The sequence below is a fragment of the Desulfosporosinus youngiae DSM 17734 genome (assembly GCF_000244895.1).
In the GTDB taxonomy this organism is placed as follows: domain Bacteria; phylum Bacillota; class Desulfitobacteriia; order Desulfitobacteriales; family Desulfitobacteriaceae; genus Desulfosporosinus; species Desulfosporosinus youngiae.
In genome coordinates this window covers 5423629-5478353 of sequence record NZ_CM001441.1, presented here as the reverse complement: position 1 = coordinate 5478353, position 54725 = coordinate 5423629, and the positions used below count along the sequence as shown (strand labels likewise).

The 54725-nt window shown below is 45.2% G+C and carries 70 protein-coding genes, 1 other RNA gene and 3 pseudogenes (1 of these 74 running past the window's edge); 65 read left to right on the top strand and 9 right to left on the bottom strand.

All coding sequences use genetic code 11. The features are described 5' to 3' along the window. From glpB to pyk, 5 genes are all read left to right on the top strand, one after another. Positions 1-984: the 3' portion of an anaerobic glycerol-3-phosphate dehydrogenase subunit GlpB gene (glpB, locus tag DESYODRAFT_RS25560; protein WP_007787486.1), read on the top strand. It extends 216 nt beyond the left edge of the window; 984 of the gene's 1200 nt are visible here — the last part of the coding sequence; its start codon lies off the left edge, out of view; it ends in the stop codon at positions 982-984. A gap of 45 nt (positions 985-1029) precedes the next feature. Beyond that, positions 1030-2265 (top strand): anaerobic glycerol-3-phosphate dehydrogenase subunit C, encoded by a 1236-nt coding sequence (locus DESYODRAFT_RS25555; protein WP_007787485.1) that lies wholly within the window; start codon positions 1030-1032, stop codon positions 2263-2265. Positions 2266-2387: 122 nt separating this feature from the next. After that, complete coding sequence (locus tag DESYODRAFT_RS25550) at positions 2388-3185, top strand: methyltetrahydrofolate cobalamin methyltransferase (RefSeq protein ID WP_007787484.1); 798 nt, start codon at positions 2388-2390, stop codon at positions 3183-3185. 116 nt (positions 3186-3301) lie between these two features. Then, positions 3302-4312, top strand: a complete 1011-nt coding sequence (gene gap / locus DESYODRAFT_RS25545; RefSeq protein WP_007787483.1) for a type I glyceraldehyde-3-phosphate dehydrogenase — start codon at positions 3302-3304, stop codon at positions 4310-4312. 117 nt (positions 4313-4429) lie between these two features. After that, positions 4430-6163: a pyruvate kinase gene (gene pyk, locus DESYODRAFT_RS25540; RefSeq protein WP_007787482.1), complete on the top strand. Its 1734-nt coding sequence runs from the start codon at positions 4430-4432 to the stop codon at positions 6161-6163. Between the two features lie 81 nt (positions 6164-6244). Here the strand turns inward: pyk and DESYODRAFT_RS27740 are convergent, their stop codons facing one another. Next, positions 6245-6487, bottom strand: a complete 243-nt coding sequence (locus DESYODRAFT_RS27740) for a hypothetical protein (protein ID WP_083842220.1) — start codon at positions 6485-6487, stop codon at positions 6245-6247. Positions 6488-7013: 526 nt separating this feature from the next. Here DESYODRAFT_RS27740 and DESYODRAFT_RS25530 point away from each other — a divergent pair. The 4 genes from DESYODRAFT_RS25530 (at position 7014) to eno (ending at position 12095) form a co-directional block, all read left to right on the top strand. Beyond that, entirely contained in the window at positions 7014-8201 is a 1188-nt protein-coding gene (locus tag DESYODRAFT_RS25530; protein ID WP_007787478.1) for a phosphoglycerate kinase, read from the top strand. A 158-nt stretch (positions 8202-8359) separates the two neighbouring features. Continuing rightward, on the top strand, positions 8360-9145 hold the full coding sequence (tpiA, locus tag DESYODRAFT_RS25525) for a triose-phosphate isomerase (RefSeq protein ID WP_007787477.1): 786 nt from the start codon (positions 8360-8362) through the stop codon (positions 9143-9145). A gap of 2 nt (positions 9146-9147) precedes the next feature. Further along, on the top strand, positions 9148-10692 hold the full coding sequence (gene gpmI / locus DESYODRAFT_RS25520) for a 2,3-bisphosphoglycerate-independent phosphoglycerate mutase (protein ID WP_007787476.1): 1545 nt from the start codon (positions 9148-9150) through the stop codon (positions 10690-10692). A gap of 125 nt (positions 10693-10817) precedes the next feature. After that, positions 10818-12095 carry a phosphopyruvate hydratase gene (gene eno, locus DESYODRAFT_RS25515; RefSeq protein WP_007787475.1) on the top strand — a complete coding sequence of 426 codons (1278 nt, stop codon included), beginning with the start codon at positions 10818-10820 and terminating at the stop codon, positions 12093-12095. A gap of 170 nt (positions 12096-12265) precedes the next feature. Here the strand turns inward: eno and DESYODRAFT_RS25510 are convergent, their stop codons facing one another. Next, complete coding sequence (locus tag DESYODRAFT_RS25510; RefSeq protein WP_007787474.1) at positions 12266-14125, bottom strand: IS1634 family transposase; 1860 nt, start codon at positions 14123-14125, stop codon at positions 12266-12268. Positions 14126-14412: 287 nt separating this feature from the next. Between DESYODRAFT_RS25510 and secG the strand changes: the two genes are divergently transcribed. The 4 genes from secG to smpB all read left to right on the top strand — a co-directional run bounded on the left by secG (position 14413) and on the right by smpB (position 17161). Beyond that, a complete protein-coding gene (gene secG, locus DESYODRAFT_RS25505; RefSeq protein WP_007787473.1) occupies positions 14413-14637 on the top strand; it encodes a preprotein translocase subunit SecG in 225 nt (74 codons plus the stop codon). Positions 14638-15041: 404 nt separating this feature from the next. Beyond that, entirely contained in the window at positions 15042-15815 is a 774-nt protein-coding gene (locus DESYODRAFT_RS25500) for an alpha/beta hydrolase (RefSeq protein ID WP_007787471.1), read from the top strand. 179 nt (positions 15816-15994) lie between these two features. Further along, positions 15995-16546 (top strand): HDIG domain-containing metalloprotein, encoded by a 552-nt coding sequence (locus DESYODRAFT_RS25495; RefSeq protein WP_042340128.1) that lies wholly within the window; start codon positions 15995-15997, stop codon positions 16544-16546. Between the two features lie 144 nt (positions 16547-16690). Continuing rightward, entirely contained in the window at positions 16691-17161 is a 471-nt protein-coding gene (smpB, locus tag DESYODRAFT_RS25490; protein ID WP_007787468.1) for an SsrA-binding protein SmpB, read from the top strand. Between the two features lie 344 nt (positions 17162-17505). On the opposite strand, the gene DESYODRAFT_RS25485 is transcribed toward smpB, so the two are convergent. After that, positions 17506-19407, bottom strand: coding sequence for an IS1634 family transposase (locus DESYODRAFT_RS25485; RefSeq protein WP_007787467.1), 1902 nt, complete (start codon positions 19405-19407; stop codon positions 17506-17508). A 310-nt stretch (positions 19408-19717) separates the two neighbouring features. Between DESYODRAFT_RS25485 and ssrA the strand changes: the two genes are divergently transcribed. Further along, positions 19718-20069: a transfer-messenger RNA gene (gene ssrA, locus DESYODRAFT_RS27735) on the top strand. A 497-nt stretch (positions 20070-20566) separates the two neighbouring features. Here ssrA and DESYODRAFT_RS30045 read toward each other — a convergent pair. The 3 genes and pseudogenes from DESYODRAFT_RS30045 to DESYODRAFT_RS25470 all read right to left on the bottom strand — a co-directional run. After that, positions 20567-21568, bottom strand: a pseudogene (locus DESYODRAFT_RS30045) (recombinase family protein); the annotation flags it as partial. Between the two features lie 36 nt (positions 21569-21604). Continuing rightward, entirely contained in the window at positions 21605-22069 is a 465-nt protein-coding gene (locus DESYODRAFT_RS25475) for an ImmA/IrrE family metallo-endopeptidase (RefSeq protein ID WP_007787465.1), read from the bottom strand. 20 nt (positions 22070-22089) lie between these two features. Beyond that, positions 22090-22512, bottom strand: a complete 423-nt coding sequence (locus tag DESYODRAFT_RS25470; RefSeq protein WP_007787464.1) for a helix-turn-helix domain-containing protein — start codon at positions 22510-22512, stop codon at positions 22090-22092. Positions 22513-22705: 193 nt separating this feature from the next. Here DESYODRAFT_RS25470 and DESYODRAFT_RS25465 point away from each other — a divergent pair, with 193 nt between their 5' ends. The 3 genes from DESYODRAFT_RS25465 to DESYODRAFT_RS25455 are packed head-to-tail and all read left to right on the top strand — an operon-like array spanning position 22706 to position 23391. Beyond that, entirely contained in the window at positions 22706-22957 is a 252-nt protein-coding gene (locus DESYODRAFT_RS25465; RefSeq protein WP_007787463.1) for a helix-turn-helix transcriptional regulator, read from the top strand. A gap of 15 nt (positions 22958-22972) precedes the next feature. Beyond that, a complete protein-coding gene (locus DESYODRAFT_RS25460) occupies positions 22973-23155 on the top strand; it encodes a hypothetical protein (RefSeq protein ID WP_007787462.1) in 183 nt (60 codons plus the stop codon). A 38-nt stretch (positions 23156-23193) separates the two neighbouring features. Further along, complete coding sequence (locus tag DESYODRAFT_RS25455; protein ID WP_007787460.1) at positions 23194-23391, top strand: DUF1421 domain-containing protein; 198 nt, start codon at positions 23194-23196, stop codon at positions 23389-23391. On the opposite strand, the gene DESYODRAFT_RS28535 is transcribed toward DESYODRAFT_RS25455, so the two are convergent. Beyond that, complete coding sequence (locus DESYODRAFT_RS28535; RefSeq protein WP_007787459.1) at positions 23388-23561, bottom strand: hypothetical protein; 174 nt, start codon at positions 23559-23561, stop codon at positions 23388-23390. The genes DESYODRAFT_RS25455 and DESYODRAFT_RS28535 overlap by 4 nt on opposite strands. Positions 23562-23662: 101 nt before the next feature. On the opposite strand from DESYODRAFT_RS28535, the gene DESYODRAFT_RS25450 reads away from it, so the two are divergent. The 17 genes from DESYODRAFT_RS25450 to DESYODRAFT_RS25375 all read left to right on the top strand — a co-directional run bounded on the left by DESYODRAFT_RS25450 (position 23663) and on the right by DESYODRAFT_RS25375 (position 35726). Next, positions 23663-23968 (top strand): hypothetical protein, encoded by a 306-nt coding sequence (locus DESYODRAFT_RS25450; protein WP_007787457.1) that lies wholly within the window; start codon positions 23663-23665, stop codon positions 23966-23968. A gap of 22 nt (positions 23969-23990) precedes the next feature. Beyond that, positions 23991-24314 (top strand): hypothetical protein, encoded by a 324-nt coding sequence (locus DESYODRAFT_RS25445; RefSeq protein WP_007787455.1) that lies wholly within the window; start codon positions 23991-23993, stop codon positions 24312-24314. Beyond that, complete coding sequence (locus DESYODRAFT_RS28870; RefSeq protein ID WP_007787454.1) at positions 24311-24463, top strand: hypothetical protein; 153 nt, start codon at positions 24311-24313, stop codon at positions 24461-24463. Before DESYODRAFT_RS25445 ends, DESYODRAFT_RS28870 begins: the two co-directional genes overlap by 4 nt. Then, the gene (locus tag DESYODRAFT_RS25440; protein ID WP_042339154.1) at positions 24453-24854 is read left to right on the top strand and encodes a hypothetical protein; all 402 of its coding nucleotides are present in this window, start codon (positions 24453-24455) and stop codon (positions 24852-24854) included. The genes DESYODRAFT_RS28870 and DESYODRAFT_RS25440 overlap by 11 nt, the downstream gene beginning before the upstream one ends. After that, positions 24851-25150: a hypothetical protein gene (locus DESYODRAFT_RS25435; RefSeq protein WP_007787450.1), complete on the top strand. Its 300-nt coding sequence runs from the start codon at positions 24851-24853 to the stop codon at positions 25148-25150. The genes DESYODRAFT_RS25440 and DESYODRAFT_RS25435 overlap by 4 nt, the downstream gene beginning before the upstream one ends. Further along, entirely contained in the window at positions 25151-25351 is a 201-nt protein-coding gene (locus tag DESYODRAFT_RS25430; RefSeq protein WP_007787449.1) for a hypothetical protein, read from the top strand. A 13-nt stretch (positions 25352-25364) separates the two neighbouring features. After that, positions 25365-26468 carry a pentapeptide repeat-containing protein gene (locus DESYODRAFT_RS26805; protein ID WP_007787448.1) on the top strand — a complete coding sequence of 368 codons (1104 nt, stop codon included), beginning with the start codon at positions 25365-25367 and terminating at the stop codon, positions 26466-26468. A gap of 182 nt (positions 26469-26650) precedes the next feature. Then, complete coding sequence (locus DESYODRAFT_RS25420; RefSeq protein WP_007787444.1) at positions 26651-26917, top strand: hypothetical protein; 267 nt, start codon at positions 26651-26653, stop codon at positions 26915-26917. Then, the gene (locus DESYODRAFT_RS25415; RefSeq protein ID WP_042339153.1) at positions 26907-27224 is read left to right on the top strand and encodes a 3D domain-containing protein; all 318 of its coding nucleotides are present in this window, start codon (positions 26907-26909) and stop codon (positions 27222-27224) included. Before DESYODRAFT_RS25420 ends, DESYODRAFT_RS25415 begins: the two co-directional genes overlap by 11 nt. Positions 27225-27238: 14 nt before the next feature. Then, complete coding sequence (locus DESYODRAFT_RS25410; RefSeq protein ID WP_052315280.1) at positions 27239-27586, top strand: sporulation initiation factor Spo0A C-terminal domain-containing protein; 348 nt, start codon at positions 27239-27241, stop codon at positions 27584-27586. Beyond that, positions 27583-27921 carry a hypothetical protein gene (locus tag DESYODRAFT_RS25405; RefSeq protein ID WP_007787442.1) on the top strand — a complete coding sequence of 113 codons (339 nt, stop codon included), beginning with the start codon at positions 27583-27585 and terminating at the stop codon, positions 27919-27921. The genes DESYODRAFT_RS25410 and DESYODRAFT_RS25405 overlap by 4 nt, the downstream gene beginning before the upstream one ends. A gap of 46 nt (positions 27922-27967) precedes the next feature. Next, a complete protein-coding gene (locus DESYODRAFT_RS25400) occupies positions 27968-28885 on the top strand; it encodes a hypothetical protein (RefSeq protein ID WP_007787440.1) in 918 nt (305 codons plus the stop codon). Beyond that, a complete protein-coding gene (locus tag DESYODRAFT_RS25395; protein WP_007787439.1) occupies positions 28882-31086 on the top strand; it encodes an AAA family ATPase in 2205 nt (734 codons plus the stop codon). The genes DESYODRAFT_RS25400 and DESYODRAFT_RS25395 overlap by 4 nt, the downstream gene beginning before the upstream one ends. Further along, positions 31079-31273, top strand: coding sequence for a hypothetical protein (locus tag DESYODRAFT_RS25390; RefSeq protein ID WP_007787438.1), 195 nt, complete (start codon positions 31079-31081; stop codon positions 31271-31273). Before DESYODRAFT_RS25395 ends, DESYODRAFT_RS25390 begins: the two co-directional genes overlap by 8 nt. Beyond that, complete coding sequence (locus DESYODRAFT_RS25385) at positions 31273-33150, top strand: ATP-dependent helicase (protein WP_007787436.1); 1878 nt, start codon at positions 31273-31275, stop codon at positions 33148-33150. Before DESYODRAFT_RS25390 ends, DESYODRAFT_RS25385 begins: the two co-directional genes overlap by 1 nt. Positions 33151-33181: 31 nt before the next feature. After that, a complete protein-coding gene (locus DESYODRAFT_RS25380) occupies positions 33182-34948 on the top strand; it encodes a DNA cytosine methyltransferase (protein ID WP_007787435.1) in 1767 nt (588 codons plus the stop codon). Continuing rightward, a complete protein-coding gene (locus DESYODRAFT_RS25375; RefSeq protein WP_007787434.1) occupies positions 34920-35726 on the top strand; it encodes a DNA adenine methylase in 807 nt (268 codons plus the stop codon). Before DESYODRAFT_RS25380 ends, DESYODRAFT_RS25375 begins: the two co-directional genes overlap by 29 nt. Before the next feature lie 5 nt (positions 35727-35731). Here the strand turns inward: DESYODRAFT_RS25375 and DESYODRAFT_RS25370 are convergent, their stop codons facing one another. Next, complete coding sequence (locus DESYODRAFT_RS25370) at positions 35732-35920, bottom strand: hypothetical protein (protein WP_007787433.1); 189 nt, start codon at positions 35918-35920, stop codon at positions 35732-35734. A 158-nt stretch (positions 35921-36078) separates the two neighbouring features. Between DESYODRAFT_RS25370 and DESYODRAFT_RS25365 the strand changes: the two genes are divergently transcribed. From DESYODRAFT_RS25365 to DESYODRAFT_RS28865, 18 genes and pseudogenes are all read left to right on the top strand, one after another. Then, positions 36079-36897: a DUF4373 domain-containing protein gene (locus DESYODRAFT_RS25365; RefSeq protein ID WP_007787432.1), complete on the top strand. Its 819-nt coding sequence runs from the start codon at positions 36079-36081 to the stop codon at positions 36895-36897. 11 nt (positions 36898-36908) lie between these two features. Further along, entirely contained in the window at positions 36909-37319 is a 411-nt protein-coding gene (locus DESYODRAFT_RS25360) for a single-stranded DNA-binding protein (RefSeq protein WP_007787431.1), read from the top strand. Between the two features lie 23 nt (positions 37320-37342). After that, positions 37343-37867 (top strand): annotated as a pseudogene (locus tag DESYODRAFT_RS29435) (putative metallopeptidase). Next, positions 37864-38250: a VRR-NUC domain-containing protein gene (locus tag DESYODRAFT_RS25350; protein WP_007787430.1), complete on the top strand. Its 387-nt coding sequence runs from the start codon at positions 37864-37866 to the stop codon at positions 38248-38250. Before DESYODRAFT_RS29435 ends, DESYODRAFT_RS25350 begins: the two are co-directional and overlap by 4 nt. Further along, entirely contained in the window at positions 38228-38440 is a 213-nt protein-coding gene (locus tag DESYODRAFT_RS25345) for a hypothetical protein (protein ID WP_007787429.1), read from the top strand. The genes DESYODRAFT_RS25350 and DESYODRAFT_RS25345 overlap by 23 nt, the downstream gene beginning before the upstream one ends. Then, entirely contained in the window at positions 38437-38856 is a 420-nt protein-coding gene (locus tag DESYODRAFT_RS25340) for a hypothetical protein (protein ID WP_007787428.1), read from the top strand. The genes DESYODRAFT_RS25345 and DESYODRAFT_RS25340 overlap by 4 nt, the downstream gene beginning before the upstream one ends. Positions 38857-38953: 97 nt before the next feature. Continuing rightward, positions 38954-39127, top strand: coding sequence for a hypothetical protein (locus DESYODRAFT_RS25335; protein WP_007787427.1), 174 nt, complete (start codon positions 38954-38956; stop codon positions 39125-39127). A gap of 2 nt (positions 39128-39129) precedes the next feature. Next, a complete protein-coding gene (locus tag DESYODRAFT_RS25330; RefSeq protein WP_007787425.1) occupies positions 39130-39588 on the top strand; it encodes a hypothetical protein in 459 nt (152 codons plus the stop codon). Positions 39589-39603: 15 nt separating this feature from the next. After that, positions 39604-39939, top strand: coding sequence for a hypothetical protein (locus tag DESYODRAFT_RS25325; RefSeq protein WP_007787423.1), 336 nt, complete (start codon positions 39604-39606; stop codon positions 39937-39939). A 137-nt stretch (positions 39940-40076) separates the two neighbouring features. Further along, complete coding sequence (locus tag DESYODRAFT_RS25320) at positions 40077-40274, top strand: hypothetical protein (RefSeq protein ID WP_042339149.1); 198 nt, start codon at positions 40077-40079, stop codon at positions 40272-40274. A 324-nt stretch (positions 40275-40598) separates the two neighbouring features. Further along, positions 40599-41030: a hypothetical protein gene (locus DESYODRAFT_RS25315; protein ID WP_157137251.1), complete on the top strand. Its 432-nt coding sequence runs from the start codon at positions 40599-40601 to the stop codon at positions 41028-41030. Between the two features lie 64 nt (positions 41031-41094). Continuing rightward, on the top strand, positions 41095-41931 hold the full coding sequence (terS, locus tag DESYODRAFT_RS25310; protein WP_007787420.1) for a phage terminase small subunit: 837 nt from the start codon (positions 41095-41097) through the stop codon (positions 41929-41931). Beyond that, on the top strand, positions 41900-43168 hold the full coding sequence (locus DESYODRAFT_RS25305; protein ID WP_007787418.1) for a PBSX family phage terminase large subunit: 1269 nt from the start codon (positions 41900-41902) through the stop codon (positions 43166-43168). The genes terS and DESYODRAFT_RS25305 overlap by 32 nt, the downstream gene beginning before the upstream one ends. A 19-nt stretch (positions 43169-43187) precedes the next feature. Beyond that, the gene (locus DESYODRAFT_RS25300; RefSeq protein ID WP_007787417.1) at positions 43188-44672 is read left to right on the top strand and encodes a phage portal protein; all 1485 of its coding nucleotides are present in this window, start codon (positions 43188-43190) and stop codon (positions 44670-44672) included. After that, positions 44641-44853: a hypothetical protein gene (locus tag DESYODRAFT_RS25295; protein ID WP_007787415.1), complete on the top strand. Its 213-nt coding sequence runs from the start codon at positions 44641-44643 to the stop codon at positions 44851-44853. Before DESYODRAFT_RS25300 ends, DESYODRAFT_RS25295 begins: the two co-directional genes overlap by 32 nt. Then, positions 44850-46646: a minor capsid protein gene (locus DESYODRAFT_RS25290; protein ID WP_007787413.1), complete on the top strand. Its 1797-nt coding sequence runs from the start codon at positions 44850-44852 to the stop codon at positions 46644-46646. The genes DESYODRAFT_RS25295 and DESYODRAFT_RS25290 overlap by 4 nt, the downstream gene beginning before the upstream one ends. A gap of 4 nt (positions 46647-46650) precedes the next feature. Continuing rightward, the gene (locus DESYODRAFT_RS25285) at positions 46651-46878 is read left to right on the top strand and encodes a hypothetical protein (protein ID WP_007780440.1); all 228 of its coding nucleotides are present in this window, start codon (positions 46651-46653) and stop codon (positions 46876-46878) included. Between the two features lie 57 nt (positions 46879-46935). Beyond that, positions 46936-47085, top strand: coding sequence for a hypothetical protein (locus DESYODRAFT_RS28865; protein WP_007780443.1), 150 nt, complete (start codon positions 46936-46938; stop codon positions 47083-47085). On the opposite strand, the pseudogene DESYODRAFT_RS25280 reads toward DESYODRAFT_RS28865, so the two are convergent. Continuing rightward, positions 47082-47314, bottom strand: a pseudogene (locus DESYODRAFT_RS25280) (DUF2188 domain-containing protein). The gene DESYODRAFT_RS28865 and the pseudogene DESYODRAFT_RS25280 overlap by 4 nt on opposite strands. Before the next feature lie 181 nt (positions 47315-47495). Between DESYODRAFT_RS25280 and DESYODRAFT_RS25275 the strand changes: the two are divergent. The 13 genes from DESYODRAFT_RS25275 to DESYODRAFT_RS25220 all read left to right on the top strand — a co-directional run bounded on the left by DESYODRAFT_RS25275 (position 47496) and on the right by DESYODRAFT_RS25220 (position 54706). Continuing rightward, positions 47496-48137 (top strand): phage scaffolding protein, encoded by a 642-nt coding sequence (locus DESYODRAFT_RS25275; RefSeq protein ID WP_007787410.1) that lies wholly within the window; start codon positions 47496-47498, stop codon positions 48135-48137. A 25-nt stretch (positions 48138-48162) separates the two neighbouring features. After that, a complete protein-coding gene (locus DESYODRAFT_RS25270; protein ID WP_007780449.1) occupies positions 48163-49119 on the top strand; it encodes a major capsid protein in 957 nt (318 codons plus the stop codon). A gap of 13 nt (positions 49120-49132) precedes the next feature. Then, complete coding sequence (locus DESYODRAFT_RS25265; protein ID WP_007787408.1) at positions 49133-49342, top strand: hypothetical protein; 210 nt, start codon at positions 49133-49135, stop codon at positions 49340-49342. A gap of 1 nt (position 49343) precedes the next feature. Then, positions 49344-49565 carry a hypothetical protein gene (locus tag DESYODRAFT_RS28860; RefSeq protein ID WP_169315937.1) on the top strand — a complete coding sequence of 74 codons (222 nt, stop codon included), beginning with the start codon at positions 49344-49346 and terminating at the stop codon, positions 49563-49565. A 4-nt stretch (positions 49566-49569) separates the two neighbouring features. After that, positions 49570-49881 carry a DNA-packaging protein gene (locus DESYODRAFT_RS25260; RefSeq protein ID WP_242833517.1) on the top strand — a complete coding sequence of 104 codons (312 nt, stop codon included), beginning with the start codon at positions 49570-49572 and terminating at the stop codon, positions 49879-49881. Between the two features lie 2 nt (positions 49882-49883). Beyond that, positions 49884-50243: a hypothetical protein gene (locus DESYODRAFT_RS25255; protein WP_007787405.1), complete on the top strand. Its 360-nt coding sequence runs from the start codon at positions 49884-49886 to the stop codon at positions 50241-50243. Next, positions 50243-50791, top strand: a complete 549-nt coding sequence (locus tag DESYODRAFT_RS25250; protein ID WP_007787403.1) for an HK97 gp10 family phage protein — start codon at positions 50243-50245, stop codon at positions 50789-50791. The genes DESYODRAFT_RS25255 and DESYODRAFT_RS25250 overlap by 1 nt, the downstream gene beginning before the upstream one ends. A 4-nt stretch (positions 50792-50795) precedes the next feature. Further along, positions 50796-51221 carry a phage tail terminator family protein gene (locus DESYODRAFT_RS25245; protein ID WP_007787402.1) on the top strand — a complete coding sequence of 142 codons (426 nt, stop codon included), beginning with the start codon at positions 50796-50798 and terminating at the stop codon, positions 51219-51221. Next, the gene (locus DESYODRAFT_RS25240; protein WP_007787400.1) at positions 51214-51393 is read left to right on the top strand and encodes a hypothetical protein; all 180 of its coding nucleotides are present in this window, start codon (positions 51214-51216) and stop codon (positions 51391-51393) included. Before DESYODRAFT_RS25245 ends, DESYODRAFT_RS25240 begins: the two co-directional genes overlap by 8 nt. A 2-nt stretch (positions 51394-51395) precedes the next feature. Further along, positions 51396-52712 carry a phage tail sheath family protein gene (locus DESYODRAFT_RS25235; protein ID WP_007787399.1) on the top strand — a complete coding sequence of 439 codons (1317 nt, stop codon included), beginning with the start codon at positions 51396-51398 and terminating at the stop codon, positions 52710-52712. Between the two features lie 6 nt (positions 52713-52718). Further along, positions 52719-53402, top strand: a complete 684-nt coding sequence (locus tag DESYODRAFT_RS25230) for a hypothetical protein (RefSeq protein WP_007780465.1) — start codon at positions 52719-52721, stop codon at positions 53400-53402. A gap of 1 nt (position 53403) precedes the next feature. Beyond that, complete coding sequence (locus DESYODRAFT_RS25225) at positions 53404-53856, top strand: phage tail tube protein (RefSeq protein ID WP_007780470.1); 453 nt, start codon at positions 53404-53406, stop codon at positions 53854-53856. A gap of 130 nt (positions 53857-53986) precedes the next feature. Further along, a complete protein-coding gene (locus DESYODRAFT_RS25220) occupies positions 53987-54706 on the top strand; it encodes a GIY-YIG nuclease family protein (protein ID WP_007787398.1) in 720 nt (239 codons plus the stop codon). The last annotated feature ends 19 nt before the right edge of the window (positions 54707-54725 follow it).

Genomic DNA, 54725 nt, shown 5'->3' with positions numbered 1-54725 from the left:
AGCAAGTGGCAGGAAATCTGTTCTTTTTATCAGGGCTCATGGGGCAGGGCCGAAAGCGTTCTCACCCCTCTTGGCGAGATCCGTACGGCAGGGTATGTACCTCACAGATTATCTGCTCAGCCTTTGCATAAGGCGAGGAGGATTATCTTAATAGCCCCCAACGGGCTGAAGGACTTTTTTCCGGAATTGTTTGCCTCAAATCTGGCAGCCAATTTTCCTAAAGCTAAAGTAACGCTTAAACCGTTGCAAGTGGAGCAGTTTGCTGCCCAGTATCGTTTAGGAAAGAGTATACTTGCCCCGGATTATGCCAGATATTGGTCTTCACAAGAAGGGGCGGATTATTTAAGGGGGTTCATCCAAGAAACTATTCAAGAATCGGCAGGGACGGATGAAGGGGCAGTTTTGGTGTTTCCGGGGTTAAGTGCTTCATTTGAGCCAATTCTGCAGGAGCTATTGGCTGCCCTTGGCAGCACAGTTGTCGAGCCAACTCTTTTCCCGCCTTCACCGACGGGAATGGACCTGTATCAATTCCTCAGAAAGAAATTTAAAGATCTCGGCGGGGAATTAATCATCAACGGCAAAGCCAAAGCAGCCGTTATAGAAGATGGTTATTGTCAAAGTATTGCTATTCATAGTATGGGGGAGACGTTTCAATTAAAAGCCAAGTCCTTTGTTCTGGCTTCGGGAGGACTATTTGGAGGAGGAATTTTGGTTGGACCGCAGACAATCCGGGAGCAGGTCTTTGATTGTCCGATCTTTACGCCTGAGCCTTGGACAGCCGAGGGTTTTTTAGAACCTCAGCCTTATGCCCAAATGGGTATAGAGGTGAACAAGGAACTTCAGCCCCTCAAAAGAGATGGCCAAATCTATTTGCACAATGTGTTTGTCTGTGGGCGCTCGCTGGCCCATTGGGACCCTTGGGCAGATTATTGCGGCGGCGGAGTCGCTCTTACGACCGGTTACCTGGCCGGAAGTAAATTATAGGGCAAAAGGAAGCCTTGAATTGATGGGATGGAAAGAAGGGGAGAGATGAGCGGAGAATTAATGGAAGCAGTTTACCGGGCAGAAAAATTGGACGCTTGCCTGAAGTGCAGCGCCTGTACAGCAGAGTGCCCCGTAGCAAGGGTTAATACCTTATTTCCGGGTCCGAAGGCCGCCGGGCCGGACGCCGAACGATTACGCCTGGAAGGAATTTATTTTGATCCATTAGTTCTAGCAGCGTGCTCCAATTGCAAAACCTGTGAGATCACCTGCCCTTCCAGTGTTAACATAACTGATCTGATTATGGAGGCGCGTCGCAAGGGGTTCATTTCAGGAACAAAGAAGAAGAGTCTGCGCTATCGTCTCCGTGCCCTGGTACTGGGAAGGGCAGAATATTTAGGCATGTTGGGGACGGTTTATGCTCCAGTTACGAATTTTGTTCTCAAGAAAAAAATAGTCCGGGTGTTGATGGAAAAGTCTCTGGGAATCGGACGAAATGCCCCCTTGCCAGAGTATCATCGAAAATTTGCGATGAAGTCCAAGATTGGTCTTAACCCCAAGCGAGTGATCTATTTCCCGGGATGTTATTCGACCTATAATGATGCCCTGACGGCCAAAGCCGTAGTTAAGGTTTTAGAGCATAATGGTTTTTCTGTTCTGACTCCGAGGTTCCGTTGTTGTGGGGTCCCCTTGCAATCCAATGATCAGTTTTCTCAGGCAGAAGCTAATGCCTTGCATAATCTGCGGTTATTTGCTCCCTATTTGGAACAGGGAATTCCGGTTATTGCTTCTTGTCCGAGCTGCACTTTGAGTTTGAAACAGGAATACCCCAAATATAGCAGTCCCGGAGCGAAGATGATCACTGCTAAAACCTATGATTTATTTGAATTTTTATGGAACCTTTACCTGAAAGGGCAGCTCCGCCAAGATTTCCGACCGTCCGCCAACATTGTTGGTTATCATGTTCCATGCCATCTCAAAGCTCAGGGCATCGGAACTCCGGTTGTGCGGTTATTGCATTTAATTTCGGGTTTTAAGGTGAAGGATCTGGACAGCGGGTGCTGCGGCTTATCGGGCAGCTACAGTTTTAAAGAAGAAAACTATGCTGCAGGAATGCAAATCGGCAAGCCTTTATTTGATAAAGTGAAGAGTGGAGTGCAGACCTCCGATTTCAAGGAGATCATCACCGAATGTGGAACCTGTAACATCCAGATAGCACACGGGACCGGAGTGCAAGTGCGCCATCCGATCTGGTACTTCCTGGAGGGATACGGACTCTCCTGAGCCCGGCGGTAATAGGCGCTGAAGGTTGAGGTAGTTATGGCGATCTTAGCAATGTTATAGGAAAGAGAAGATACGAAACGGGTATAAAAGCTGAATTACAAGGCTGTTGAGGAGGAAAGAAAATGATCATTGTCGGAGAATTAATTAATGCCAGTCGTAAAGCCATAGGAGAGGCTATCAAAGCTCAAGACCTGGGTTATATCCAAAAGGTAGCTAAGGAAGAATTCGAGGCCGGGTCAAATTATATTGATGTCAATGCCGGTATCTTTGTTGGTAAGGAGCCTGAATATCTGAGTTGGTTAGTGAAAACTGTTCAGGAAGCGGTTGATTGTCCCTGCTGTATTGACAGCCCTGATCCAAAGGCCATTGAGGCGGCTTTGTCCGTACACAAAGGTGTCGCCATGATTAACTCGATTTCCTTGGAGAAAGAACGTTATGATGAGTTGATTCCTATCGTTGCAGGCACAGATTTAAAAGTTGTGGCACTTTGTATGAGTGATGAAGGTATGCCTGAAACCATGAATGACCGGTTGAGAATTGCCGACAAACTTATAAACGGACTGGTACAAAATAATGTGCCCCTGGATAACATTTATGTAGATCCTTTGGTTCAGCCGATCTCCACAAACAGTACCTACGCGATAGAATTTATTAATTCAGTTGACGCCATTATGACACGTTTTAAAGGGGTTCATACAATGTGCGGGCTGTCTAATATATCCTATGGCCTGCCGGAACGGAAATTCATGAATCATGTATTCGCCATAATGGCCATTGGCAAAGGGTTGGATGGTCTGATTATTAATCCTCTGGACAAAATGATGATGGCAAGCTTGATTACGGCGGAGACGCTGGCCGGCCGGGATGATTTTTGTGTTAAGTATCTCAAGGCCTATCGCAGCAAACAATTCGAGTTCTAAGCTAAAAATGGCAGAGCATAGGCTGTTATGTTCCACCCGCCTCGGTTAATGCCGAGAGTCCGGAGCTTACAAGGAGTATAAGCGAGAAAAACTTATTATTGAGGGAGGTCATTTTTATGAGTGTTCGTGTAGCAATTAATGGATTTGGCAGGATTGGCCGGCTGACATTACGTGCCATTCTGAATCAAACTATGCCCTTTGAAGTGGTGGCTATTAATGATTTAGGAAGTCCGGATTTATTAGCTCATTTGTTTAAGTATGATTCTGTGCACGGAATTCTCCCCAACTCAGTGGAAATAGACGGACGTATGATGATGATTGATGGGAAACAAATTGAAATCTTAGCGGAGCGAAATCCTGCAGATTTACCATGGGCCAAGCTGGGAGTGGATATTGTCATCGAGTCAACCGGGCGTTTTACGAAACGGGATGCCGCTGCTCAGCATCTGACGGCTGGGGCCAAAAAAGTCGTTATTTCCGCTCCGGCTAAAAACGAAGATATTACGATTGTCATGGGAGTCAACGATGATTTATACGATCCGCTTAAGCACCATGTTATTTCTAACGCGTCTTGTACAACAAACTGTCTGGCACCCGTAGTTAAAGTCCTATTGGATGGGTTCGGAATTGAACAAGGGATGATCACTACCACTCATTCTGTCACGAATGATCAACGAATTCTGGACCTCGATCATTCCGATTGGCGCAGATCCCGGGCGGCCTATCAATCCATGATTCCGACCACCACGGGTGCAGCCAAAGCCGTTGCATTGGTCATTCCGGAATTGGCGGGAAAATTGAATGGGCTAGCCGTCAGAGTTCCCACCCCAAATGTATCTCTAGTCGATTTTGTGGCTAATTTAACGAAGCCAACCAGCAAAGAAGAAATTAACTCTGCCTTACGTCAAGCCGCGGAGGGGAAATTGAAGGGATACCTGGAGTACACAGAATTACCCCTCGTTTCTCGTGACTTTAATGGCAACCCGGCCAGTTCCATTGTGGATGGTCTATCAACCATGGTGATGGGAGAGCGTATGGTCAAAGTGCTGGCTTGGTATGATAATGAATGGGGTTATTCCAACCGAATTTTGGATTTAGTCAAGCTGATTGTCCTGAAAGGCTTGTAAGGCCGAATAGACATTGGCCCCATTTGTGGAAGAGGGGATTTAAGGGCTATTATGGCGGGTGTAAATGTGAAAATTAGAACGAGGCTAATCCCAAATGGGGTAAGGAAGGGATCGTAAATGCGAAGGACAAAAATTATAGGTACGATTGGTCCGGCCAGCGAATCGAGAGACAAAATTCAACAATTATTAACGGCGGGCATAAATGTCGCCCGCCTGAATTTTTCCCATGGAACTCATGAAGAACATGGGCTGCGCATAGGTGTGTTAAAGGAGGAAGCCGCGAAGGCGGGTAAACATCTTGGAATTTTATTAGACACTAAAGGGCCGGAAATTCGGACAGGTATGGTACCGGAGTCAGGAATTACCCTGGCCAATGGTGCAGAGTTTATTTTGGATACGAAAGCTGCTCTTGGTTCTTCGGAAAGAGTAGGAATAACTTATCCTGAATTATGGCATGATGTTGTTCCGGGGACGCATATATTAATTGATGATGGACAATTGGATTTAGAGGTTGTGTCGGTACGGAAAGAAGAGATTCTAACGAGGGTGTGTCATGGAGGGGTCTTAAAATCACAAAAGGGAGTTAATGTTCCGGGAGTCTCGATTAAACTGCCTGGTGTTACGGAAAAGGATATTGAAGATATTCGTTTCGGCGTTACCCAAGGAATTGATTTTATTGCGGCTTCGTTTACCCGTAAAGCGTCTGATATCTTAGCTGTGCGGCAAATTGTTGAAGAAATGGGAGCAACGGTACACATCATTGCTAAGATTGAGAGCCAAGAGGGAATTAATAATTTGGACTCTATTTTGGAGGTTGCCGATGGGCTAATGGTTGCCCGAGGGGATTTAGGGGTGGAGGTTCCGGTTGAAGATGTCCCTGTTTATCAGAAAGAAATGATTCAAAAATGCAACCTGCTTGGCAAGCCGGTCATTGTAGCTACCCAAATGCTGGATTCCATGATGCGGCAGCCACGGCCTACGCGAGCGGAGGCAAGTGATGTGGCGAATGCCATTTTGGATGGAGCGGATGCCATTATGCTATCAGGCGAAACGGCTGCCGGACAATTTCCCATTGAGGCAATAAAAGTCATGGATAAAATCGCTCAGCGTGCCGAAACAACCCTTTTGGAAACAAAGGCAACTCGTCATCCCCAGCTTAATGTCGCGGAGTCCATCAGCTACGCGAGTTATAGTATCGCCGGCGACCTTAAGGCGACATCCATTATAACTCCTACCCAATCCGGACTGACTGCCCGGATGATTTCCAAATATCGTCCTAAGTCACTGATCGTGGCAGCTACTCCCTTTCCGGAAGTTGCTCGAAAACTCGCTTTGCAGTGGGGGGTTGAATCCCTTGTGGTTCAGGAAAGCCTTGGGACGGATCAGTTATTGTCAGTCGCAGTGACGGCGGCACTTGGCAAAAAGTACATCAAGACAGGGGATATTGTGGTGATTACGGCAGGAGTTCCCGTTGGCAAAGCCGGCACAACTAATATGATCAAAGTCCAGGTGGCAGGCGGGATCTTGGCCAAGGGGATGGGTATTGGCAAAAAGTCCTATACAGGGACTGCTCGGATAGTCCATTTGCCTGAGCAGGATTCCTTTGAGATAGGGGATATTCTAGTAGCCAGATCGACGGATGCCCGCTATGTTCCGCTGATTGCTAAAGCAGGAGGGTTAGTCATTGAAGAGGCCGGCTTAACCTCTCATGGGGCCATCGCGGCTTTAGAATACGGCATACCGGCTGTTATAGGCTTAGCAGAAGCAACGGCAATCATAGGTGATGGACAGAGGATTACGGTAGATGCCTTTGCGGGAGTAATTTATGAGGGGACAGTCAGTATATTGTAATACCCGGTCAGCCGCCCATGCCGCTAAGGTGACACCAGTAGAGGATGAAAACGAGAGTGCGCTTGGGTCGGGCAGCTTCGTCTACATCCGTGCAAGATTAGTTAATTCGTGCGAAGACAGTGTCTTCGTACCGCAGCACTCCGAGGCTCGCCCACTCGCCGGTGCGGGACGATCTTCAGCGGATAAGTATTCTTTGGGGATAGCCGCTTCAGCGAAAATGTCCACCGGACATTTTCGTGCCAAACCTCTGGGTAGTACCTGATGTGAACCCGTGGCTTCGTTTCCCCGCACCGTCTTGTGGGCTTTTACTGCCTCTCCATGCAATGGGTTCGCTTCTGTGGACGAAGCTGCCCTGCTTGCGGGTCTGAGCTTTGTTTGCTGCGTAATTTTGGGGTCTTTTTCAGGGCAGGAAGAATAACTTATCGTTCATACTCTCTGGAAAGTTACTGCTCATCAGGCATGACGACACGAGTGCTGCTCAGCTATAGTCAGCGCATTAGTGCAACTGAGGCTGCCGCCATTGCCTGGAGCTTTCACGATAAGTTAACCCGTGGGTCGACAGTGTCTTCGTTACGATAAGCTAACCCGTGGGTCGACAGTGTCTTCGTGTGTGTGGGCGTCAGCCAAGTTTCTTAATATGAGGAAGGAAAGTGTCTTGTTCGGGCAGGAAATGGCAACTTTATGGAGAAGTAGTGAACAAGCCCGGAATTAAATGAGGTAGATAGGGAGTTTTTGAAACTTGGGAGAGTAGTAAATTTCGTTTCTCGGTATACTAAGGTAAGTAAAGAAATGATGGATCAAATCCGAAGTAAGATTAAACCCTTGGGTCAAGTGAAAGGGGATTTTTTGTGTGAATAAAAAGAGTGTAAACGATGCGGAGGTACGTGGGAAACGTGTACTTGTCCGAGTGGATTTTAATGTGCCCTTAGATGAGCAAGGACACATTACCAATGATAAACGTATCCAAGCAGCGTTGCCTACTATTTTGCATCTGATCAGAGAAGGCGCGCGAGTCATTCTGGCTTCTCACCTGGGGCGTCCCAAGGGAAAGGTTAATCCGAAGTACTCATTAGAACCCGTTGCCAAGCATCTAAGCAGTCAGTTGGCCCAAGAAATATCCTTTGCCACAGACTGTGTAGGGGATGTGGCAATGGAGGCCGTCAACAAGCTGCAAGATGGGCAGGTCCTTTTATTGGAAAATGTCCGCTTCCATGCTGAAGAAGAGAAAAATGACCCCGCCTTTGCCAAAGAATTAGCTGGGTTGGCAGAGCTGTTTGTCAATGATGCCTTTGGAACCGCTCACCGTGCTCATGCATCTACTGAAGGGGTTACCCACTACATTCCAGCTGTTTGCGGTTTATTAATGCAAAAAGAAGTCGAGTTCATGGGCAATGCTTTGGAACATCCGGAACGGCCCTTTGTAGCTATTATTGGCGGTGCTAAAGTGAGCGATAAGATCGGGGTTATCGATAATCTTTTGGAAAAGGTGGACGCTTTGATCATAGGCGGAGGGATGGCCAATACCTTCCTTAAGGCACAAGGCTTTAACGTGGGAAAATCCCTTCTCGAAGAGGAAAAAGTGGAGCTGGCAAAGCATCTCATTGAGAAAGCAAAAACTAAACGGGTCAAGTTAGAACTGCCAATTGATGTGGTTGTGGCACCGGCTTTCCAGGCGGATGCACCTCATCGTACAGTAAACGTGTCTGAAATTGGAGAAGATGAAATGGCCTTAGATATAGGACCGGCCAGTGCCGGGAAATTTGAAGCCCTTGTTGCGGCTGCCCGCACTGTGATCTGGAACGGTCCAATGGGTGTCTTTGAAATGGACGCCTTCGCTAAAGGAACTGAGCGAGTTGCTCAGGCAGTAGCCGCTTGCGGTGGGACCACGATTGTTGGCGGCGGAGATTCCGTAGCCGCGGTAGAGAAAATGAGTGTGGCGGATCGGATGACCCATATTTCAACAGGGGGAGGAGCATCCCTTGAGTTTCTGGAAGGAAAAGTGCTGCCAGGTGTTGCGGCTCTTCAGGACAAGGGGTAAGCGGGGTTCGAAGCGGAGAAAGACGCTTTTGGGCTTGGCACCATAAAGAATGAAATAAACTTTTTCAGGATACTAAAGGTTATTTGAGGTCAGTGAAGTTTGGATGTCGCGCATCGCGCATCGAACATCGTGCCTCGCAATAAGGGGGTAAGAACAAATTGGCTGATCGACGACCGGTTATCGCCGGCAATTGGAAAATGTTTAAAACAGTTCATGAAGCAGAGGACTATGCCGTGAAGTTCCTGGATGAGGTTAAAGATGTTACAGACATCGATATTGTCCTGTGTGCTCCATTTACAGCCCTTTCTGCTTTAAAAAATGAATTGGAAGAAAGTATTGTTCACCTGGGCGCTCAAAACATGGCCTGGGCGGACCAAGGTGCTTATACGGGTGAAATCTCGGCTCAGATGCTGCTGGATGTCGCTTGTACATATGTAATCCTCGGTCACTCAGAGCGGCGGGAGATGTTCGGGGAAACCGATGAGGAAATTGCCAGGAAGGTACAGCAGGCACTGAGGGCGGGATTAACCCCAATCCTTTGCTGCGGAGAGAACTTGAGCTTACGCGAAGAAGGGAAGGCTGTGGAGAGAGTCCAGGGGCAAGTGACCCGGGCACTTGCCGGCTTATCGGCGGACGAGTTAAGCCGGATAATCATTGCCTATGAACCCATCTGGGCGATTGGCACGGGGAAAACGGCATCCAGCAAAGATGCTCAGGAAATGTGCGCTTCGATTCGTGCCACTCTGACAGAACGTATGGGAATGGCTGCTGAGAAAGTACCCATACTCTATGGGGGAAGTGTCAAGGCAGAAAATATTGCCGAGCTGATGACGGAGCCGGATGTTGATGGGGCCCTGGTCGGAGGAGCCAGTCTTGATCCGCTGCAGTTTGCAAAGTTAATCAAAAACGCAGGTCCTCTGGCGGCCCGCGTAGAAGGGATATAGTCATGGAGGTTGCCAAACCACTTTTCCTGATGATTCTCGATGGCTGGGGTTGTCGGGACATTAGCGAAGGAAATGCCATTGCCCAAGCGAAGATACCCAACTTTCAACGTCTGGAAAAGGAATACCCTTACACCACTCTTCAGGCATCGGGTGAGGCTGTGGGATTGCCGAGCGGCCAAATGGGAAATTCAGAAGTCGGGCACCTGAATATGGGAGCGGGGCGGGTCGTTTATCAGGAGTTGACTCGTATCTTTAAGTCGATTCAAGACGGCAGGATATTTGAGAACTCCGTCCTGCGCGAGGGAATGGAGCATGCCCGGCTACATAATAAAGGACTTCATCTGATGGGCTTACTCTCGGATGGAGGGGTTCATTCTCATATCGAGCACTTATTTGCTCTGTTGGAGATGGCTAAAAGCCAGGGGTTACAAACGGTGTATGTCCACGTTATTCTCGATGGCCGAGACGTCTTGCCTCAGAGTGCCAAAGATTACATTCTTCAACTCGAAGAAAAAATGAACGAGCTGGGCATAGGGAAAATTGCCTCAGTCAGCGGCAGATACTACGTTATGGACCGGGACGAACGCTGGGAGCGTTTAGAAAAAGGCTATAAGGCGATTGTCAATGGCGAAGGAAAGCATGCGGCCGGTGCGCTGTCAGCGGTGGAGTTTTCTTATGATACGCGGGTGACGGATGAATTCGTGCTGCCTACCGTGATTGATGATCAAGAAGGGGACCCAGTGGGCCGGGTTCAAGAAGGGGATACGGTTATTTTCTATAATTTCCGTTCTGATCGCGCACGGGAAATCACACGGGCCTTTGTCGACGAGGAATTCCCGGGATTTGAACGACCTGACCGGCCAAAGGTCCACTTTGTGTGTATGACTCAGTACGATGAAACGATTTGCGCCTCCGTGGCCTTTCCTCAGCAGGATTTAGACAACACGCTGGGCGAAGTGCTTTCAGATAACGGATTAAAGCAGCTGAGAATTGCCGAGACAGAAAAATATGCTCACGTAACTTTCTTCTTTAATGGCGGACTTGAAGAACCCTATCCTAAGGAGGAGCGAATCCTTATCCCTTCGCCAAAAGTCGCTACTTACAATCTGCAGCCAGAGATGAGCGCCGGGGAAATAACCCAAACCGTCCTCGAACAGCTTCGCGAATCAGACTATGATGTGATCATTCTGAACTTCGCCAACCCGGATATGGTAGGGCATACAGGTGTTTTTGAGGCAACTGTCAAAGCAGTGGAAGCGGTGGACCAGTGTCTGGGGCAGATTTATGAGGAGCTTCAGAAAATGAACGGCACTCTCATCGTAACTGCAGACCACGGGAATGCCGAAGAAAAGATAGATCCCAAAACATTGTTTCCCATAACAGCGCATTCGTGCAACTGTGTACCGTTTATCTTGGTCGATAATCGGTTAAAAGGGCAAGGATTGCGGAGCGATGGAGCGCTCTGTGATGTTGCGCCCACGGTTCTTAAATTGCTGCAGATTCCTGTACCCAAGGAAATGACGGGAAAATCCCTGTTGGAGGCTTAAGTCTTAAGGGGAATCAATAGTTAACGGCAGACCCTAACTATTAGTTTTAGTATAAGAGGTAAGTATATCTAATTTAGCTAGAACTCCTGAGCAGGATTTCTAATAAAAAAGGGGGACATTGATCAATGAGCTTTATTACAGATGTTTATGCACGCGAGATTCTGGATTCGAGGGGGAATCCAACCGTAGAAGTCGATGTCGTTCTTACCGATGGGATTATAGGGCGTGCGGCCGTTCCTTCAGGTGCTTCCACAGGAGCCTTTGAAGCAGTTGAACTCAGGGATAAAGATGAGACCCGTTATATGGGTAAAGGGGTTTTGCAGGCGGTTGAGAATGTCAATGTAACCATCGGCCCTGAAGTAGAGGGTTTGAATCCCTTTGACCAGCCCGGCTTAGATCGGGTTTTGATCGAGCTTGATGGAACGGAAAACAAGGGCAAACTAGGGGCCAATGCGATTCTCGGAGTATCTTTGGCAACAGCTAAAGCCGCGGCAGAATCGCTGGGTATTCCTCTTTATCAATATTTAGGAGGAGTAAATGCCAAAGAGCTCCCCGTGCCGCTGATGAATATCTTAAACGGCGGGAAACATGCCGATAACAATGTGGATATCCAAGAATTTATGATTATGCCCGTTGGAGCATCGAGCTTTGCTGAGGCTCTGCGCATGGGTACAGAAGTATACCATAGCCTGAAAGCGGTTCTTAAGGAAAAATCCCTTGCCACGGCAATCGGGGATGAAGGGGGGTTCGCCCCGAGCCTGGAGTCCAATGAAGATGCCTTGCTTTGTATCGTCGATGCCATTCAAAGGGCAGGGTATCAGCCGGGTGAAGATGTAGCGTTGGCCCTGGATGTGGCGGCGACGGAACTCTATGAAAATGGAACTTATAACTTAGCAGGGGAAGGGCTCAAGAAAACCTCGGATGAGATGATTGATTACTATGAGGGCTTGATCGACCGTTACCCCATTCTTTCCATTGAAGACGGTCTGTCGGAAGAGGACTGGGAAGGCTGGAGCAACCTGACTAAGCGCCTGGGAGACCGGGTTCAGCTGATTGGGGACGATTTATTTGTAACCAATCCAGTACGTTTAGCCCGTGGGATCAAGGAAAACTGTGCCAACTCAATTCTTATTAAGCCTAACCAAATCGGAACTCTGACTGAGACTCTGGATGCCATTGAAATGGCTAAGCGCGCAGGTTATACATCGGTCGTTTCTCATCGTTCCGGTGAGACGGAAGATGTTACCCTGGCTCATATTGCGGTAGCTGTTAATGCAGGCATGATTAAAACCGGCGCTCCGGCACGGACGGAGCGGGTTGCTAAGTATAACGAGCTGCTTAGAATTGAAGAAGAACTTGGAGAAAGCGCAGTGTATCGCGGCCGTAAGGCATTAGCCAGATAGGATTAGAGATAGCACAGGATAGCGCAAGATTCAAGGTTTATTGAGTTTTAAGGAGCTTTGTGTTAAAATCCCGTTTTCGACAGTTTGGAATAAATTAAAGAGGCTGTAACCGCTCATCTGTGCGGTTTACAGTCTCTTTTTTGTGTTCGTAAAATGTTGTATGGAAATGCCTATGGTAAAATTTTTTTAATTTTTTTATTGAGTTCTTTAGGTTGGTAAAACTTTTTGTCTAATGCAAGAGCAAACACAGCATTTAAGGCAGTACATGCCTGAGATCCATTGTAGGTTGATTGATAATACATATCCTGCACGTTGACGACTTCCATGTTCTTTAGTGTTTCAATGATGTTGTCTGTGGTGAAGTGCGTTCCATAATCATCAAGCTTTGCCTCGAGAAGTCGATAAATAAGGAGAGCCGTATAGCAGATCATAAAGTGAGCGATGATTCTTTCTCTGTTGCGGTGATGAACGGGGCGAGCTGAGAGGTTTGTTTTCATGATTCTGAAGCAGTCTTCGATCTTGTATCGTTTAAAACTTATATCAATAATGGTTTTAGCATCGTCATCTAGATTGGTGGCTATAGCATAATAGCCATCGTATTTTTCTTCTTCCTCAATGACACTCTGGTCAATCGAGTAGAAGTCTGTAACGTTATCTCCGGATGTTGATCGTGAGGTTCTTTTAATGAAACGCGTAACATCATGGGGACCTTTTTTTATGGATTCAGGATCGTTGCTGGTTAGAATCTTTTTTGCCCGTGCGATCTGTTTGTTTCTTATATATCGTTGGTATTCCATCATTTTCCTTGAAAAGGTGATGATAAGCTTCTGTTTTACAATCGCTTTGGATTTGACTTTTTTTATCTTGCCATTTTTCAAGACCTTCTCGTCATAGAATCCAAGATCGATCGCCTTATCTGCTTCCACCATTTTATAAGCACGATTGTTATATCGTTCCAGATTTCGTTCATCCTTCTTATCAAATGTCTTCATTTCTTCAAGGGTGACGGGTTGGTCATTGGATAGAAGCCGATAGTCATAATCATTAAAAACCGCTTTTTTAAGCGTGTCTGACAACTCTTTGATGGACTGGGTCACAATGAAGGATCGTCCTCCCATGGAATTGAATTTCCGAATATTCATTGAGCCCAGGCCTGCATCGGCACAGTAAATAAATTTTTTGCCATCCAACATCTGGGCCATTTTCGTTTCAAGGGGAATAGCACAGGTTTGTTCATTGTCCGAACCGGAGTTGATACACATGGAAATCGGGATACCACGAGAATCCATGAACAGCCCCATTTCTACAATAGGATTGGGCCTGTGCTCTTTTGAAGGGCCGTATTTCCGCAAGCCTTTTAAGATCTCACCGGTCACCTCGTCAATATAGTCGTCATCATCGCCTTCAATTTCAAAATAGTAATTGGAACAGTCAAAGTAACAGACGGAAGTGTCACGGGGTACAATGTCATGGCTATGCTTAAATAAGTGGGCGATATAGTCATCATAATGCTGCTCAAGGATATCCATGGTACGAAGTATGTGGACATAATCAAAAGCGGGACGTTCATAGTACCTGTGAAGATGGTCATAGGTACCGAGCTTTGAATCTGGTTCAAGAATTCTTGCATAGGTCAAAAAGCGGTTGACGAGGTTCGGATCAAAGGTCATCTTTGAATCGGAAGTAACGTGCTTGAAAAAGGTGTTTAGTTTAAGATCGTGGTATATCTTCTGCAGAATAAAGTACCCTATGTTCACCTGGTTACTTGAAGAGACAAGGTCATTGCTTGATTTGATCGTTTCATCAAAATCGATAACCACCTCCATTGAGACCTTGTTGTTCTTCCGTTCATCGTTATACTTCTGTATCTGTTCCTTTGCATAAGTTAGAGGATCACTTGTAATTTTCAAGAGATCAGAATGTTTCCCAATTTTAGCAACATTTTTTGTGGTTGTTTTTTTTCCATTTCTAAAGCCTTGTTGGACATAGTAAATAGGATCTTTTGAGCGTTTGTCATAATATAATTTCATAGACTTATTATATCATTGCATACAACAGCATACAACACATATTTTTTGGGATTTGACACCAAAAAAGCCGCTGGTAAGCGGCTTTGCTATAATTATTTAGTTGGCAACTGTCGAAAACCCGTATCGCGGCCGTAAGGCATTAGCCAGATAGGATTAGAGATAGCACAGGATAGCGCAAGATTCAAGGTTTATTGAGTTTTAAGGAGCTTTGTGTTAAAATGAGCCTATTGATAATTTACAAGGTTGTAGTGATATATGACGATGGGTTATCTTAGGGGGTGAGTTATTTGCAAATTGCGTTAGTCATTCTTTTAATCCTCAGTTCATTAGGACTTGTTGCGACTGTGTTACTGCAGTCCGGCAGAAGTGCAGGATTATCAGGAGCTATTACCGGCGCTGGCGAGGCCATCTTTGGTAAAAAGAAGGGTATGGATGAATTATTCGCCAAACTCACGGGGGTTTTAGCGGGTGTCTTTTTGCTGAGTTCCTTGGGTCTAGCTATGCTTGGCTAAGTCTGAAGAGAGTATTGGGTAGTTCTTAATAATGACATAGCAATTGAGGTTGGTCATTGCGGCTCTTACTCTACTTTTACGCTAATAAAGCAAAATTAAGGAAGGGCACTTCATACGAGGTGTCCTTCTGTGCTATTCTTTGTTTGGAAGGAAACAGCGCCCTTTTACTGGAGTTTAGCCAACCTTTATTTCCGGCCTGAAAGGGCTTTGCTACAAGCGGGCTTAAACTCTGCGGAAGGTCTAGGCTACATTTAGGTGCTTTTTAAGGAAATCCAGCAATAGCAAGGGTTTCGGGAGATCATGGCTGAACGTCAGTTGATACTAACTATAAATAATTGAATGTTCGAAATCGATAGTTTACGATATTGAATAAGGAATAGTATAGCAACTTAGGGGGTGTTTAGATGAAACTGCAAAGACGGTTAGTCGAGCCCTTTCATTTTCCTGGAAACCGTGTTGGGTGTTTACTCATTCATGGTTTTTCGGGATCTCCCTCGGAAATGCGCCTGTTGGGTGAAGGCTTGGCCAAGTTTGGCTGGACAGTCCTTGGGATACTTCTCTCAGGACATGGAACAACTCCTGAAGAAATGGCAAAAAAGGGTTGGGAAGATTGGGCAAGAGACGCAGAAGGCGGTGTGAGAAAACTAAGGGAGTCCTGCAACACAGTGGTTGGGATTGGACTGTCTATGGGAGGTCTTTTGACCCTTCATCTGGCGACTCTCGGTTTAATCGATGGGTTAATCTCTATGAACGCGCCGATGGTGCTTGCTGATCGAAGAACTCGCTTTGCCCGACTAGTCAGACCGTTTATAAAGTTTGTTGGTAAGTCAACCTCTGATCAGGCAGCATTAGAATCCAAATCACAACCAATAACCGAGCGGTTTGTTTATGACCGGATACCAGTGGATGGCCTGGTTTCATTGAACAGGGGAATTCGTCAGGTACGCAGTAAACTTCATTTGATTAATTGCCCGGCATTATTGATGCAAAGTAGGAAGGATTTCACAGTGAATCCAAGCAGTGTTCAAATTATCAGGAAGAAAATCGAGCAGGTTAACCCCGAAGTTATCTATTGGGAAAACTCTGGGCACATTTTAACACTTGGTCCAGAGCGGGAAGAGGTCACACTTAAAGTTCATGATTTTCTCCGGCAGTCTGCGGCGAAGGGAGTCTTATAGTGATAAATCACGGGGCCGCAGGGTTTAAGGGGATATAATTCGGAAATAATGGATTTGTTAAGATATAGAGATTAGGCAAAGACCAGAATGCCAATTGGCGTTCATCTCAGAGTGGGATTGAGGGTTTTTAGTATTTTATTTAAAAAAGTTTTTATACGAAAGAGAGTAGGATGGATATGATGACAAGGGAAGAAGCTTATGCTGAATTAACGAAGTATGTAGATAATAAAAACTTGCTGAAACATATGATTTCAACAGAAGTAGTCCTGATTCGTTTGGCTAAGCATTTTGATCAGGACCCGGATTTGTGGGGGATGGCAGGGCTTCTCCATGACATCGATTATGAGGATACAAAGGAACAGCCCGAGGTACACTCCCTTAAAGGGGCTGAAATTTTAGAGAAAATGGGGTTTCCGGACGAGCTTGTCTATGCTGTGAAAGTTCATAATGAACGACATGGCCTTCCGCGTAACTCGTTATTAGATAAGGCTCTCTATGCAACTGATCCTATGACGGGCCTCGTTGTCGCCGGTGCGCTGATCAGGCCGGATAAAAAGCTGGCAGGTGTGGATGTTCCCTTCCTGCGCAAGAAGTTCGATCAGAAAGCATTTGCCAAGGGTGCCAATCGGCAGCAGATTCTCAGCTGCAGCGAACTAGGACTTACCTTGGAGGAGTTCCTGGGATTTGGTCTGGAAGCGATGCAGGGGATATCGGAGGCCTTGGAATTATAGGTAATACTTAAGCCTGAAGGATTTTGGGCAGCGAGTTTGTGTAAAGAGTATCCGGAGTATCTGGATTATAATTGGAGTCATAATCCCTGGTTATAATAGGTAAATCGTGTTATACTGAAACTCTGGATGAGAGGAGGAGTCGTAATGCCTTCTGGAGGGATCAAAGTAATTTCCGAAAATCGAAAAGCCTTCCACGATTATTATATCGAAGATAGAGTGGAGGCAGGGATCATTCTTACCGGAACAGAGATTAAATCCATTCGTAACGGGCGAGTGAATTTAAAAGATAGTTATGCACGTTTGGACAATGGAGAAGTTTGGGTTCACCAGATGCATATCAGCCCTTATGAACAGGGAAACCGCTTCAATCATGATCCGCTTCGGCCACGCAAACTGTTGCTTCACCGTTCTGAAATAAATAAGTTAATTGGTAAAATTCAGCAGCAAGGATTAACCTTGATCCCGATTAAGATTTATCTGAAGAAAGGAATGGCAAAAGTCGAATTGGCGGTTGGTCAAGGAAAGAAAAATTATGACAAACGTCAGGCTCTTGCTGAACGTGAAGGTAAACGTGATATAGAGCGGGCGCTGAGAGATCGCAATAAAGCCTACTAAAAAGTTTCTTTTCGTTTCTTTATTTAACGTTTGCCTTTTGCCTGATATCTAATAAACTTAAACGGATGAATCTAATACTAATCAGCGGATAAACGATGGATTTGGCTGATAGGGTTATATTTTGCCGCACAATCGATAGAGATAAAGCTCATCCGTACTTTGGATGCGAGCGAGTTAGTGTAAATAGTCTGATGAAAACAATTACTTGAGATTGAGCTTGTTTCCATAAAAAACTAGATATTCCACGAATATTCATCTTTGTTTTATGCGTAAATGTGTTATACTATCCCGTTTTCGACAGTTTGGAATAAATTAAAGAGGCTGTAACCGCTCATCTGTGCGGTTTACAGTCTCTTTTTTGTGTTCGTAAAATGTTGTATGGAAATGCCTATGGTAAAATTTTTTAATTTTTTATTGAGTTCTTTAGGTTGGTAAAACTTTTTGTCTAATGCAAGAGCAAACACAGCATTTAAGGCAGTACATGCCTGAGATCCATTGTAGGTTGATTGATAATACATATCCTGCACGTTGACGACTTCCATGTTCTTTAGTGTTTCAATGATGTTGTCTGTGGTGAAGTGCGTTCCATAATCATCAAGCTTTGCCTCGAGAAGTCGATAAATAAGGAGAGCCGTATAGCAGATCATAAAGTGAGCGATGATTCTTTCTCTGTTGCGGTGATGAACGGGGCGAGCTGAGAGGTTTGTTTTCATGATTCTGAAGCAGTCTTCGATCTTGTATCGTTTAAAACTTATATCAATAATGGTTTTAGCATCGTCATCTAGATTGGTGGCTATAGCATAATAGCCATCGTATTTTTCTTCTTCCTCAATGACACTCTGGTCAATCGAGTAGAAGTCTGTAACGTTATCTCCGGATGTTGATCGTGAGGTTCTTTTAATGAAACGCGTAACATCATGGGGACCTTTTTTTATGGATTCAGGATCGTTGCTGGTTAGAATCTTTTTTGCCCGTGCGATCTGTTTGTTTCTTATATATCGTTGGTATTCCATCATTTTCCTTGAAAAGGTGATGATAAGCTTCTGTTTTACAATCGCTTTGGATTTGACTTTTTTTATCTTGCCATTTTTCAAGACCTTCTCGTCATAGAATCCAAGATCGATCGCCTTATCTGCTTCCACCATTTTATAAGCACGATTGTTATATCGTTCCAGATTTCGTTCATCCTTCTTATCAAATGTCTTCATTTCTTCAAGGGTGACGGGTTGGTCATTGGATAGAAGCCGATAGTCATAATCATTAAAAACCGCTTTTTTAAGCGTGTCTGACAACTCTTTGATGGACTGGGTCACAATGAAGGATCGTCCTCCCATGGAATTGAATTTCCGAATATTCATTGAGCCCAGGCCTGCATCGGCACAGTAAATAAATTTTTTGCCATCCAACATCTGGGCCATTTTCGTTTCAAGGGGAATAGCACAGGTTTGTTCATTGTCCGAACCGGAGTTGATACACATGGAAATCGGGATACCACGAGAATCCATGAACAGCCCCATTTCTACAATAGGATTGGGCCTGTGCTCTTTTGAAGGGCCGTATTTCCGCAAGCCTTTTAAGATCTCACCGGTCACCTCGTCAATATAGTCGTCATCATCGCCTTCAATTTCAAAATAGTAATTGGAACAGTCAAAGTAACAGACGGAAGTGTCACGGGGTACAATGTCATGGCTATGCTTAAATAAGTGGGCGATATAGTCATCATAATGCTGCTCAAGGATATCCATGGTACGAAGTATGTGGACATAATCAAAAGCGGGACGTTCATAGTACCTGTGAAGATGGTCATAGGTACCGAGCTTTGAATCTGGTTCAAGAATTCTTGCATAGGTCAAAAAGCGGTTGACGAGGTTCGGATCAAAGGTCATCTTTGAATCGGAAGTAACGTGCTTGAAAAAGGTGTTTAGTTTAAGATCGTGGTATATCTTCTGCAGAATAAAGTACCCTATGTTCACCTGGTTACTTGAAGAGACAAGGTCATTGCTTGATTTGATCGTTTCATCAAAATCGATAACCACCTCCATTGAGACCTTGTTGTTCTTCCGTTCATCGTTATACTTCTGTATCTGTTCCTTTGCATAAGTTAGAGGATCACTTGTAATTTTCAAGAGATCAGAATGTTTCCCAATTTTAGCAACATTTTTTGTGGTTGTTTTTTTTCCATTTCTAAAGCCTTGTTGGACATAGTAAATAGGATCTTTTGAGCGTTTGTCATAATATAATTTCATAGACTTATTATATCATTGCATACAACAGCATACAACACATATTTTTTGGGATTTGACACCAAAAAAGCCGCTGGTAAGCGGCTTTGCTATAATTATTTAGTTGGCAACTGTCGAAAACCCGGTTATATTTTGCCGCACAATCGATGGAGATAAAGTTCATCCGTACTTTGGATGCGAGTTAGTGTAAAATAGTCTGATGAAAACAATTACTTTAGATTGAGCTTGTTTCCATAAAAAACTAGATATTCCACGAATATTCATCTTTGTTTTATGCGTAAATGTGTTATACTATGCGTGTAGCAATTTTTACGGGGGCGTTTTAGACTCGCTCGGGGAAGCGGTGGCAAGAGTTGCGCGTCGAGATTCCACCTGGTCTCGTTAAACGGTGGACAAAAATAGTTAACGAAAACAATTACGCTCTAGCAGCCTAAGTGCCGCTAGCATTCTGCCTTCAGAACCTACGATGAAGGGTCAGAGTGTCACTTAAGTAGGACGCTCTAATGTCAATGCTCGGAGACATTAGCTAAGATTATCGAGCTAGCCTGAACTGAATCCTGGCCTTTAGGAGTCACGACTGGCGAAACTTAAAATAAAGGATACACGCGTAGACGCTTTTGTGGTCGTTCTTCGATACAGGGGTGCAAGTCCCCTCGCCTCCACCATTAAAAACCCTGTAGGTTATTTCTAGGTCAAAGGTGTTGATATTATCTGAAGGGTTAACTATAACCTTATCTACATATTCTTGAAGGATGCTCTTCTTTTCGTTTTCATCATCGGAATAGAGAGCATCCTTTTTTTCTTTTAATAAGTCGTAAATCATTTTATCGTTTATTTCTGTTTCTTTTTGAAGCATATTTATATGATCCAGTTCTTCATGGAAAAGATCAATTTTATTTTGAGCTTCTACAATTCTTTCTTCAAGGCCCCTTATACCTTTTCCTAATGCTTGCATCCAATTTTCAATAGTAGACTCAAGTTCTTTTATCTCCTTCTTGATCGGACCAATATCGTCCTGAGTTTCCTTTCTACGCTCCTGATAAAGTTCTTTGACCCTTATGACAATATTGTCCATAGCTTCTTTAGAGAAACAATGAACGGAGAGCTGGTTAATTATTATGTGTTCAAGATCATCCTTCCGCATACTTGGGTTTTTGCATTTTCCAGAACACTTATAATAACATAAGAGGGTATTTTCTTTACTTTTAGAATTTCGATAAGAGTTCCCATTGTACGATGCTCCGCATTTTCCGCAGAAGACTTTCCCTGTAAGTAAATAGTTTACTTTGGCCTTCATTCGGCCAGGCTTATATTTATTCTTCTTTATCAATTCATTCACTTCCCCGAAAAGTTTAGAGTCGAGGACTTTAGGGATGATTCCCTCTTTAATAACCTGTTCTTCAATGGGTTTCTTTTTGCTGGTATTACGTCGGCCATCGACATCTTTAGAACTAGCCACATTAAATACGTAGTCACCATTATATTTTCTATTAGTATCCCAGCCATAAAAACTGTCCCTAGTAAACTTTTTCCCGGTTTGTGTCCTATACCCTAAAGTATTAAGCTTTTCAGCAATGTTTTTACGCGATATCCCGTCTTTTCGTCCTTCAAAGTAGATCTGGACAGCTTTGTATCTGGTTTCATCAATTTCATACTTATGAGTATCTGGATTGACTTTTAGTCCATAAGGAGGTCTCCCTCCAGTGTGTATTCCCTGCTCCGCATTTTCGAACATGCCTTTCATGACCTCTCGGGCAAGATCTAAGCTATAATACTCGTCCATTCCTTCCAATAGAGCTTCTAATAAGATTGATTCAGGAGAATCATCTAAAGGCTGTAGTACGCTTTCTACGCGAACTCCGGCCTTTTTTAACATGCGCTTATATATGGCTGAGTCATACCTATTGCGAGCGAAACGGTTAAATTTGTGTATGATAATTACATCAAAGAGACCATGCTTTGCATCACGAATCATCTTTTGAAAATCATCCCGTCGATCATATCTGCCGGTTATTTCTTCATCCTTATATTCGGCAACTATTAAATAGCCTTTTTTCTTAGCATGCTCCCGTCCTGCTCGAAGTTGAGCTATGGTAGATTCTTCACGTTGATTATCTGAGCTATAACGTGCGTAGAGTGCCGCGCGGATGCGAATTTTCTTCATTATGTATCCTCCTTTCTCAATAAATAGAACGTATGTTCAGGGAAAAGGGTAAAAAAATTTAGTGCGCTGATTCTCAATCTTTTTCAAATCTGCCAGTTCCTCTGGCACCCCGCAAATTGAGGCCATCTCATAGATGGATCGGGATATGTGCTCATAGGATCTGATCATCGAGTCTGGTATAAGTAATTCTACCGCAAAGCAATTGGCCTCTCGTTCGATTCGCTCGACGGAAAAGAAGGTATGCATCCGGAGGAAACCAGTATTAATCCTTGGGTGAAGGATAATATGTGCTAATTCATGAGCGCAGCTGAAACGCTGATCAATATAATCCAATTCGCTGTTAAGGTGAATGATTTGCATTCGCTTGTAACTATGGCAATACCCCCAGATATCGCCTAATGGTTCGATGATGATGGGGATATTTTTGCGTTCAGCAATTTCAAACGGCTCATTTGTATGGTATCTGCGTGTAAGCTTGTCCACTTTTTCTTTAATATCCATGTAAAGCCTCCGTCAAAGCGTCATTTATACTTTTTCGGGGTGAATTTTTTCTTTGCAAGTTGTTTTGCAAGGCGCATGGAGTTTTCAAGAGATATTTTCATAAGTTCTTTAGTTTCATCATCCATAGGCTCACCCATAAAAGCGAGAGAATCCTCACTTTCTAGGTTGGATAACATTTTTTCTAGATCCTTAGCGATATCCTTTTCTTCTTTTGGGGTAAGAGGTTTTAACTTTTCATTCTCAGCACTACTTTCCCTCCCCAAGATATAATCAACGGTAACATTAAAATAATCAGCTATTTTTTCTATTACTTCAAAGCTTGGTTTTCTTGCATCAATCTCATACATGCCGATCATTGAAGTAGTCACCCCGGCAATTTTACCTAACTCTTCTTGCGTAATCTGCTTTTTGGCTCGGAGTTCCTTTAGCCTGCTTCCGATCATTATTATCACCTCTGGTTATAACTATAACCGATAGTTATAAATATATCAATATAACTTTTAGTGATATATCGAGATAAATAAAGCTATATAGAGCATTCTCGAGGAAATAGCTCCCGATTAATCACTATTGGTTATAATTACGCTTGATTATTATCTCTTTTAGTTATAAAATAACCATAAAGGTGGTGAGAGAATGGCAAATCACATTACTCAGTTAAGAACAAAGGCTGGGATTAAAACAGCGAAAGAAGCTTCTGAAAAGTTGAAAATAAGTGCAGGGATGATGTATCAAATGGAGGAAGGGGTGAAAAAGCCAAGCCCCACTCTTGCTATCAAAATGGCCAAACTATTTAATTGTACATTGGAGAATATTTTTTTACCCTATAATATAACTAATAGTGATAAAGAAAGAAGCGAGCCTCTCGGGGCAAGAGCTAATAAGTAAGGGAGGAGTAAGAGAATGTCACCTAAGACACAAGAGATCACGGTTAATCTTACCGTCAATTTCGTCCCACACCCTAACCCTGAAAGAGGGATCGATTTGTTAGCAGGTTTAGTGCTTAAGCAATTACTCAAGGAGGAGGCAGAGAGAGGAGGGGCGCATGAGCAAGCTCTTACTCAATCCGGAGTCCCAGCTCTATGAGCGAAACGGCATCACATAAGGAAAGGAGGTGAGAAAGGATGGAAGATCAAGTCAAACAACTTCAAGAGCGCATAGCAAACCTAGAAAAGAAAGTATTGCCAGCAGTCATCCAGGACCAGGTTGAAGCAGCTGTACAAGCGATAAAAGAAAATGCCGACCCAGCGCATCTTAACGAATTGCATGATCGGCTTCAAAGGTACATCTCGTTAGGGATTGAGTATAACAAGTCCCTCTAAGGTTTAAATGATACTCCGGGTCCTTTTGATTCTTTGAAAACAGCGGAGATTTCTTTTTCGGTTTCCAAGTACAATTTGGTGAGTTCCGCTGCGGATAACCCGCTGGCATTTAGGTTCTGGCTCAAAAAGAGCAATGTGAGATCATGAATCTTTTGGCTTGTCTCTACCATATTACAACCCTCCTCTCATGATCGAATTTTGGAAATCCGGACAATTACCACTATTCGACAGATAGGGGGAAAACCCTGTAACAGAAAGGAGAGTGCACCCAATGCCCCAACTCACAGATCAACAGATCCTGGACCTATTCCAACTCAAAGCTATGCCGGAGGTAGGGAGCATTAATATCAGTCAACGACAAGATTACTGTGGTATCCATGTTCACGGGACAACCGATGCCGACATGATGCCAGTAGTCACCGCCGTCGAACGCATTGTTGGCGGAGAGATTTGCCCGACGCCAATCCGTGAGGGCAAAAACGGCGAGACAGTGCAATGGCTTAGATATGATAGCGACGATCTGAGTTTAACGATTTACTCCACGCAAACGTTTGATGACGCGCAAATCCCTGCGTAGTGCAGGGGGGAGGGTGAAACCAATGGGATACAAAAACGGAGGTTGGAAAAACAAATACAAAATCCAGAAATGTGTAGGAGAAAGATATACATGCCATTGTGCGGCAAGGTCAGTAGATGAATGTCATTGTTTTCCTGAACCTGTTTTTGAAGATGTAGACCCAGAAGGCATTTACCTTGTTCTTCGATTGGACAAGGACCCCAATGCTAGGGTTGCAGCTTTAGCTTATGCGGATAGCGTTGAAGCCGAAAATAAAGAATTCGCAATTGATGTTCGCAAAAAGGTAAGCGAAGCAATGGCTAAGAGCAAAGAACGTATCGGTGAAAGCGAGGCGAACCCCCCATGACCAACGCAGCCGCAATCGGTTACATGATCCTGGCGGCCAAGGAGGCTGGACTTGATCAAAAGACCATCAGTCAGCTTGAAACGCTGATGGTAGCGGAAATGGATTTTCATACTGAGTGGGAGGCCGAAGAGGCGTATTGTGATTTTTGAACCGGAGGTGAAAACCATGGACGAACGGTTAACTGCCAGGAGCCCTAAGAATGGTATGCCGTATTTGGTCGGAGTCAGGGACCACGAGCAGGCCATTGATGGAGCATACAACACACTTAAATGTGTGCAGGCGTCCTTCGAAGCACTTGCAGGCTACGAGGAAACAGGGTTTAGCCCTAAGGAGATTTCAATACTTAACTCTGAAAATAAACGCCTAAAGCTGCAGCTTGAAAAGGTCCTGGAATCGATGAATAACATACCCCATTGCCCAAGTACGGTTGGCTTGGAGGATGACTTCCAGGACTTCCTTGGCTGTAGCGAAACGCCTAATTGTAGCGAGTGCTGGCGCAGGGCCCTAGAAGCTATGGGAGAAAGTGAGATGAAACCATGAGTACTTGCCATATCGACATTAGTCCCAAGGATGCTGAAAACGTAACAGAGGTTATTCTAAAAAAATATCCTGACAGCATCATGTGTTTAGCGCCAATTAACCCCAAATCAACTTATTCACCGAGTAAGGGCAAAAAGTGTTTTCGAATCACATGCGAAATATTGGTACCTCCGGAAGCTATCGAGGGCGAAAGTTGTTTGGATGATTTTGGGGCAATGGTTTTACTTAGATTGCCTAAGAAGCGCATTAAGGCTGATTTTCTTAAGGAAAACAAATCTAAGGAGGAGGTGACCTAAATGCAAGCCAACAAAAAAATCTGCCAGGCACGGCAATGCCCGACAGACCAGCTAAAAATTACACTTGAACATAGTATAGCACAATCCGGTGGGGATGCACCAGACAAGCTTGGGCTGGATAGTTTTGCCGGCTCGGTCAGGTCATTTCGGAGCTATCTAAAAGCTCGAAGGATATTTATTGCTACTGGGATTATCGCGTGAGGAGGAAATTGATGTGGATATTAAAGCTGGGGATTTTGTAAAAGGGAAACCAGAGGCAAGCATCCAGTACGGCATGACCGATGAGAACATGACCAAGGGCGTTGTCACTGGAGTAAACGGTGAGCAAATCAAAATAAAGATCATTGAGCACGCCAAAGGGCGAACTGGAGCATTTTGGGTCGAAGCTAAATATTTTGAGGTTATCGGGCATCAAAAAGAGTTTAACAGAGTCGAAGTGCTGGAACTCCTGCAAAACGGCTGCAAAAAAGCGATTTTGGATTACAATCTCAGCGGGGCCAATCTCAGCGGGGCCAATCTCAGCGAGGCCGATCTCAGCAGGGCCGATCTCAGCGAGGCCGATCTCAGCGGGGCCAATCTCAGCGGGGCCAATCTCAGCGAGGCCGATCTCAGCAGGGCCGATCTCAGCGGGGCCAATCTCAGCGAGGCCGATCTCAGCGGGGCCAATCTCAGCGGGGCCAATCTCAGCGAGGCCGATCTCAGCAGGGCCGATCTCAGCGGGGCCAATCTCCGCAGGGCCAATCTCAGCGGGGCCAATCTCAGCGAGGCCGATCTCAGCGGGGCCAATCTCAGCGGGGCCAATCTCAGCGAGGCCGATCTCAGCAGGGCCGATCTCAGCGGGGCCAATCTCAGCAGGGCCGATCTCAGCGGGGCCAATCTCAGCGAGGCCGATCTCAGCGGGGCCAATCTCAGCGGGGCCAATCTCAGCGAGGCCGATCTCAGCAGGGCCGATCTCAGCGGGGCCAATCTCCGCAGGGCCGATCTCAGCGGGGCCAATCTCCGCAGGGCCGATCTCAGCGGGGCCAATCTCCGCAGGGCCGATCTCAGCGAGGCCAATCTCAGCGAGGCCAATCTCAGCGGGGCCGATCTCGATTTCTCTTGCTTACCACTTAGATGCGGTGGATTACGCTGGAAAATTGACAAACGCTTAGGTGCACAACTGGCATACCACCTCTGCTCTATGCAGTGTAATGACGCCGAATACCTGAAAATGCGCAACTCAATACTTGTTTTCGCGAATCAGTTTCACAGAGTCGGCGAGTGCGGCAGATTGTCTGAAATAGCTATCCCGGAGGAGAAAAAAGCAGCAGAGGAGTGAGGCCCTATGCTGGTCCCGACTTGTTTGTGTGGACAGGCTATAAGTTTTCGCAGGCGCAAAACCGTTGCCCGCTGTCGCGTCTGCGGAGTCCGGTGGGAACGCGATAAGACTGGCTGCTGGGCACTCGGGCTTAATACGGTGTTGTTTACCCCTTATTTAGCAAGGCGAGGGAGGGCGCGCCGGTGAGCTTATATGTACGATTTATCAGTCACCTGCAAACCTGTGGCGGATGCACAGGGCTGAGAGACTACCAACAATGCCGGTTTGCCATCGTATGTGCCCATGTTGAAAAGCTATCCATGATAGGAGTGATTAGAAGTTCGAAAGATTTTTGTTATCCCGTTGGTAGCAGTGATCCTATGTCTTACTCCACTGGATGCTATTTGCCCGGAGCTGCCGCCATCAATCAAGCAATCCCCGCCGGTGTCGGTCCCTGCAATGCCGATTAGCCGTAGTGCAGCGCCAAAGCATGAACGCCGAATCATGATTGTTACGGCCTACAGCGCTCATGACGCGGGGATGGACGGAAAAGGCATAACAGCTAGCGGGGAACGGGTTGAAGAGGGCAGGACCATAGCTGCCGACCCAGAGATAGCTTTCGGGACCGAAATCTATATTCCGGAGCTGCAGAATAGGTACACAGTCACAGATCGAGGGGGAGCAATCCGAGGGAATAGGTTAGATATTTATATTGAGAACCGACGGGAGGCTCTGGAATTCGGGGTCTGGGAAGTGGAAGTTTGGATTGAAAAGTAAAGGAGGGGGCTCAATTGGAAAAACTGGATCAATTCGACCTGGAAGTCATCAACACTCTTCGAGAGTTAGGAGTTCCGGCTCATATAAGAGGATATGAGTACATTAAAGCTGCCATCAAATATCTCCAAGAAAAGCCAGATGCAATTTATAGCCTAACTACAGATTTATATCCTACTGTTGCCAAAAGGAATAACACAAAGGCCACAAGAGTTGAAAGAGGTATTCGTCACGCACGGACGTTTGCGTGTGCTGATCCCTCTGTACTTAAGAAGGTATTTGGTACTTCCAGGGAGTTGACGAACGGAGAATTCTTAGCAACTTTTATTGAGGTAATCAGGATTAGAATGGCTGGTGTCGCATGATAAGGCTAACTCCGACACAGCTCTCGGACATTCAAAGCCTTGTTGAAAACCCGGCGGTAGACCAAACAGGTGTTGACTTCCAGGGTAACGGACTCATGAAGGTCACTATTATTTCCAAACTCGACGCTGACCGCGAAGACATAGACAAAGTGCTGCAGCAAATATTTCCCGGTATGGAGTACCGAGGGACAGTCGGTGTTGAAGTTAGTAATGGAGAGCTATACGAGTTCTACTTTATTGACTGGAACGGTGAAACCCTTATAAACCTGCTCATGAAAAAAGCTCCCGTTGGCGCGGAAGCTGAAAAGAAATATCCTAACCTGATTGTACCATAGATAACTCAAAAGTGTAGACCTAAATAAAGAGAGTGAGGAACGAAAAATGTCAGTAAAAGATACGAAGACCCAAGAACAATCTCAGGAAGTAGCCCTTTTGGGTGACGGAGCCGTATTTGTTAAGAGAACTGAATCCGGTCTTGTTAAAGCAGTCAAAGCACAAATTAAACTCGACGAGAAAAAGGGTCATCTCGCTGAAATACAAGGGAAAGTTATGATCACAGGCGCTGGATACAACGAAATGAACAAGGTTGCTGGCGTTTCTGTTATTACGCCTGAAAAAATAACTTTGCCGGATGGATCAATGGTTGTGAACCCTTACCCGATCATAGATCCCGTTTCCGGAAGCATCAGTAAGGTATGGGTTAAGAAAATGGCAATAGGTTTAAGCCCAATCGGAAATTTAGTTATCACTACCTCTACACTGCTCTATGACATTCAAATGTATTTTGTCCAAGACCTTGTGAAAAAGATCAAATTTAATGCTGCAGCCGGGCGATTGTGTATGGAATCCATGTTAACGGATCAAGACAAGCAAAAGGGGATCTTTTATCGAATCGAAGGAGACTTGGGAGTTTGGGCTGATTTCAGTCACAAAGAGATTTTGACCTGCATCGAAACTTTTGTCCAAAACAAGCTCTTTGCAGAGCGCAAAGCCCAAACCATTGCCGAACGTAACGCAATGAAGAAGCACCCTGCACTTGCGACAACCTTAGTCGTTCCAACTGGACCAGAAAAGGCTCGCACCGCTGTTGTTAACGTGGTCGGATTCTCCCACGATTTCTCCCAGCAAGAACTTTTGGATATAGCTCAAAAAGCTGTTGATGGCGAACCGATTACCGTAAACAACAAAAAGGTTGAGGTTATCGATATACCATCAAGCGAGCTTACCGAAGAAGATTTGGCAACTAGTATCGATGAGGAAGAAAATCAAGAAGGTTCAAACGGGGGTGATCTGCTTTGATCACAGAGATAACCATGCGTAACCTCAAAGGCCAGATGAGTAACCAAAAACTCACCGGCAAGGACATCCTAGTAGGACCCAATGGTAAAGGCAAAACAACGCGATTACAAGCCATAGGCATTGCGCTTCTAGGATACGTGCCAGGCAAGGGAAAGTTACCGGCTGAGACGTTCAAGCTGTCGAGCGCCGATACTATGTCCGTTGGGTTAGTCACCGATACATTAACATTTACTCGAACCTTTACAAGGACCGAGAAGAGCGGGAAAGACGGGGCTAATAACGTTTCAGTTTCCCAGGGAATCGATTTATCCCCAAGTCGTGGCGAAAAGAAGGCGGCGGATAAAGAGGCAAGGATCGCTTTCGAGGTCGGCAACTTCCCGGTGATGATGGACTTTAATGAATTCCTTTCATTATCAGATGCCAAACGCAGAGATTTTATTTATAGCTTATCCTCTATCGAATCCGATCTTTGGGATCGAGCCAGCGTTGAGAAGCACTTACGGACGAAACTCCTCACGATGGATCTTGAGGTAAACAACCCCGATCAATACAAAATTATGAACGGACTAATTACGGACGCGATGAAAGAGTATCCCGCTGCTGACGATATCCAGGCAGGCTTACAGTCAATGATTGAATGGGCAAAGGCAAAACAGACCCACTGGAACGATGAAAAGAAGAATGCTGTAGGAGCAGTAAAGAAGCTCGCCGACATGAAAAACCAGCTAGCCGAGACAGATCGAAATATCGTACAACACAAAGCTGAACTGGAGCAGCTGCAGCAACAACTCACCGGCAGTGAAAGTCAGTTGGCCCGGGATAGAGAACGCAAACGAGCGATCGATCAGAGACTTGTTAGGACCGCTGATCTCAGTACAATGATTGAAACACTGCTCAAGCCTGGTCCAAAACCCGAGATAAATTACGATTTGAAGATTGTGGATCTCCAAGGGCAGATTAAGGAATTCGATTTTAAGGCGGCATTTGCAATTCTTGATCAGGAGTTAGAAACCGTCAATAACCAGTTAAGAGAGGCGATGGACCGTGACCGGCTAGCTTATGTGAGTCTAGCCCAAATTCAGGCCGAAAAAGGTGTTTTAGAGTCAACCTTAAAGCAGATTGATGAGCAATCGCATAATGACGGAGCGGCCAGGGTTTGCGTTATACATCCTAAGATTGGATGTGATAAGGATTTTAGCAAAGCGGCAACGGTCTTTGGCCAACAATTAGCCATATTGGGGCAAAAGGAAGCTGAGCAGCAGGCCGTGCTGAAGGAAATCCGTAAAGAAATTGAGGGCCTTGAGGTAAGTAAAAGCAATATCGATCTTAAGCGTACAGCAACCCATAAACAACAAACCACGTTGAATCAAGTAAACGATGAAACCCGAAAAGCGATTGCTGTTCTTGAGAAGAAAAAGGCAGAAGAAATCAATGCTGCGGCACGGATCAGTGATCAGCTAAAGATGTATCAGGGAGAATTGGCAAGACTTAAAAACCTTCCGCCTGAGGTCATCGCCCCTTTGGAAATACTGGAGAAACAGAGCGAAGGGCTTAAGGCACAGATCAAAGACCTAAAGGCCAAGCTCGAGGAGCAGGAGAAGGCTAAGATCATGTTAAGCAACCTTAAGTCAACCATGATTGACTCCAAGACGGCGACCTACAATGCTCAATGCATTAAGGATCTGTCCGAAGCTCTGGGGCCAAAGGGACTACAGGGTGAACTTGTAAAAGGCATTCTAGAACCCATACGTGCAGATATCCAGGCAAACCTAGGGCTTATGGGCATAGACAATGAGTTTTACTTTTCAACCGAATCAGATACCGGTAAAGAAGTGTTCCAATTCGGCTGGAAAAACGATTTTGGTGATGAGCGCAACTTTGATGCCCTGAGCACTGGGCAGCAGCTGCTACTCTTAATTGCCATGCTGGTGACCTTCTTGGAACGATCAAATCCACCTTTGAAGGTGTTAGCCATAGACAACATAGAGAACCTTGACCGGACGAATTTTCGTAAGGCTCTGGCCGGCATGGACAAGCTCTCAGACAAAATTGACAACATCATACTTGCCGGAGTGGTCGACTTGTATGAAACGAAGTGGGTCAGCGGTGAGGAAGTAAAAACACTGCTTCCTGAATTGGAAGGCTGGGGCATAACAGACCTAGGAACGCTTGAATCCAAGGAGGTGGAGCAAAGTGCCTGAGTTGTTATTTGAGGGTCGAACCACTTTATCACGCCGACCATGCTTAAGTGCCGAAGACATTGCGGTAGGAGAATTAAAAATTGCGAAGATTTTAAATATCATGCAAACAACTATCACCTCAATGCCATTAGGATCATCAGTGTCCATAGTAGTACAAGTAACGCCGCCCAAGGAGGTTGAACGATAATGAACCTCCTATACGGACTCAATGACCAACAACTTCAGGCTGTTACGTCCGACAGCCCAATCATCCTTAACTTGGCTGGAGCAGGATCCGGGAAAACACGGGTTCTCACCCACAGGATGGCATATCTCCACCAAGAGAAACGAGTGGGTACCAGCAATATGTTGGCGCTAACTTTTACGAGGCTCGCCGCTAAAGAAATGAAAGAACGGGTTATGGCTCTAATTGGAACGGCAGAGGGTTATAAGCTGACCGTTGGTACTTTTCACAGTTTCTGCGTCCAGGTGCTCCGAGAGTTTGGTTATTTGGTTGACCTGGAACCTAACTTTACTATTTACGACGAAGAAGATCGAACCGACATTATCCACTCCTGTGTTGATGAACTTGGATACAAAAAAATCAAAGTTCGGGATGTAATTGACAATCTCTATAAGGATCTATCGGGTTTGGATCAATCCTTAGCGAGAGTCATTGAAGAGTATGGATACCGGTTGAAGAGGAATAACGCCATGGATTTAGATGGCTTACTGGTTTCAACACGTAACGTTTTAGAATCTAGCCAGGCGCAGCGTGAGCTGCAGAACCGGTACCGTTATATTTTCGTCGATGAGTTTCAGGACACGAATGATATTCAGTTTGAGATTATTCATCTACTTAACCCAGAAAATCTGTTCGTTGTCGGAGATGACTTTCAGTCAATCTATCAGTTTCGAGGGGCAAACGTCCGGAATATCATTGAGTTTCCTGATAAATACCAGAAATGTGAAGTAATCAAGCTCGAGCGTAATTATCGGTCAACCAAGCAGATAGTCTCTGCAGCTAATTCACTTATTAAGCACAATCTTAGCCAAACAGAAAAGGCACTGATTGCCGACCGCGAAGGTTTGGATATTAGGTACCTGATAATGCCTGATGAAGATGCTGAATCCAGAAAGGTTGCTGACTTGATAGCTTCTGAGTCGAAGTCAGAAGCGTGGTCTAATGTCGCAGTTTTGGCGAGAACGAATCGACAATTGCAAACGATCAAAGATGTTCTTGATCGGCGGAATATCCCATCGTTGATTGTCTCTAGTCAGAATGATGTCTTTAAGAAGCAGGATATCCGTAAGATTATCGCCTTCATTGAGGTGGCTATCAACCCACAGGATGATGCCAATATTCATAAGGTGATCAACTTTCCAAATATGAGGTTTACAGACTTAGACATAAATAACTTAGAATTCAAGGCACTCGACCAAGGTTGGAGCCTTTCTGACATTATGAAAATAGGCACAGAAAAGGAAAAGGCATTTTATGCCTTACTGGAATCCATCAAGGATCGTGTTGAGAACATTGAGACAGCTCGTGATGTAATTGAAGAAGCGATTCATCAGCTGAGCCTTCGAATTTATTATGACAATGAGGGTTTAAAAAATCGTCAAGAAGATGTCTCGGCTATGTTACTCGAGGTTGAACGATGGCAAAACGTTCAGGAGTCCCTTGGGGAGCCTAATGGTATTTACTCCTTCTTAAAATGGCTCCGGACGAAAGACATCCAAGAAAAGCTCGTTCAAGAAAAAGTGGATTCGGTCAAGTTAATGACAGTTCACGCATCAAAAGGATTAGAGTTCCCGGTGGTTTTCGTCATCGGGATGAATCAAAACGTTTTCCCCAGTAAGCGAGCTGAAGATATAGAAGAAGAACGCCGGCTATTCTACGTTGCGATCACCAGGGCGAAGGATCGACTGTATCTTACTCGGCCGGAACAAAGAGAGGCCTATCCCGGCGGTCCCATGGCCTTACAGGTGGAGAGTCAATTTATTCAAGAAATTGAATTGGAGCAAGCGGAATGTATCGGTCAGTCTCAAGGAAGGACGGTGGGCTTCGGATGGATGGAGTAGAATCACTCGCCATTTTGAGAGGAGATCATAAATGATCGAAAAAACATTGGCAGTTCTATTTAGTGGTGTCGGCGGATTCTCTCACGGAGCGAAAAAGGCCAAAGTTGAATATGGCGGCCAAGTTTATAAATACAGATTGCTGGTAGCCATCGACTGTGATCCGGTCGCTTGCCTAAACCACGACATAATTACCGGCGATAATACAGCCATGGTTATGGACCTATTTAGCCGGGAACAGTATATAGCTTTTCACGGTAAGGAGCCACCGGCAGAATGGCGGGAAGTAACCCCTTGGGATATCTGGGTAGCCTTTGGATATCAAGTGCCAAATGTCGTATTTTTAAGTCCGCCTTGCAAAGGCCTGTCTGGCCTCCTTCCGGAAGAGTCGGCACAATCTGAGAAATATCAAGCTTTGAATGAGTTGACAGTCCGAGGAATGGAATTAGTCTTAATGGCCTGCTATTTGTACGGCGATGGAGAGGTACCAGATATTATCCATTTTGAGAATGTGCCTCGGATAACGAGTCGGGGAAAACATCTTCTGAGACAAATTGGTGATTTACTTAAAAAATATTGTTATGCAGTAAATATGAATCCTAAGCATAGCCTTGGTAAAATCGGAGGCCTGGGGCAAAACCGGGTGAGATTTCTCATCATGGCCAGGCAGCAAGGTAAAATACCGAACCTTATTTACTTGCCGCAAAAGAAAAGTCTTAAGTCGATTGGTGATGTCATCGGACCGTTACCGCTGCCAGGAGATACAGAGTCGTGCGGATGGATGCACAGAGTACCAAGACTGCAATGGAAGACCTGGATAAGACTGGCCCTTATACCGGCAGGGGGTGACTGGCGGGATCTTCAAAGAGATTGTTATGCAAATATTTATCAGGTGGTACCTTTTGATTATCCTGCACCAACCGTTACCGGCTCCCACAGACCTAATAATGGAGCAATTTCCGTGGCTGACCCGAGGGTTAATTACAATCCAAGATCAGGAGCTTTTAGAGTTCAGAATTGGGACAAACCAGGACCAACGATAACAGGGAGCACTAGAACCGGCGGCAGTAATGGTATATCCGGCGTAGCAGATCCAAGAATCGAGAACGTTCAGGGATATGGTAATAAGTATCGGATAACCAGGTATGAGGAGCCTGCTCCAACAGTCACCGGCGGCAGAATAGGAAGCGGAGCAGTCCTTATTTCTGATCCGAGAGTGGGCAGCGGATATTCGAATAAGCGAAAAGTTCTTGAATGGGATAAACCAGGGACAACTGTTACAGGGATAGCAGATATACAATCAGGGGCTCAAAGTATTGCCGATCCTCGCCTTAATTGCTCACCGCGAAGCGGATCATATAAGGTCCAAAAGTGGGAAAAAACAGCAAGTACCATCACCAGCGCCGACGTCCATTCCGGGAGTGCGGCTGTCGCTGATCCTCGAATCCCGGAAGAGACCGAAAGTGGAGTATGGATGATTATTGCCGTGGACGGTACTTGGCATAGACCCTTAACAACCTTTGAACTGGCGATGCTTCAATCCTTCTCCCGGTACCTACCGGACGGAAGGCCGTTCCAACTCGAAGGATGCAGCGATGCGAAAGCCCGGGAATATATCGGGAATGCCTATCCGTCAGACTCGGCAGAAGCAATTTGTGAAGTAACTCTTTTAGCGCTTGCCAAAGCTGATGCCAAAATCGAATTTGAACTCACGAATGAAACCATTTGGGTTACGCCGGTTGAGGAAAGAGACGGTGAGAGGGAGCTTGAATATGAAAACAGTTCTAAAATACCCAGGTAGTAAATGGTCCACTGCGGAATGGATCATCTCCAATTTTCCTCGGAATTACAAAAAAATGACCTACCTTGAGTCACATTTCGGATCAGGGGGGGTATTTTTCCAGAAGGAAAGATCAGTTATTGAGACCATTAATGATTTGGACGGAAATGTTGTGAACCTTTTCCGAGTGATTCGAGAACATCCTGAGGAACTGGCCCGATTAATCGAGTTTACTCCATGGAGTCGTCAGGAATACCGTCTGAGCTATGAAATGACCGGTAATTCCATCGAGGATGCCAGACGTTTCTTGGTTAGAATGTGGCAGGCTATCGGTGCGAAGTCGTCGGATAGCACGGGATGGCGGAATAATATTCAAGCCAACAACGGGAACCTTACTCAGTTTAGTCTGAGATTACCCAAATATATAACTGCAGCGGCAGAGAGGCTGAAGCATACCAGTGGATGCCTGGTTCAGATTGAGAATCAGCCAGCGATAAGGCTGATTGAGCGCCACAGAAAAGAAAATGTGCTGATTTATGCCGACCCACCCTATGTCCTAAGCACTCGCCATGGCCGGATTTATAAGCATGAGATGAGTGACGCCGATCACGTGGAACTTCTCGAAACACTCATGCTGCACCCGGGGCCAGTAATAATCTCGGGATATGAAAATGAGCTTTACCTGAGGATGTTGCGCGGATGGAGAACAGAGAAACGGATTGCCCGCTGCGAAGCTGGGCAGAAGCGGGAAGAGGTCATTTGGATGAACTACAATTCGGACAGAGCGTCATTGTTTTAAGCTGCTCACACGGTAATATCAAGAAGCCGTTTAAGCAGCGACGAAAACTCAGCGGTATCGACGTTGACCTCAAGAATTGTTTCGTCCTTGGGGTCAACGGGATACATCACAAAGGCTAGTTTGCCGGGCTCTGGTTCAAAGATTTCGAGCACATTTACATCATCAATGATTTCTATTTTAAGCTTACCGGACACATAAACAACCCCTTTGCGATGATGAACGAATATGTTAATTTTCCCCCAAAAACTTAAGGGTATTCCTTGAGGCGGACAACATGATGAAGTTTGGAACAAAGGTTTTAAACGAGGTCAGAATTATCCGGAAGATTATCAATACCAGAGAGGGTGAGTAGATGGCAAGGCCACAAAAGGAAGGATTAGACTACTTTTCTCTTGATGTAGATATGGACCAGGACGACAAGGTTCTCCTTATTGAAGCGAAGCACAAAATCACTGGCTTTGCCATATTACTTAAGCTACTCATGAAAGTTTACAAGGAAGGATATTTCTATAAATGGTCTGAACGCGAACAATTACTTTTTTCTAGCAGAGTCAATGTGGACATTGATATTGTCACCGATGTAGTAAATGACTGCCTTAAGTGGGATTTGTTTAACTCTTTGCTATATGAAAAATACCAGATACTTACCAGTGGTGGAATCCAGAGGAGATATATTGAAGCCGTAAAAAGGCGCAAGGAAGTAACCCTTATTCGTGAATATTTGGTCATCGATCCACCATTAGATAAGGATGATTTCAAGATTCATTTAATTAATGTAAACAAAAACCCATTAAATGCTGACATTAATCCCGCTGACAGTGAGATAAAGGATACAGAAATCCCTAAAGTAAAGGAAAGTAAAGTAAAGGAAAATAAAGCAAACAACTCCTTTGCGCGTTTCTGGGATGCTTACCCTAAGAAAAAATCTAAAGGTCAAGCCGAAAAGGCCTTTACCAAACTTAAGGTTGACGAGCAGTTCATGGGTGTTATCTTGGCAGCCATAAAACGGGCCAAGAAATCAGCTGATTGGCAAAAGGAGAACGGTCGGTTTATTCCTTATCCATCCACCTGGTTAAATGCCAAAGGATGGGAGGACGAGCAGCCTAAAGACCCGGGGGACAAGCCTCCGGAGCCGCCAAAGCCGGGGAAGTACGATAACTTTTATTTGTGAGGTGATACGACATGCTAAACAGAGTTGTATTAATCGGCAGACTTACGAAAGACCCCGAATTGCGTTATACACCCACAGGTGTGGCGGTCGCTAACTTCACATTAGCGGTGGACCGCAATTATAAAAACGCTCAGGGTGAGAGGGAAACCGATTTTATTAATTGCGTAGTTTATCGCAAACTTGCTGAATTATCTGCCGAATATTTAGCTAAAGGTAAAATGGCAGCAGTAGACGGAAGGATACAAGTTCGCTCCTATACGGGCAACGACGATCAGAAACGCTGGGTCACTGAAGTAATTGCCGAAAACGTGAGGTTCCTGAGTCCAAAAGGCAGTGAGGGCGGGAGTACGGATTCAAGGTCTCTGGACAAGACAAGCTCGTTTGGGCATGAAGTGAATTTAGATGATGATATTCCATTTTGACAATAAAAGCATTGGAGGGGACTATGATGGGTTACGAAAAATCGCCACGGATTAGAGATATAGCCGAATCACTCATTGACGATCATCACCCGCACCTTAAAGACGCCAAAGAGCTTATAGAGTATTACGTCAGGGATAATAGCGGAATAGATTGGACAGGTAAATGCAAGAAGTGCTCAAGTTTTGAGCGATTTTTGACCGGCAAGATGTTTCACATTTTTATTGTAAAGCCTACGTTTGAGAGATGACCGATGGAGAAGCTTAGAGCCCTTGTCGATCATGAACTTTGTCACATCCAGCGTGATACCGGCATGGAAGTCATTGAACCGGCAACTGGTAAAATCGTCAGAAAAGAATGGGCTAATAAAGACGATCCTGATAACTGGCACATCCGAGAGCATGACGTAGAAGAGTTTTCGGACATTATCCATCGCCATGGACTTTGGGATCTTGGTATCGAGAAGTTTGCTGAGGCCGTCAGGGATGCGGATTATCAAATGACGATTTATGATGCCGAACGCGAAGGCGAAATGAGGAAAGCACAGTGAACCATAGGGAAAGTGACGAACAGCAAGCCTTATTCCAATGGGCAAAACTGATGGAAGTGCAATATCCTGAACTTTCTCTTCTCCATTCAATCCCTAACGGCGGTAAGCGAAACGCCAGGGAAGCAGCGCGGTTAAAAAAAGAGGGGGCAAAGGCAGGAGTTAGTGATATATTCCTGCCGGTTGCCCGGGGCGGTTTCCACGGCCTTTACATTGAGTTCAAAGTAAAAGGCGGTAAGCTATCGGACAATCAAACATGGTGGTTAGAGGAAACGACTAAACAGGGGTACTATTCGACCGTTTGTTTTGGATGGATCGAGGCAAGTGAGGTTATCCAGAAGTATCTGGCAAGGAGGAAAACCGATGAAAGCACTAGTGGTACTTAATGGACTGTATTATGCGGGCGAGAATACTCAGGAAAACAAGCTCATTTTCAGGCCGAATCGCTCGGAGGCAGTGGTCGTTGATGAGCGAAGACTAAGGTTTATCGTCCAAAGTATCCTCAGGTGGTTTATGGATCGAGATATTGCCCTGCAAAGACTTGAGATATTAAAGGCACAGGAGAGTGAGTCATGAGCGAGTACAAACGGTTAACGGATCGTGATGAATTTGGCAATGCGGATATAATTGGCGTGGACAGTGAAGATTTGCAGCTTAATCTTGAGTACGACGAGTTTAACAAGGTGACGAATGCACTCAATCGCCTTGCCCAGTATGAGGATATCGGGGGACCTGCAGAGTTCGCGAAACTCAAAGCCGAGCTTGAAAGCGAAAAGGCACTGCACCATAAATACGAAAAACTTGCCCTCAAAAACGCAATGGAATATGACGAGGTGATCAACGAAAAATCTGGTACGTGGGAGCGCATGGAGAACGCCTGGGAAGAGTTAGAGGGGTTTAGTTGTGAGTGCGGCTATTTTGGACAAGCAGCATTCCCGTATTGTCCGAGCTGTGGGAGGAAGATGTCTGGCGGGGAGGCGATACAATCATGATCGATCCAAACGCCTGCCCCTGGTGCGGGGCAACGGTCATCCATACCGGGGGATGCGTACAATGCCCGGACCCGGCCTGTGTTCGGAGTCAATGCGGATGAAACAGCTAAAATTTAACGGCGAACTCTATAACGCCTGTGCACCGAGGAGAGTCAACGGAAAATATACCTGTGATGCCTGGAAGTGCAGGACAGGTAAGGTGGTTAAGGATTCCAGGGTTTTGAGTGCGCTGGGGGAGATGCTAATACGAGGGAGGAAAGGAGTTGTTTAATCGTGAACTACATCAAGGAGGCCGAAAACATCCTTTGGTACTACAATGACCTCTACCGCAGTGTAGAGAATATGAACCGTGAGATCGCTAAGATTGTCAGCCGGCAGAGTCCGAGCGAGCTTAATGCTATCAGCCTGGAGCCTACAGGGGTTCGTGGCAGTGGGGATGCTGACGATAATACGTATAATCTCATGTTCCGGCTGAAGACGTTGACAGATAATCTGAATGCTACGATGGCAGAGCTTAGTAAGGTGGACCGGATACTGGAGGATATTAGCCAGGAGTCGGGGTGCGAGTTGTATGGGGAAGTTCTGAGAGAGTGGTATATCGAGCGTACTCCCAAGGATGAGATTGGACCTAAGATCGGTTATGGAAGACGGAATGTGTATTACATCAAAGACAAGGCAATCAAGAAGTTCGCGGTCAGACATTTCGGGTTGGATGCGGTGAAGGCGATATAGAAAGGAAGAGGTAATATGAGAACTCTACTTGAGATAATCGAAGAGGTAGAAGATGGAGGCAGGCCGGACTATGAGGAATTGAGATATGCCCTTCTTGCTTATCGGGCTATGTTTATTATGGATCACAACAATTTACTTCAAGAATTAACTAGCGGAAAGGAAACTCCTCAATTTCTCAAAAAGATGAGAGCTGATAATTCCTTTAATATGCTCAAGAATGCTCTTATCAAGTCGCCAAAAGAATGGCTTGGCCCAAACTATGACCCAGACAGCCAAGATTATCAAAGCTCTCGAAAGCTTAGCAGAAAGATACTCGATAAGTTTATGGAGGACAGAAACAATATGAATTAAATCTTTGCAAAAACTTTGCACACTTTTTTGGATTCACCTGTGATAAAATAGTATCAGTGAAAAAAGCGAGCAGGACGTTCTCGACAATGAGAGCGCATCCGGCTCGCTTTATTTATTTGTGTTAGGCGGTGATGCAATTGCCAGCATTTGAATGTGTTGGATTTACTCCGAAAGATAAACGGTCCGCAGCCAATTGCGGCACCTGTGGCAACTACGATGGCGTGACTTGCCGGGTCAAGGATGAGCTTAATGAGCTGTATGAGGAGAGTCCGAGGTTTAAAGCACTTGACCGGCTGATGCGGACGAATAAGGGTATATCGGGCACAATGTTTTAGCCTAGGCAATAACACCTAGGCTAAAACTTGTTAAAATAACAATCTTCTGCGACATGGCGGAGGCGCGGTCGGTATCCAAAGCCAGAATAGTACCCCAATAATTACTAGCAGTAAAAAAATAATTATAGACAATGCTAAGATCATATACTTCACCTCTTTATCTTAGATTCCTATAAGATTGAGAGGTTTCTTGATTTATACTATTCAGCATGTCCATGAGATGTTCGGGATTGGGTGATGCGAGAGAATGAAGGGGTAACGTTAAAATTAGCAGGAATATTTCTCCTTTTTGCCGAATGTTTTCTTAAAAGGGAGGATGTTTACTTGTTTAATTTGTTTCCGATTAATGACAAAACATTAATCAATTACATGTGCAAACAGCTAAAGAAGGAAAAGGGATTAAAGTTTTCGGATATTAGAAGTATTCTTAACCGTAATTATACAAACCTGTCACCTGAGGGTTTGCAAGAAGAAAAGGATCGTTTATCTTTACGAAAAGAAGCATTGGAAAATGACGATTCGGGAAACTTTACAAATAGCTGTATTGCTTGTTTGGCTGTATTCGCTACTGCTACAACAATATTTTTTGATGTTTTGCCGCTTCAATCTATTTTTTTATTGAGCTATTTAGCAATAGCAGCCACAATATTTTTGTTTATAAGTCATCTTAGAACTACCAAAAGAGCAAAGGAAATAGCGTACTGTGCTTTGGCCCTGGATGTAATTAAAAAGATGAAACCAGAATTATTTAACTAAGAGCCTTCGGGCTCTTTTTCTTATACCCAAAACAAACAAAGAGACAGACGGCAGGTGAGGTGATGTGCCAAAGGAGCGCAGCCCAGACCGGGCGAAGGCATTCGAACTATACCGAGAACACCAGGGGAAAATAGACCTGGTCGATATCGCCGGTCAATTAAATCTTCCTGCTGGAACCATTCGGGGCTGGAAGAATAAAGACAAATGGGAAGAGCAATTAAACGGAACGCTCCAAAAGAATACGGAACGTTCCAAACGCAAACAAGGCGGTCAGCCTAATAATAAAAACGCCAAAGGCCATGGGGCTCCAGCGAGGAACAAGAACGCTGAGACCCATGGCTTATTTACTAAATACCTGCCGGCGGAAACGTTGGAGCTGATGGAAAGCCTCAAATCCAGAAGTTCTTTAGATATCCTATGGGATCAGATCACGATTCAATATGCCGCCATTATCCGGTCACAGTTGATCATGGATGTAACCGGCAAGGATGAAATGATTAAAGAGCTTAAGCGTTCTTATGAAAAAACAACCGACAGAAGTACTGCAAAGACGAATTCCACCTCCCAAGAAACTGAGTACGAATATGAATTCCAGTTTGCCTGGGATCGTCAAGCCACGTTCCTTAAAGCTCAATCACGGGCTATGGGAGAGCTTCGCAGCATGATCAAGCAATATGATGAGCTACTTAAATCTGGCCTGGCGACGGAAGAGCAGGAACTACGCATTTCGAAGCTTAAAACCGAGATTGACATCATGAAGGGTGGCGGCCAGGGCAATGATCAGGAGGGAATCAATAGCTTTATTAAAGCAACCAAGATGAGCGAAGCAGAGATAGCTGCATTGTTTGAAAATGAAGAGGGCGATAGCGATGGCATGGAAGATATTCAAAAAGAAGACTAAAGCTTTCGACTTCAAACCCTTCTCACCCAAACAGAAAAAGTTGCTTTATTGGTGGGAGGATGGATCCCCTCACAAAGATAAAGACATTGTTATTGCTGATGGTGCCATACGTTCTGGAAAAACCATAGCCATGATCTGCAGCTTCCTCCGCTGGTCCATGAAGACCTTTGAAGGAGAAGGCTTTGTTCTTGCCGGGAAAAGTATTGGGGCACTTAAACGGAACGTTCTCAAGCCCATGTTTCAGATACTTGAGGCTTGGGGAATCAAATACGAGTACAACCGATCAGAGCACTTTATTGTCATTGGCACTAACACTTATTACTGCTTTGGCGCCAATAATGAAGCGTCTCAGGATGTCCTTCAGGGCTTAACCGCAGCGGGAGCGCTGGCTGATGAAGTCGCCCTGTTCCCGAAATCGTTTGTAGACCAGATGATTGGCCGCTGCTCTGTGGATGGGGCAAAAATATTCCTTAACTGTAACCCTAAAGGGCCGTATCATTATATCAAGACGGAATTTATTGATAAGCGTTTTGAAAAACTTATTTATTATCTGCACTTCACCATGGATGATAACTATTCGTTATCTCAGAAGGTCAAAGATCGGTTCCGCCGGATGTTCTCTGGGGTATTTTTCAAGCGTTACATTCTTGGCCTTTGGGTTATGGCTGAAGGCGTCATATATGACATGTTCGATGAGGTGCGGCATAAGGTCCCAGCAGTTGATCGAAAGTACACGATGTTCTATGTTAGCGGTGACTATGGTACCCAGAACCCGACAACCTTCAGCCTTTGGGGAAAATACTCAGGGAAATGGTATAAGGTTAAAGAGTACTATTATTCCGGAAGGGACAAAGGAAAGCAGAAGACAGATGAAGAGTTCTATCAGGATCTTGAGAAATTCATAGGGGATATAAAGGTTAAGGCAGTGATCGTGGATCCGAGCGCTGCTTCTTTTATTGCCACGATTAAGAAGCACGGTAAGTTCAAGGTCAAGAATGCCAAGAACGATGTACTGGAGGGTATCCGGAATGTAGCTACGGCGCTAAGCGACGAGCTGATTCTTTATAATGACTCCTGCCTTAATACGTTTCGGGAATTCTTCTCTTACGTCTGGGACGAAAAGGCGGCAGAGCGTGGAGAAGATAAGCCGGCTAAGCTGAATGACCACTGCATGGATGCAGATCGGTATTTTGTCAATACCATATTGTTCCATAAACCCGGGGTCTATTTCGATTGAGGAAAAGAGGTGAAAAGAATTGCCTATCATCACAGAGAATGAGCGAATAGCCACAATTATAAAAGCCGGATCCCGGACGGCTATGAACCTTGAGGAAATCATCAAACTAGAGATCAGCGAATGGAAGGCATCAGAAGAACTAGGTTGGATGTACGTCGGGCAGAGGTATTATGCCAATAATCCGGATATCCTACGACGAAAGCGCTTGGTGATCGGCGAAGGCGGTCAATTGGTTGAGGATAAGAATTTAGCAAACAATAAGCTTGTTCATAACTTCCTAAAGAAGCTGGTAAAGCAGAAAGTCGGGTACCTTTTATCCAAGCCTCTATCTATTCAGACAGATAACACGGCATACCAAGAGCTTTTGCAGAAGTATTTTAACAAGGCCTTTCTACAAGCACTCAAGAACTTGGGTAAAGAGGCCATTATCAAGGGAAAAGCGTGGCTCCACATCTATTACAATGACCAGGGACTTCTTTCGCTTAAGCGAATCCCTGCAGAGGAGATCATCCCCCTTTGGCGTGATACTGAACATACGATGCTTGATGCCCTGATACGGATCTATGAAGTAGAAACGTACCTCGGGATTACCAAAACGATTGTAACTAAAGTAGAGTTTTGGGATACCAGTGGCGTGAAGAGATATATTCTGTCCGATGATCAGCTTACACCCGATTTTGAACAGGGGGAATGGGATAGCCATTTTAGACTCCTTGTGAATAAGGCAGAGGGCGGGAAGCCCGGGGAAAAGCTTTACAACTGGGAGCGCATTCCCTTTATTTGTTTTAAGTACAACGATGATGAGGTTCCTTTGATTAAAGATGTTAAATCTCTCGTTGATGATTATGACAAGCGAAAATCAAGCAATTCCAACGATCTTGACGATTTACCCAATAGTATTTATGTGATCAAAGATTATGATGGCACGGATCTGGGCGAATTCCGGCATAACTTGTCCGTATATCGAGCTGTTAAGGTCACGGAAGATGGCGGGTTAGAGACCAAGAGCCTGGAAATCAATACAGAAGCCTACAAAAATCACATGGAGATGGACCGGAAGGATATTTACGAATTCGGACGCGGTGTGGACACCCAGTCTGACAAATTTGGGAATAGCCCTTCCGGCATTGCTTTAAAGTTCCTTTATTCGGACTTGGACATGGATGCTAACGATTTTGAGGCGGAATTCCAGGCCGGATTAGAGCAATTGAGATGGTTTATTGATCAGCATATCGCTAATACAGCAAGGCAGGATTTCTCGGAGGAAACCGTTGATTTTATCCTAAATCGCGACATCTTGATGAACGAAACGGATACAATCACGAATGCTAAGAATAGCGTGGGAATTATCTCCGATGAGACGGTCATATCAAATCACCCCTGGGTAACGGATGCCAAGGATGAATTAAAACGGGTTAAAGAAGAGAGAGAAGAAAGCCTTAGCGATTATCCGGGATTAGGGGGTGAGAATAATGTTGGAAAAGATGACGGAAGCGAAGATTAATAGCCTGATCCAAAAGGCTTGTGATGGCCTGATAAACCAAGTTGAACAAGGGCTCATTGACAAGGAATCATTTGACGCAGTTTCCGGTTTGATCGAAGCCGTTAATAATGGGAGCTGCCCTGAAAATGATACCAATGTAATGGGCTTCTGTGTTTGTCCGGAAACGAGTGAGACCGAATGAAGCCGGCAGAGTATTGGCAGAAGCGTTTTGAGCAGCTGGCCCAAAGTCAATTTGACAAGGCGGATGAGTATACAAAAGCCCTTCGCAAAGAATACGATCGGGCTATTCGATCTATCCAGCGTGACATAGAAGTTTTCTACCAGCGCTATGCCGATAACAATGGCATTGTCGATCTGGCCGAAGCAAAGCGGCAACTCAACGCTAAGGAGCTAAAGGAGTTTCGATGGACACTTGAAGAATTCATGGAAAAGGCCAAAGATAATGCGGACGGTCGCTGGACGCAACAGCTAGACAATGCATACTACCGTACCCGGGTCAGCCGTTTTGAAGCCCTACAAATGCAGATCAATCAACAAGTCGAGATGCTGGCCGGGAGTAAGCAGCAGGGTACCGGGGATCTCTTGGGTAGCGCCTATACTGACACGTATTACCGAACCCTTTTTGAGATTCAGTCAGGCACAGGCATAGGAGTCTCTTTTGCTCGTGTAGACCATAAAGGTCTGGAAACGGTCCTTAAAGCCAAGCTTGATGGAGCGAACTGGTCACAACGGATATGGAACGATCGAGACAAGCTGAAGCAAGAGTTGTACACCAAGCTATCTCAATCATTTATTCGTGGTGATAGCATTGACCGAACGACTCAGGATCTGGCCAAGAGAATGAATGTGTCCTACTCAAAGGCTTACCGACTGGTGCAGACAGAGACAGCATTTTTTGTTGAGCAGGCCACAATGAACAGCTATAGTGAAAGCGGTGTTGTTGATCGGTATGAATTTCTAGCAACGCTAGAACTTGGAACCAAAAAGGGAGGCACATGTGAAATCTGTCAAGGACTTGACGGGAAAGTCTTTAAGATATCTGAGCAGGAAATTGGTATAAATAATCCGCCAATTCATTGCCATTGTCGTTGTACAACAGTCCCCTATTTCGACGATGATGAAGGTATCGGCGAGAGAATAGCCCGGGACCCGAAGACACGAGAAACCTATACCGTTTCTGAAAATATGACTTATCCTGAATGGTACAAGAAGCATGTTGTAGATAAGTATGGTCAAGGCCAAACTGAGATTATGCAGAAAAAGGCTGCTAATGTCTACTCGGATCAAGAGCAGTACGCTCGTTATAAAAAGATTCTCGGCAAAGATGCGCCGAAAACCTTTGATGACTTCAGGGATTTGAAGTATACTGAAGCTGAGAAGTGGGGCACCCTTAAGGCGGATTACCGAAAGCTGAATGCTTACGATAAGATTATTGCCAAGGAACCGGGCATAACCAAGGACTTGAAAGAAGTCTCTGAAGCTACTAAAACTGAAATGGTTGGGCTTGATTATCGGATCAAAAGCAAAGAATCCTACTTGCGCAAGGTCAACATGGATAGTAAGGAGAGCTTGAGCCCTCAGGTTATTGACAATACTATCTCAGGGACTAACGATGTGATCCGCTATACTTATCAGGCTCCCCATAGTAAGTTGGTAGGTCAATATGCCGTGGTGAATCAGGCGCTGGCTAAGAAAGGTTATTCTCTCGTAAAACTCAAGAACACCTGGCCGGTTAAGGCGAATCCCTACAAGGGCATTAACTGCACTTACCAATCTCCAAATGGGCAAAAGTTTGAGGTTCAGTATCATACACCGGAAAGCTTTAAGCTCAAAAATGGAGAGATGCACAGCCTGTATGAAAAATGGAGGCTCATGAAGAACAAGGCTGATCCCGAAGCCGTGAAGCTCTCAAGGCAGATGAATGAGCTATCCAAGAATCTTAAAGTCCCGGATGGAATAGAAACGCTGAGGTGAGATAATGGACACAACTTATTATTATTTGACTGACCTGAATCAGGTTGGCAAGATAGAGGACTTTGTGCCGTATCTACATGACAAAGAAAAAGGCTGGATCGTGGACAATGATAATCTGTTGATGGATAGGGTCATGGGATATGACGGAGACGGCATTGGAAGCTCGGACATGGTATTTAGAGCGGATGAAATTTCTGGAGCTAAGGCCATGCGATTAATTGAAAACGGTTAAAGCCATCTATCGGTTTCGATAGGTGGTATTTTTATTTCAGGAGAGGAGGGAGCAAATATGGAGGATTTTAGAGTTCTATCAAATCAGTTCACAAAAATTGTAATTGAAACCGATGAAGAAAACCCTAAAACCATTGCCGCAATCACAAATGAGGATGTAGATGTAAGCGATGGCTTTAGGGTAAGAATGACGCCAACATACGATTAGTGCTCGGTATCTTTGGGAGGATTGGGGTCCTTGCCGTAGCTGTCTTTTGACTGAATTCTACCGTTTCCGCCTTGAATAATTAATTCTGAGCCCTGATTCTTGGCAATGGCTTTGCCATAGTCAATGGCATCTTTTTGTTTTCAAATTGTTTAGTATCGCGCTCGTTACCTTCGCCATGAACGCCCCATTTTCCATTACCTCTGGGCGACACCCATTGATTTTTGCCCATATGAAAGTTCTCCTTTCCTAGATATTCAGCGAGTAAGTGCTGATAAGAAAATTATACCAGATTTGGCACCTGTGACGAGGTGTCTTTTATTATGCCGCCATTTTGGAATTTTGGGCGTTAACTACAAAGTCATCACCGGACACGACCGGGTTAAAAGTGAAGATGAGAGGACGGATATAAAATGACTAAAGAACAATTTGTCGCTTTAGGGTTGAGCGAAGAGCAAGCAGAGAAAGCCGCTCAGGCATCTCAGGAAGAGCTCAAAGGATATATTCCCAAGGTTCGTTTTGACGAGGTCAACGAGGCAAAAAAGAAATCCGAAGAAGCGTTGAAGGAACGGGATGGGCAGCTGGCCGATCTAAAGAAGTCTGCCGGAGACAACGAAACCCTTAAAGGTCAAATTGAGCAGCTTCAAAAAGACAATAAGAAAAAGGAGGAAGAGTACCAGGCGAAGCTGCGGGATATGTCCATCTCGACGGCAATTAAGCTTTCTGTGGCCGGTGATGCTCACGACCCGGATTTGATTTCCACACTTCTTGATAAAACCAAAATTGATGTTAATGAGGATGGGACTATTAAATCAGGATTAGACGATCAACTCAAAGCCCTGCGGGAAAGCAAGGCTTTTTTGTTTGTCGAGAAGAAGGATCCGGCAGACCCCCAATTCAAAGGGGCTCAACCTCATGAAAGTAAGAGGCATAAAAGCGGAGATGGTCAGGTCAATCCATGGAAGAAGGAAACCTTTAATTTGACGGAGCAAGGCCGACTCCTGCGGGATAATCCCGATCTAGCAAAGCAACTCCAGGCTATAGCTAAACAATAAAAATAACTTATGAGGTGATGTTAACATGCCAGCAACACGTATAGCGGACGTGATCGTCCCCGAAGTATTTAACCCTTATTTAATTCAACGCACAGCAGAACTTTCGGCCTTGGTGCAATCTGGGATTGTTGTTCCGGATTCGCAATTGGACGAACTTGCGGCAACCGGAGGAACCATCCTTAATATGCCGTTCTGGAACGACCTAACAGGTGACTCTGAAATCCTTAGCGATACAACCCCTTTATCGGTAAATCACATTGTCGCTGCCAAAGATATGTCTCGATTGCATACCAGGGGCAAAGCGTGGGGGGCCAACGACCTTGCCAAAGCTCTGTCTGGGGACGATCCCCTTCGGGCTATTGCTGATCTTGTGGCGGCATGGTGGAACAGGGATCGCCAGAAAATGCTGTTCAGTACATTGAAAGGTGTATTTGCAACGCCTAGTATGGCCGGCAACAAGCATGACATTTCCGGAGCTGCCGGCTCTGCTGCCGTCATTAGCGCAACCACGACCGTTGACGCCCAACAGAAGCTTGGAGACGCCGCCGACAAGCTTACAGCCTTCTCTATGCACAGCGCCGTTTACAGCAAACTGCTGAAGGACCAGTTGATTGAATGGCAGAAAGACCCTGTGACCGGCGCTGCTTTTGCCGCTTACCTGGGCAAGCGGGTTCTCGTGGACGATGGACACCCCAATGCAGCCGGTGTCTACACTACTTACCTGTTTGGACCAGGGGCGATCGGTTTTGGCAATGGGGCTGCACCAGTACCCACGGAAACGGATCGCGACAGCCTGCAGGGCGACGATATTCTTGTCAACCGGCAGCATTTTATCCTGCACCCACGGGGCGTAAAATGGACGGAGGATTCAGTGACAGGGGTATCCCCCACTAACGCAGAGTTGGAAACCCCGGATAATTGGGAGAGAGTATATGAGAATAAGAATATCCGTATAGTTCAGTTTGTCCATAAGATAGCGTAAGGGGGGCTGCAAAATGCCAGATTTAAGCAGTGTTAAATCCAGAACAACGCCAGTGGGAAAAATCCATGGAGTGATTAAATGCCTGGAAAAGTTGGAAAGCGGCGAGGGCGGATCTATTTCCGCCTCTGCTGTTACTGTATCTGAAATTCCCGGAGTTACAGGAACAGACGTTCAATCGATCCTGGCTGAATTTGCAGCCAGGATCGCCACGCTGGAGGAGTAAAATGAGTGCCACTGCATTTATCCGTGCCCGCAGGTTGGCGGAAGAAAAGAAAAAAGAAGCCGATCTGGAAGGGCATAAAGATCAGAACGAGCCGGGCTCCCCAGGAAATAAAAAAGCAAGCGGGCAAGAAGGGGAGATGAGGAAAGATAATGCACCCAAGCGATCCAAGCAACCAAGAAACTATCCTAACAAAGGTAAAAAATCGCCTGGAGTTGAAAACTGAGGATATGGATAGCTTAATAAAAGATTACATTGAAGAACTCGGATGGCGAATTTTGCATTATTGCAACCTTTTAGATATCCCGAACTCTTTAAAATTCACCTGGGTATCGATGACTATTGACGCTGTCCGGATTGACCTTCCCCATGTGGATGAAATCTCCGATACGGTCGGCGGCTCTGAAGCCGTGAAAATTGGAGATACACAGGTAAGCCCCGGAAGAGGAGACGGGGTGTCTAATACTTCGAAGTCCTCAATTGATCAAGTCGTTTTGAATTACAAAATCGATTTGAACCGATACCGAAAGCTTAGGTGGTAGGCATGATTAACTACAAACGCCACCGTAGAGCCATAGAAAAGCTGTATGAAGACACCTGCACAGTTAGCCGCATGATCGACGTAAAGAAGCCATCCGGGGAGACCCGGCAGGAGCTGCAGTCAGTTCATATCGATCAAAAATGTAAGCTATCTCAGAAGTCGCTGGCCAGTAATCAGCAAACAGAATCTACAAACAATATCCTCTACGAGACGAAGCTTTTTATTGCACCTGAGTTAGAGATTAAACAGGGGGACACGCTGGTAGTCACTCATTGTGGCAGGACGCTGAAATTTACGACGGGAGAACCCTTTGTTTATGGCTCCCATCAGGAAATCAGCCTGCAAAGGGAGGATAAAGCCTAATGGCCCGCTGGGGAAGTTTTCGCTTCGAGGAATTCGAAAGGTTGGCTCAGTCATTCCAAAAAGCCCTAGACGAGCGCGTAATGGAACGGTTTATCAGGGAGTTCCTATCGGAAATGGCTATGCGCTCTCTACGAAAGATTAAGATGCGGATGCTGGCAGACCACGGTGACCTCCGCCGAAAATGGCAGGTTGGGAATGTTACTCGAACAGGTGACGCTTATGTCATAGAGATTTTTAATAATCTAGAGTATGCTTCATTCGTTGAATACGGCTTCCGCTCCCATTGGGTACCGGGGCATTGGGAAGGCAATAAATTCATCTATGACCGATCAGTGATACACTTGACCAAAGAGGCAAAGGTAGCTTATAAGGAGAGGTATGGCTCTTTGGGTATGTATGTAGGGAATAGGAAAATTGGCTGGGTCAGCGGTAAATTTATGATGACGATCTCTATGCAAGAAATCGAAAGGGATCTGCCCAAATACCTCGAACGCAAGCAAATCCAGCTCCTAGAGCAAATAATGAATGGGCGTCCGCCAAGGAGATGATGACGTGGGCATAATTACAGTGAACCTGATTCGAAACAGCATTATTTCAGTGTTGGACCAGCACTTTCCGGGCACAAAAACATACGGCGAAGAGATTAAGCAGGGTTTTAAAAAGCCTTGTTTTTTTGTGAAGCTTTTTCCGGTATCACAGGATCAGCTCCTTGGCCGGCGGTATCAGCGCAGTCACTCGTTTGATATTCATTACTTTGCTGGGAGCAATGAGGAGCTGCATGACATGGCAGAGCAGCTCTATGACAAGATGGAGCTGATCAGTTTAGATGACGGCCTTATCCGGGGCACAGGAATGCGCCATGAGGTTGTTGACGGGGTGCTGCATTTTTTTGTTAATTATAATTTCCATGTTTCGAAAGAGGCGGTGCCCGACCCGCTCATGCAAACCATGGAACAGGAGGGATATGTACATGGTTAACACCAAAAAAGAAGTGCAGGTTGCTAAGGCCTACACGAAACAGCAGATACTGAAGTCTAAAAAGTATCCTCAAAAGGATGTTTTAAATGCACTCTTGGAGGATGGGCAACGATACACCCAGGAAGAAGTCCTTGAGTTATTAGACAATTTTCTGAAGAAGGAGGCTAGATAAAAATGGCAGCAGGCACGTTCACAACGCAGAATAAAGTGAGGCCGGGAGTTTACATCAATTTCAAGTCAGAGCCCCAGGCACTAGGAAGCCTGGGGGAGCGTGGCATAGCCTCGATCCCATTAGCGCTGAGCTGGGGCGAACCCAGTAAGATTATTACGATTGAAGCCGGCGAAGACACGTTGACTAAGCTGGGTTACAGCATTACAGATCCTAGATTGCTCTTGGTTAACGAAGCCCTGAAACGAGCTCAAAAACTCCTCCTGTATAGGCTTAACGCCGGGACGAAGGCAACGGCTACAGCTGGCAATCTCTCGGTCACCGCTAAATGGGGCGGGGTTCGCGGGAACAGCATCTCTGTAATCATTCAGGAAAATATCGACGATGAAACCAAGTTTGATGTATCCACCCTAGTAGATGGGGTTGAGCAGGATATGCAAACTGTAGCTAATATTGCTGGGCTTATTGCAAATGACTGGGTAATATTCAGCGGCACCGGTGCTTTAGCTGAAACAGCTGGCGCACCTCTTACCGGCGGAGCAGACGGTACGGTTACCAATCAGGCTTATATCGATTATCTGGCAGCAGTCGAGATTTTTGACTTTAATACTCTGGCCTTGCCTTCGACAGATAACACACTGAAAGCAACCTTCACAGCTTTCTGCAAACGGCTCCGAGATGATGAGGGCAAGAAAATTCAGGTGGTCCTGGAGAATTATCCAATAGCCGACTATGAGGGTGTGATCAGCGTCAAAAATGGCGTGGTCCTCTCCAACGGGACAACCCTTACGGCAGCACAGGCAACGGCCTGGGTAGCCGGTGCCACAGCGGGAGCTGAGGTCAACGAGTCGTTAACCTACCAAGCCTATGACGATGCCGTAGATGTGGCTCCCAGGTACACGAATACCCAGATCATTGCAGCGTTAAAAGCCGGGGAGTTTTTGTTCACGGCCAGCGACAACCGGGCGCTAGTCGAACAGGATATTAATACCCTGACCAGCTTCACAGTGGACAAGGGTAAAGCTTTCCACAAGAACCGCGTGATCAGGGTTTTAGACGGTATCAACAATGATCTGGTAAGTATCTTTTCTGAGTTTTACGTCGGGAAAGTCAATAACAATGATGACGGCAGGAACCTGCTCAAGAATGAATGTGTGAACTATATGGAAACTCTGCAGGGGATTAATGCCATCCAGAACTTTGACTCACAGACTGACCTGACTGTCATTGCGGGTAACGAAGCGGACGCTGTTCTTATTGAGGCCTACACGCAACCAGTGGATAGCGTAGAGCGTATATACCTCTTGGTAAAAGTGAGGTGATGACTCGTGCCAAGCTTAAAACCGAAACGAGATTTGACCGATATGCTCTTCGAAAGACTCTATGTTATTGGTTATGGAAAGAGGCAAAAACAAAACAAAGGAGAAAGGTATTCTCATTTTTGGAAATGTCAGTGTGAATGCGGAGCAATAGTTGAAGTTGAACATTGGCATTTATTGAGTGGGCACACCAAGTCCTGTGGATGCTATAAGATGGACATATTGCTTGACAGGAGCACAAAGCATGGAGATGTAGGGTCAAAGCTGTACAATACGTGGGGGAATATGAGATCTAGGTGCTATAATAAAAATCGCCCTGATTACCCATATTACGGGGGGCGAGGAATTACTATTTGTAAAGAGTGGAGAGACAGTTATCAATCTTTCAAGATGTGGGCTCTTCAAAATGGGTATCATGATGGGCTTACTATTGAAAGGGCAGACAATAACAAAGGATACTTTCCTGACAATTGCCTTTTTGCTACTCGATTTCAACAATCAAGGAACAAAAGGAATAATATTAAGGTTGAATTTAGGAACGAGGAACGTTTATTGATTGAGCTTACCGATGAATTTGGACTTTCTCCTCAAAAAGTACGAGCTCAATATCATAGGGGGCTTAACATTAATGAGATACTTGAAAGAGGTGGGTTGCGTAATCCGCCTCTTTATTATGAACAGGGGGTAAGTTAACATGGCCTTTATGAAATCGGAAGATGTCATCACAGGGAAGCAAGCCCGGGCCTTTGCGACGATCAATGGTCAAGTAGAAGAGTTGTTCTACGCTAAGTCCATTGAAGCTACGATTGAAAAGACCAAAACCGATGTCCCCATTCTGGGGAGAATGAATGTTGCCAAGAAATCTACGGGTTGGTCAGGCAGTGGGACGTTGACGGTTTATTACGTTACAAGCTTGTTCAGGTCCTTAATGCTGAAGTATATCAAGACCGGCAAGGATTTTTATTTCGACCTGCAGATTACCAATGAGGATACGACCTCAAGCATAGGGAAACAGACGACTGTCTTAAAGAACTGCAACCTAGACAGTGTCATCATTGCATCCTTTGATGCAAGCAGCGATGATGCTATCGAAGAGGAGCTGCCATTTACCTTTGAAGATGCCGATATCTTGGATAAGTTTAAATAAGCCGGTAACGAGATTATGTCATTTTTGAGGCTATGTCATGTCGTGAGACACACCGCTAACCTCTCTTTTAAAGAGATCAGATTATAATTCTGGTCTCTTTAATAATGCTAAAAGAGAGGGATGAGATTCCATGAATGAGAATGGGCACGTGTATGTTATTACAAATGAAACGGGAAGAGTTAAAATTGGTAGAGCAAAAAACCCCACTCAAAGGCTCAGAACGCTTGAGACTCAATCCGGACTAAAAATAACAAAGTCATTTATCTCTCCCTTGATAGGTAATTATGAAAAGGCAGAAGTCGATTTGCATGCAAAATATAAGAACAAGAGAGTGATAGGGGAATGGTTTGACGTTAATTTTAATGAGGTGGTTTCGGATCTGAGTATAATGAAATTTGATTCGCCTAAAGAGGTTTCTGTGTCTGACGAAAAGGCTTCAAGTGCCGTAAAGCAGATGTGTGCATGTATTGTATTAAATGATTTAAATAATTTCTGCGGGGAAGACTGGACAGCGGAGCTCAACTTAGCAAAATGGAAACCTATTAAAAGTGATGTCGATTTCATAGTGTGCGATCTTGAGGAAGCGAAGAATTGTTACGTTGATGACTGCGACGAGTACAAACTAGGGGAAGAGGTAGACGCGGTAATAAATTCGATTAAAAAGTCAGGAATGACCCTTGATAACATTACGGGGGTCCAAAATATCTATAAGGACATATTTTATAGTTATCCTGTTGGTGAAATAAGGAAGTATGTCTCGGGAGAGTATGCTGACCTTGTTGAGAAAATCCTAGGGATAACTTATATAAACGAAAACGAGAGGTTGGTAAATGAAAAGTATCGGCAGTAAGGCAAAGTGTCAGATCATT

Coding starts and splice junctions, on each gene's coding strand:
- DESYODRAFT_RS25555 (WP_007787485.1), top strand. CDS start 1,030: ATGAGCGGAGAATTAATGGAAGCAGTTTACCGGGCAGAAAAATTGGAC.
- DESYODRAFT_RS25550 (WP_007787484.1), top strand. CDS start 2,388: ATGATCATTGTCGGAGAATTAATTAATGCCAGTCGTAAAGCCATAGGA.
- gap (WP_007787483.1), top strand. CDS start 3,302: ATGAGTGTTCGTGTAGCAATTAATGGATTTGGCAGGATTGGCCGGCTG.
- pyk (WP_007787482.1), top strand. CDS start 4,430: ATGCGAAGGACAAAAATTATAGGTACGATTGGTCCGGCCAGCGAATCG.
- gpmI (WP_007787476.1), top strand. CDS start 9,148: ATGGAGGTTGCCAAACCACTTTTCCTGATGATTCTCGATGGCTGGGGT.
- eno (WP_007787475.1), top strand. CDS start 10,818: ATGAGCTTTATTACAGATGTTTATGCACGCGAGATTCTGGATTCGAGG.
- DESYODRAFT_RS25510 (WP_007787474.1), bottom strand. CDS start 14,125: ATGAAATTATATTATGACAAACGCTCAAAAGATCCTATTTACTATGTC.
- DESYODRAFT_RS25500 (WP_007787471.1), top strand. CDS start 15,042: ATGAAACTGCAAAGACGGTTAGTCGAGCCCTTTCATTTTCCTGGAAAC.
- DESYODRAFT_RS25495 (WP_042340128.1), top strand. CDS start 15,995: ATGACAAGGGAAGAAGCTTATGCTGAATTAACGAAGTATGTAGATAAT.
- smpB (WP_007787468.1), top strand. CDS start 16,691: ATGCCTTCTGGAGGGATCAAAGTAATTTCCGAAAATCGAAAAGCCTTC.
- DESYODRAFT_RS25485 (WP_007787467.1), bottom strand. CDS start 19,407: ATGAAATTATATTATGACAAACGCTCAAAAGATCCTATTTACTATGTC.
- DESYODRAFT_RS25475 (WP_007787465.1), bottom strand. CDS start 22,069: ATGGATATTAAAGAAAAAGTGGACAAGCTTACACGCAGATACCATACA.
- DESYODRAFT_RS25470 (WP_007787464.1), bottom strand. CDS start 22,512: ATGATCGGAAGCAGGCTAAAGGAACTCCGAGCCAAAAAGCAGATTACG.
- DESYODRAFT_RS25465 (WP_007787463.1), top strand. CDS start 22,706: ATGGCAAATCACATTACTCAGTTAAGAACAAAGGCTGGGATTAAAACA.
- DESYODRAFT_RS25460 (WP_007787462.1), top strand. CDS start 22,973: ATGTCACCTAAGACACAAGAGATCACGGTTAATCTTACCGTCAATTTC.
- DESYODRAFT_RS25455 (WP_007787460.1), top strand. CDS start 23,194: ATGGAAGATCAAGTCAAACAACTTCAAGAGCGCATAGCAAACCTAGAA.
- DESYODRAFT_RS28535 (WP_007787459.1), bottom strand. CDS start 23,561: ATGGTAGAGACAAGCCAAAAGATTCATGATCTCACATTGCTCTTTTTG.
- DESYODRAFT_RS25450 (WP_007787457.1), top strand. CDS start 23,663: ATGCCCCAACTCACAGATCAACAGATCCTGGACCTATTCCAACTCAAA.
- DESYODRAFT_RS25445 (WP_007787455.1), top strand. CDS start 23,991: ATGGGATACAAAAACGGAGGTTGGAAAAACAAATACAAAATCCAGAAA.
- DESYODRAFT_RS28870 (WP_007787454.1), top strand. CDS start 24,311: ATGACCAACGCAGCCGCAATCGGTTACATGATCCTGGCGGCCAAGGAG.
- DESYODRAFT_RS25435 (WP_007787450.1), top strand. CDS start 24,851: ATGAGTACTTGCCATATCGACATTAGTCCCAAGGATGCTGAAAACGTA.
- DESYODRAFT_RS25430 (WP_007787449.1), top strand. CDS start 25,151: ATGCAAGCCAACAAAAAAATCTGCCAGGCACGGCAATGCCCGACAGAC.
- DESYODRAFT_RS25415 (WP_042339153.1), top strand. CDS start 26,907: ATGCCGATTAGCCGTAGTGCAGCGCCAAAGCATGAACGCCGAATCATG.
- DESYODRAFT_RS25405 (WP_007787442.1), top strand. CDS start 27,583: ATGATAAGGCTAACTCCGACACAGCTCTCGGACATTCAAAGCCTTGTT.
- DESYODRAFT_RS25400 (WP_007787440.1), top strand. CDS start 27,968: ATGTCAGTAAAAGATACGAAGACCCAAGAACAATCTCAGGAAGTAGCC.
- DESYODRAFT_RS25385 (WP_007787436.1), top strand. CDS start 31,273: ATGAACCTCCTATACGGACTCAATGACCAACAACTTCAGGCTGTTACG.
- DESYODRAFT_RS25380 (WP_007787435.1), top strand. CDS start 33,182: ATGATCGAAAAAACATTGGCAGTTCTATTTAGTGGTGTCGGCGGATTC.
- DESYODRAFT_RS25375 (WP_007787434.1), top strand. CDS start 34,920: ATGAAAACAGTTCTAAAATACCCAGGTAGTAAATGGTCCACTGCGGAA.
- DESYODRAFT_RS25365 (WP_007787432.1), top strand. CDS start 36,079: ATGGCAAGGCCACAAAAGGAAGGATTAGACTACTTTTCTCTTGATGTA.
- DESYODRAFT_RS25360 (WP_007787431.1), top strand. CDS start 36,909: ATGCTAAACAGAGTTGTATTAATCGGCAGACTTACGAAAGACCCCGAA.
- DESYODRAFT_RS25345 (WP_007787429.1), top strand. CDS start 38,228: ATGAAAGCACTAGTGGTACTTAATGGACTGTATTATGCGGGCGAGAAT.
- DESYODRAFT_RS25340 (WP_007787428.1), top strand. CDS start 38,437: ATGAGCGAGTACAAACGGTTAACGGATCGTGATGAATTTGGCAATGCG.
- DESYODRAFT_RS25335 (WP_007787427.1), top strand. CDS start 38,954: ATGAAACAGCTAAAATTTAACGGCGAACTCTATAACGCCTGTGCACCG.
- DESYODRAFT_RS25325 (WP_007787423.1), top strand. CDS start 39,604: ATGAGAACTCTACTTGAGATAATCGAAGAGGTAGAAGATGGAGGCAGG.
- DESYODRAFT_RS25305 (WP_007787418.1), top strand. CDS start 41,900: ATGGCATGGAAGATATTCAAAAAGAAGACTAAAGCTTTCGACTTCAAA.
- DESYODRAFT_RS25295 (WP_007787415.1), top strand. CDS start 44,641: ATGTTGGAAAAGATGACGGAAGCGAAGATTAATAGCCTGATCCAAAAG.
- DESYODRAFT_RS25290 (WP_007787413.1), top strand. CDS start 44,850: ATGAAGCCGGCAGAGTATTGGCAGAAGCGTTTTGAGCAGCTGGCCCAA.
- DESYODRAFT_RS25285 (WP_007780440.1), top strand. CDS start 46,651: ATGGACACAACTTATTATTATTTGACTGACCTGAATCAGGTTGGCAAG.
- DESYODRAFT_RS28865 (WP_007780443.1), top strand. CDS start 46,936: ATGGAGGATTTTAGAGTTCTATCAAATCAGTTCACAAAAATTGTAATT.
- DESYODRAFT_RS25275 (WP_007787410.1), top strand. CDS start 47,496: ATGACTAAAGAACAATTTGTCGCTTTAGGGTTGAGCGAAGAGCAAGCA.
- DESYODRAFT_RS25270 (WP_007780449.1), top strand. CDS start 48,163: ATGCCAGCAACACGTATAGCGGACGTGATCGTCCCCGAAGTATTTAAC.
- DESYODRAFT_RS25265 (WP_007787408.1), top strand. CDS start 49,133: ATGCCAGATTTAAGCAGTGTTAAATCCAGAACAACGCCAGTGGGAAAA.
- DESYODRAFT_RS28860 (WP_169315937.1), top strand. CDS start 49,344: ATGAGTGCCACTGCATTTATCCGTGCCCGCAGGTTGGCGGAAGAAAAG.
- DESYODRAFT_RS25260 (WP_242833517.1), top strand. CDS start 49,570: ATGGATAGCTTAATAAAAGATTACATTGAAGAACTCGGATGGCGAATT.
- DESYODRAFT_RS25255 (WP_007787405.1), top strand. CDS start 49,884: ATGATTAACTACAAACGCCACCGTAGAGCCATAGAAAAGCTGTATGAA.
- DESYODRAFT_RS25250 (WP_007787403.1), top strand. CDS start 50,243: ATGGCCCGCTGGGGAAGTTTTCGCTTCGAGGAATTCGAAAGGTTGGCT.
- DESYODRAFT_RS25240 (WP_007787400.1), top strand. CDS start 51,214: ATGGTTAACACCAAAAAAGAAGTGCAGGTTGCTAAGGCCTACACGAAA.
- DESYODRAFT_RS25235 (WP_007787399.1), top strand. CDS start 51,396: ATGGCAGCAGGCACGTTCACAACGCAGAATAAAGTGAGGCCGGGAGTT.
- DESYODRAFT_RS25225 (WP_007780470.1), top strand. CDS start 53,404: ATGGCCTTTATGAAATCGGAAGATGTCATCACAGGGAAGCAAGCCCGG.
- DESYODRAFT_RS25220 (WP_007787398.1), top strand. CDS start 53,987: ATGAATGAGAATGGGCACGTGTATGTTATTACAAATGAAACGGGAAGA.